Origin of the sequence: Ochrobactrum quorumnocens (genome assembly GCF_002278035.1) — a bacterium.
Classification (GTDB): domain Bacteria; phylum Pseudomonadota; class Alphaproteobacteria; order Rhizobiales; family Rhizobiaceae; genus Brucella; species Brucella quorumnocens.
Window position 1 is genome coordinate 690,093 of the sequence record NZ_CP022605.1, and the last position, 57,083, is coordinate 747,175.

The following is a 57,083-nucleotide window of genomic DNA, read 5'->3' on the forward strand; positions in this document are numbered from 1 at the left end:
ATTGAGTTCAGTATAGCCCTGCCAGCAGATGGACCGGATCTGACGAAACGTGGCAAGCTGTGGGGAAACAAAAGTGCTATCGGCGAAGCGATGCAAGCATCCAGCATCAGAGTGGTGACTTCACCTACCAATGACATACTGGATATTGAAGTCGACGAATTGGATCGTGACGGTAGCGCTATATTCACTGCACTTGCCACCACAAGCGCATAGTTTGGTTCAAATGCACTGCTAAAATGAGAATGTCTCTTGTTATAGAAGAGGACGCATTCGGGTGTCAGGACACCCGGTTTGCGTGACACAGGCTCTTCCGTCCCCTGAGCGTTTGCTCCTCCCCGAACGCTCTTTCGTCCTTCGAAAAGGCTCCTTCTGGAAGCGGCAAATCGTGAACATGGGTAAGAAATTCCAGCGGAGCGGAATACCAACATGTTGTCATACTGGGGAAGAATTATCGGGGCTGCAGCCGCTGCTTTTAACATGATCCATTGCAGACATTTTTATCTTGGCGCCGACATGCGTTATGAGTCGGCTTTTTTAAGAGAACACTCATCTTATCAATGAACGATCGCTCGTCAGTCTGCAGTCCTACCCGAGGGAAACGATCTTGCCGCTTTTGTGAGCCTGCGATTTAAACGATCATCGGTCGATGTGTCAGTCAAGGCGGCTTTTATGGCTGCCTGGCCGGACTTGCGCGTCATCACGAGACCAAAGATTGCTGCCTCACTGACCTTTTCATCGTCAGTGCGCTTCAGGATGGAAATGTAAGCGGAAGACAACCGCGGATCGTTCTGAAAGCGGTTGTTTATTCTCCTCATCAAATCAGTGATCTCATCCGCATCGTTGGAAGCTTGGAGCACTGCAAAAAGTTGCTTTTCCCCAGGTTCGCCGGTCGCTAACAGTGCGGACACAAGCTCTCCTCGTTCCTCTCCCCTGTGCGCCCGTTCGAATGCACTGGCAAGAGCGGCGGCGACGCGCTCGCTGCCGTCGGTCTGCTTCCTGACTTTACCGGCCGCGAAACTCAATTCGACTTCAGTTCGAGCCGAAGCGAGGTCTTTCAAGGAAGATTCCAGCAAATCGCTGTTTTTTATACCAGCCCGCTCGAGTGTTCGCGCGGCCGACTGGCGTGTGCCTACATTGTCGGATTTAAGCAAGTCCTGCAATTTGGCAATCGTGCGTTCGTTGAGCTCTGTATCGGCGAGCAAATGCGCGAGGTCACCGCTGAACCGGTCATTGGTGCTGTTATAGAAGGCTTTCAGAACAAGTGGCAGCACCTCTTTTCCCTGATAAACGATCGCCGCGGATGTCGTTGCACGCAAGGCCTCGTTTTCCGTTCGCTCCAGTAGCCCAAGCAATCTCGGGCCGAATTCGGCGGGATGAGGAGCTACAACGGCGAAATTCGCAAGATTGGCTTCAAGTTGCAGATTTCTCGTTTCAAAGAGCAGTTTTCCGACAACAGAGACCAGTTCAGGCGGCAACACGATCGGCTCTCGCTTGATTTTCATCGGACCAACAATTCCGGCAAGGAGATAGGTGACCTCGATACGCTCATCGTCGTCCTTCGCTGCAGCAAGACGTTTTGTCAGACTGGGCAGAGCATTAGGGCCAAGTGCAATAATGCTGCGCGTTGCAGCAAAATATGCTTCTTCGCTTTGGGCAGACGCCATCGCATCAAAAGCGTTCTGAACAGACGTTTCAGCAGTGTCAGCTAAAGCCGGAACGCTCGCCGATAGAAATACAGCAATCAAACAGGCGGGTAAAAAGGGGTGCTTCATAATACGGAGGTGCTCCTGAGCTTGAATTTCCGAGAGCGGTGGCGGGGAGCGAAAATCTCTGCGATCATTTCTATAATCCTAGATATAGGCCTTAACGCTCATTGCGACGCCACAAGGCGATGAACCAAAACAGCCCCGCGACAACGGCGCCATGAGCCGCCATTGTTGCAACGCCAAGAATAATGAACGCCGGGGCTTCGTGATATCCACCATCAAGCGCTACTAGCACAAATCACACAAGTGATCCAAGTCCGGCGCCGCCCAGAACCACAGCCTTCAAACTCAGCCACCCAAGATATCGGGCGATGAAGAATGCAGGTATCCCGAGGATCAATGGGTAGCTGAACATGATAACCGAGAAGCCTCGAAAACCTCCCATGACAAAGATTTGCAGCACTCCTGATGCGAGAGGTGACAAAGCAAAACCCAAAATGATCCGTACGACACCTACCACGACTGCATTCCGGGGCGTGTACTCGGCAGACACCTGAGAGCCAGCAGGACCGTGATACAAACGATAAGCATCCCGCCGCTGGGGATGAACGAAAAAGATGTAGCCAGTTTCAGAATGCCAAGTCCTACGCGAACAAGGACGTGAATGCCGGCCACCACCATCAGGATTAATCTGATGTCACCGCGGGTGATGTCAGGCCGGACGATCGAAATAAGCCGATAATAGGCGTAGACAAAAAGCGGGATGAGGATGACGGACATCGCCAGGACCACCACGTTCAGCAGCCGCGGCGCATCAGAAAACAACTCAGGGGCGAAGATCCGTGGAACGGCGAACAGGTAGCCGTCTATCGAACAGATCGGGACACCGCTAAGGCGGTCTATGGCGAGATGTCTCAGATCGTAGATCGCAACAAAACCGTATACTCATCTAACGGGCTAGGCTACGTCGGCGAAGCTGTGGCTTGCGAGTTTAGACAGGCAGCCTTTGGCGCACCAACTCCGTCCAGTAAGAACAACCCCAGACGATCGCATCGTCATTGAAGTCATATCTTGGATGATGAAGGTTGGCGCTCGGACCATTGCCGATATTGATCATCGCTCCGGGCACTTCATTGAGCATAAAAGCAAAATCTTCTCCACCAAGTGTTGCTGGCATGTCGCGTGTGACACGGCCTATGCCCGCCACGGCTTCTGCGGCAAGAGCTGCCAGCTCGGATTGATGCTCATGATTGACGGTGACTGGATAGTTGCGTTGATAATCCAGAGTTGCTTTCGCACCGAAAGCGTCGGCAATACCCTGCACGGCACGCCTGAGGCGTTCTTCGATGTGATTGCGCACTTCTTCTCGCAACGTGCGCACTGTTCCGGTCAGTTTGAGTGACTGTGGGATGACATTAAATGCATCGCCACCGTGAATTGTCGTAATTGAAATAACAGCTGAATCCAAAGGGTCGACGGTGCGGGCGGTCAGCGTCTGGATGGCCTGAATGAGCGCTGCGGTGACCGGGATCGGGTCGATCGTATGGTGCGGAGACGCCGCATGTCCTCCGACGCCCTCGATTGTGATGTCAAGAACGTCCACTGACCCCATGATTGGGCCTGAATTGATGGTGAACTTGCCCACGTCGAGATTTGGGCGGTTGTGCATGCCATAAACTTCGTTGACCGGCCAGCGTTTGAAAAGACCGTCATCGATCATGGCTTTTGCGCCTGCGCCACCTTCTTCGGCTGGCTGGAAGATAACTATCACGCTGCCGTCGAAAGCTCGACTTTTCGCGAGTTCGCGAGCGGCGCCCAAAAGCATTGTGGTGTGGCCGTCATGCCCGCAAGCATGCATTTTTCCTGGGACTTTTGATGACCATTGTGCGCCAGTCTCTTCAAGGATGGGGAGCGCATCCATATCGGCGCGTAAGGCGACAGCGCGACCTGAATTGTTGATATGGCCGCGAATGACGCCTACAACGCCTGTGCGACCTATGCCTGTGACCACTTCGTCGAGACCTGCTGCACGCAACGCTTCGGCGACTTTTTCAGCCGTTCGGTTTACATCGTAAAGCAGTTCCGGGTTTTCATGAAGATCACGACGGAAGGCGATCAGATCTTCAAGCTGGTTCGAAGCCCAATTTTCAACCGGCATTTTCGGACCCCTTTTGTTTTGTCTCAAGGCTGTATCGGAAGTCGCAATGGCTAGCGCCCTGCATGATGGTTTGTGTGCGTTCCAGCTTCATTTCTGGATTGTAGCCGATGCAAAAATCGCCATCGCGGTTGCAAGACAGCAGATGGCCGATATGACCAAGTCCCATCTCGCGATACATCTCCGAATAAAGGCAACGCTTTACATCAAAATCAAAGTGCTCTTTGCCCTGTGACAATACATTGATTTCAAGGGCATTATCTTTGGTCCAGAGCGGTAGAATATCGGCAAAGTCCTCAAGATCGGGCGTGTGTCCGAGTTCCTCCGCAAAATTCTTGCCTTGTTCTATCGCTGAACGCGATACGGCTTTGCCGATCACAGCCTGAGCTTCTTCCTCGCCTGACCGCTCGCGAAGAACCTCATAAACATTTTTAAGAACCAGCGCCTCAATGCGGCGGCGTTCGAGAATTGGCATTTGATTCATGGGTCTACCTTTCACATGAATGTACGACAGACTATCTACAAATTTAGCTCAGTAAGATCCTTGCGTCGCAACCATGCGAGATAGAAGGGGGCGATTTTGCGTGCGATTTTGTGCAGTGGTAGCTGCGCGGGCTCTGACACTGGTAGGGCGAGGTCTTCCAACGGTTCGCCATCCAAGGCGCGCGCCAATTCAAGCCCGAGCGCCGTGCCCAGTGCGACACCACGACCATTGCAACCGATCCAAGCCCAGCCATTGGTGCCGAGATGATGAACACGGGGAAACCTGTCCCATGTCATGCCGATGTAACCGCTCCAGACGTGGGTCATTTCCGGCACGCCAAGAGCTGGAAAAGCCTCAGCCAGATTGTGCGCTGCTTTTTGTTTTACTCGGTCTGCGACATTGTAGTCGCCCATCACCACCCCGCCCGTGATTAGTCGGTTGCGTGCATCGTAGCGGAAGAAGCGCAGATCGCCGCGCGTATCAGATACGGCCTGACGGCCCGGAAGGATGGTTGCGCGGAGCGTATCGTTGATAGGTACTGTTGCCATTTGCCATGATAGAATGGGGACAATTGTCCGCGCGAGCCGCGGTGCGAGTTGTTCACGCAATTCGCCTGTGTAGGCGTTTGTTGCAAGCAGAAAGCCTTTGGCGCGGACGGTAGTATTGTTGGCGGACACTTCCCAATGATCGCCTTTGCGTTCATAGGACGTGACAGGGCTTCTCTCGTAAACAATTGCTCCATGGCGTTCGGCAGCTGCTGCAAGGCCTCGGGCCAGAGCCAAAGGGTTGATGTGGCCACCTGTCGGATTGAACATCCCGCCATACCAGAAGTCGCTGCCCAGAAGCTTCGCTGTCGAGGCGCTATCGAGATATTCCGCTGGAAAGCCAAACCGTTTCCATGCTTCGACTCGGGCTTGCGAGAGCTTGACCCGTCCAGATGAATGCGCCGGCTGAAACCAGCCTGTTTGCTCAGCTTCAGCCTCGATCTTTTCTTCGCGTATGATTGAGAACAGAATATCGGCACTGTTGCCAATGAGTTTGGCAAAGCGTTCCCCTGACGACCCGTAGCGTTTGGTGATTGCATCGGGTTCTGCGGCAGTCATCGTGGGAATCACCTGACCATTATTCCGTCCCGAAGCTCCCCAGCCCACCGCTTTGGCTTCCAGAACGATGACGCGCTTGCCGCGTTTTGCAAGATGCAGTGCTGCTGAAAGGCCGGTGAAGCCGCCGCCTACGATCACGACATCGGCTTCTGCATCGCTGATCAGCGGTTGGGTCAGGTTACGGGCGGGGGCGGTTGCTGCCCAGATGGACGGAGGGAACTCAATTTTTTCCATAATATCTGGCGCCTTCATTCTGCGCTGCCCAAGTGGGGTGGCGTCCAATGCTTGCCGGGGATCGAGGCAAGGAGACGCTGGGTATATTCATGCTGCGGATTGGCAAAAACGTCAGCCGTCGGACCGGCTTCGGCGATTTCGCCCTTCGACATCACAATGACGCGGTCGCAAAGCTGGGCCGCAACGCGCAAGTCGTGCGTTACGAACAACAACGACAAGTTCAATCTTTCGCGCAGATCGGCCAACAGGCGTAGAACTTGCGCCTGCACCGAGACATCGAGCGCCGAGACTGGTTCATCGGCCACGATCACGCGGGGTTCGAGTGCGAGAGCGCGGGCAATACCGATGCGCTGACGCTGCCCCCCAGAGAATTCATGTGGGAAACGATCTGCAGCCGCGGGCGACAGCTCGACCAGTTCGAGCAATTCGCGCGCTTTCGCATGGGCCTGCTTCTTGGGTACACCGTGCACGATCGGTCCCTGTGCAATTAGATCGATGACACGTCGGCGTGGATTAAGCGATGCCATGGGGTCCTGAAAGACCATTTGGATATCTTTGCGCATGGTACGGACTTCGCGCGCACTCGCGCTAAGAAAGTCACAGCCGTTCACATTGACAGTGCCGCTGTCGGCTTGAAGGAGGCGTGTGACAATGCGCGAAACAGTAGTTTTGCCCGATCCACTTTCGCCAACGACGCCCAACGTCTCACCTTGTCGTAGTTCGAAAGACAAGTCTTTGACAGCAGGGACCGCGCTTCGCTTACCGCCGAACAACCCACCCTGAGCCTTGAATGTTTTGTAAAGATTACTGGCTTTTAAAATGACAGGCCGCCTATTGCCGGATGATGTCACCTCAGGTGGCGTCAGTGCCGGAACTGAAGCGATCAGCGCTTTGGTGTAAGGATGCTTGGGATGATTGAGCACTTCATCGGCCGGCCCTTCTTCGACTAGCTCGCCAAGACGAAGCACCGCGACACGGTCCGCTATTTCTGCCACCACACCGAAGTCATGGGTGATGAACAAAATGCCGGTATTGTGTTGGTGCTGAAGATCGCGGATCAGTTTGAGGATTTGTGCCTGTGTTGTAACATCGAGTGCGGTGGTCGGCTCATCTGCAATAATCAGGCGCGGTTTCAGGATCAGTGCCATGGCAATCATGACACGCTGGCGCTGGCCGCCGGAAATCTGATGCGGATAGGCGTTATAAGCCGAATCTGGATCGGGAATCTTCACTTCGGCCAGCATATCGAGAACGGCTGCGTGACGTTCCTTGCGCTCAAACTTGGTGTGCAGGCGCAATACTTCGTCGATCTGCCAACCCACGGTCTTTTGTGGATTGAGTGCGGTCATCGGCTCTTGAAAAATCATTCCGATGCGATCGCCGCGCAGCTTCTTCATTTCGGCTTCACTGAGCGCGTAAAGATCGCTGCCTTCGAGCCGGATGGCGCCATTGGTGACACGAACATGCGGCTCGGGCAGAAGGCGCATGATCGCGCCGGCAGATAACGATTTTCCTGAGCCGCTTTCGCCGACAAGACAGACGATCTCACCTGGATTGACGGTTAGTGTCAGATCTTGCAATGCGAAGGGTCGATCTGCGCCATCAGGCAGAGCAATTTGCAGGTTGTTGATTTCGAGAACGGGTGCCGCAGTCATTTCTTTTTCTGCCTTGGATTAAGCGCGTCGTTCAGTCCTTCGCCTAGGAGGCTAAAGGATAGCACAGTGAGCAGAATGGCAATTCCCGGAATTACCGAGCAGAACCAGTCGGTGCGCAAAACGGAGCGGCCCTGACCGATCATATTGCCCCAGCTCGCATAGTTTGGGTCGCCAAGATTGAGGAATGCGAGCGCACTTTCCATCAAAATGGAGGTTGCCATGACAACGGATGCAAAAACGACAACGGGCGGTAGGGCATTGGGCAGGATTTCCCGGAAGATGATCGACAGATTGCCGACCCCAAGATTGCGAGCTGCATCAACGAATTCACGATTGCGTAATGCCATAAATTCTGCACGCACCATACGTGCCGGTGCGGTCCAAGAAACGATGCCGATACAGATGATGATGTTTTCAATAGACGAGCCGAAAATTGCCACGAGGGTTAGCAGCAAAACGAAGCTTGGGACGGTTTGGAACGCTTCTGTCACGCGCATCAGTGCGTCATCGATCCAGCCGCCATAATAGCCGGCGACTGCTCCGATTATAATGCCGATAGCAATCGAAATCAGCGTTGCGACGACGCCAATTAGCAACGAGACGCGTGCTCCGTGAAATATGCCGGCCATGATATCACGGCCCAGTTGATCGGTTCCCAGCGGTATTGCGGCGTTGACGAACGGCCATGTGAGAGGATCTCCAACGCGGCGCAGGGGGTCTCCGGGCGTAATGACATCAGCGCAGATTGCAATCGCCGCCACAGCGATGAAAATAACGAGCCCCAGCACTGCAGCACGGTTGCGGCTGAACCGCTGCCATAAAATGCGGGAGCGAGAAGCTCTGGGACGGGAAAGAGACAGGTCTTGCGACGTCATGACAATTCGATCCTAGAATCTAACCGCGCATAGATGAGGTCGGTGATGAAATTAACGATCACCACCAGTATCGAGCACAAAAAGATGATACCCATCAGGGTGTTGAGATCGCGTTTGATCACCGATGTATAGGCTAGTTGACCGAGGCCGGGCAGCGAGAAAATCGTTTCGATCACCACCGAGCCGCCAAGTACGGTAGAGAACTGAAGCCCAAGCAGAGTTACCACCGGAAGAAAGGCGTTGCGCATGATGTGATGGAACATCAATCGCGCACCGCTCGCACCCTTGGCGCGTGCCGTGCGCACATAATCGAGATCTTCCACCTCCAAAACGCTGGTGCGCATGAGGCGCATATAGAAAGCAACGTAAATCAGCGAGAGTGCTGATGTCGGCATTACCATATGAACTGTGATGTCCCAGACATTTTTCCAGCCCGAGTAAAATCCGCCAATTGTTTTGTAGCCGCCAACGGGCAGCCATCCGAGTTTGACGGAAAAAACAAACATCAAGATGAGGCTGAGGAAGAAGCTGGGCATTGCGTAGCAGATGAGACCGAGGGTCGAAATAGCATTGTCGGTCAGCGAATAGGCGCGGCGTGCCGCAAAGGCACCAAGCGCGATACCGAAGATGAATGCGACAGACAAGGACGAAACCATGAGCAGCAGTGTGGGGATTAGGCGGGACTTGAGGACGTCAAGCACCGGTAACTCATAGACGTATGACCAACCAAAGTCGAACTGCGCCAGCTTACTCATATAGATTGAGAGTTGAACCCATACCGGTTGGTCGAGACCATATTCGGCGCGCAAATTAGCGACAAATTGTGGGTCCGCACCGCCCATGTCGCCGACAAGGGCATCGACCGTGTCGCCAGGGGCAAGTTTGATCAGAAGGAACGAACCGATCATAATGAGAAGAATGACCGGTATCGCCTGCAAGATACGCCGGAGGGCAAAACTCAGGATTGGAGGCAGGGACATTGGGAATTATCCTGCAGAAATTCAGACGCAGTTACTGCTGACGGGAGGAAAAAAGCTGTTGCCGGATTCGGCAACAGCTTGATTGCGGTTATTGGTCGATCCAGAGATCGTACCAGCTCGAAGAATCCCAACGCGGCGTATTGTGATGGTTTTTAAGCGCCTTGTTAGTAACACCGACGAACGGATGTTCGATAGCGAAGATGACGGGAAGGTCTTTCATCTCAAGTTTCTGAATCTGATGATAGAGATCGGCGCGTTTTGCCGGGTCAAGCTCGGATGCGGCCTGATCAATCAACTGATCCATCTCGTCGGATTTATAATCAAACTGGTTCGACCATGCCGTTCCGACAGGAGCGCCCGAGCGCAGCCAGACGGTTGTGGAAACGGCTGGGTCAGAGCGGAACTGGTGCCAGCCGCTTGCCGTGTCGAAATCGTGGTCGCGATAAACGCCGTTGAGAAAGCCCGGGGCGTCGTTGGTGAGAAGTTGCACTTCGATGCCAACTTCCTTCATGGCTTGCGCGTAATATTCAGCCCAAAGCTGCGTGTACTCGCCCCATGGTGCGGGGCGGTGGCGCAGCTTGAAACGAATACCATCCGGGCCAGCTGGGTAACCGGCTTCATCGAGTAGCTGCTTGGCCTTTTCGGCGTCATAGGCATAAGTTTGGACATCGTCGGTGTAGTTTACACCGCCCGAGCTGGGGATTGGACCGCGGCCTGGCTTCGCATAGCCGCGCATTATGTTTTTGATTGCGAAATCGATATCAAGCGCGTGATAGATTGCCTGACGCACTTTCAGATTTGCGAGGACGGGATTGCGCAGGTTGAACTCGATGGTCGAGTGCGCGACGTTGTTTTCGAAGCCCTTGGTTCCGGTGTCGAAACGGCCATCTTTCTCAAGACGCTCGGTATCCGACATGGAAATGCCGTTAAAGGCAGTTTCCATCATTTCACCCGCTTCAAGCGCCGCAGCTGCTGCAGCTTTATCGGGCAAGAAGCGCCAGATGACACGATCAAGATAAGGGAATTCCTTGCCGCGCCAATAGTCATCGTTGCGCTCGGCAATAATGTGTTGCCCGCGCTCGTATTCAATGAATTTGAATGGGCCAGTACCCACCGGTGCTGAATTGTACTTGTTCTTGAGAATATCCGTGCCTCCATAAAGATGCTTGGGCACCGGATGACCAAGGTCCGGCATTGCTGCGACGAGCAATTCCAGTGGCATCGGCTTCGAATAACGGAAAACAGCGGTATGTGGGTCGGTGCAATCGACGGCTTCAAGATTGGCCTGAAGCGTTGTTGAATAGTTAAGCAGCTTTTTCCAAAGGTTCATTGCGCTGTAGGATACGTCATCACAGCTGAATGGCTGCCCGTCATGCCATCGCACGTTTTCACGCAGCTTGAAGGTGATAGCCTTGCCGTCCTCAGAGGAAGACCAGCTCGTTGCCAGAACTGGCACATAGCCTTCATAGGTACGATCGATGAGTGGCTCCATAATGCGCCCAGTAATCTGGTATACGCCGGTAGAGGCGCGCAATGCCGGATTGAGGACACCCTGCTCGGTATTCATATGGACGATGACCGAGCCGCCGCGCTTTATTTCTTCCGCGTGGCTTGGCGCCGACGCGATCGAAAAAGCGGCGAGAAACAGGCCAAGGCCAGCTTTTTTGATATGCATTCTCTGTTCCCCTGAAGGACGTTGAGGGAGGGCTTTCAAGCCTCTTTTCCCGCACCTGCCGATATTGTTCAAGCCCATGAAACTGCTCAAAAAGCTGCTTCAAGGCGCAAGTATTCCCTGCAAGCACAGCCATGCTAGAATCTGCGGCTAACTTGTCAAGATAAACTAATAATTCTCTCATTATTGGTAAAAATAACCGCATTAACGGTGTTAATAAGTGTCGAATTTCTGAGCTGTAGCGGGTGAAATCGCTAATTGCGAGGCCTGCGAGTGGGTTACGGAAAAAAATCCTAATCGGGGTAAAAATCTTTGCTCACAATATCAGCTTTTGAACTTGCAAAACTGGCGCACCGTATCTCTTATCGAACACCTGTGCTGTAGCTAAAACCAAACGCGCTCGATATTGAATTGAAAGGACCTATTTGCATGACCCATCCCGTCATAGGTGTCGATCACGTTTTTATTCTCGTCAACGATTTGGACAAGAGCGCGGAACACTATCGACGTTTGGGGTTCACGTTGAGTCCACGTGGTCTTCACAGCAAGGAAAAGGGCACCGGCAACTATACGATCATGTTGCCGGACGATTATTTTGAGCTTCTTGGGATTGTGAATGAAATGCAAGGAAACCTTCATCAACGGCAAAGGCTTGCCGATCAAGGAGAAGGGCTTCACGCTATTGCTTGCCGCATTGACAGTGCGCAACATGCTAAAGCGGAACTTGCAGCTCTTGGCATTCAAACAAGCGAGGTCGGTGCATTTCAACGCCGGGTACAGTTGTCAAAGGGTGGCGAGGGCATCGCCGCGTTCGAAACTGTTTCGTTCAACGATGAAGAGGTCCCTCAGGGCATGGTCTTCATGTGTCAACATAAGACACGCGAAACTGTGTGGCTGCCCGAACTTATCGAACATGAAAACGGCGCGATAGGCCTTTCAGCCATTGGTTTGATTTCAGGCGATCCGCAAGCCGCGGCGCGCGGTTTTGCTCGTTTGTACGGTGCAAGCAACGTTACAGCCGACGTGGTGTTGCGGGTTCATACTGGTTCGAATTCTGCGGATATTCTCGTTTACAATCGAGATCAGGCCGAGCAAATTTACGGAAAAGAGGCCGTAAGCAAGGTCCCCAATGCGGCATTCTCCAATCTTATTATTAGGGTGGGTGATCTGAGTAAAGCGCGCTCTGTTTTGGATGCAAGTGGGATCGTTTATAAGGCGCAGCAACATAGCATAGTCGTCGACCCGGACGATGCAAACGGCGTGATCTTGGAGTTTTCGCAGGCTTAAAAGCGTGGGACGTCGATCTGCTTGATCAAGCATCGTCGCAACAATTCGGTGAGGGTCCTTATTGGCCCTGTCACGCTTTGGTTCATCGGATGAGCCCGGGCGCACAAACCACCAACTCGGGGCTGGACGCAACCGCAGCAGAACGGAATGCAGGCACGCGCTCAACACGCCTCGAATGGCATTTCTGCCGGAATGTCGGACGCATATGACACGTCAGCGGCGAAGAAATTCTCAACGGCGCAGCGGACTGGAAGCTCGTTTTGCAGGTGGGCGGAGCGGACGCGATCCGAGTGCTGTATGTACTATAAGCTGTCGGTTGTTGTGGCGAACGCAAAGTTCGCATGTTTCTCCCGTCTGTTCCGCGAGCCTATCGACAGCATTTTTGCCCCGCTCAAGCGTGCTATTCTCCCGAAGGTAGCTAGAACCATAGATGTACATGAGCTTGCCAAAGCTAACTCTATTATCGTCGCCATTGACCTCGAAAATGCCTGCATCAGCTAGAATTCCAACCGACTCAAAAACAAAATCCGCGCCAACAAATCTGCCCCGAGTACAAATTCAATCGCACCCGGCGGAAACGCCCCGCCGAACCGGAAACGCGCTGTGGATGCCTCGCCAATCCGAATTCTCGCTCCAAGGCGTCGCACCACGTGGCCCGACAAAGAATAACACGGTCCAGGACGTGCGAAATGGCGGTGCCAGCTTGTGAACAGATTATCGCAACGCTATGCCGGGACTGACGAGGGGAGTTTTACGGGCCGTAGGGGGCTGCCCGTCTGTTGTCTGAAAACCGGACGGTCTTTTGCTCGAACAGGGAGCCTCCGCCGTAAACCTTCGATCAGGCAGGCACCAGTTGCAACGTCACGCTGGACGACTTCGCTTCAACAGGATTAACGTAGTGTTATTTCCCACGAGACAAAGCTAATCTGACAGCGTTCAAACCTGAGGGAGGGACGCCGATGGCGAGATTTCTGGCTGTTTATACGATCAATCCTGAAGACCTTGCATCCTTTCGACGCTTGTCGAAATACGAACAGGATGCGGTCGATGTGGAGGGGATAGCACAATGGATGGCATGGGAAGAACGCAATGCCGCCTTCATCCTTGATCGCGGCGGTATGGTGGGAAAGACAACGCGTGTGACAAAACACGGCATAGCCTATGCGCAAAATCCGTTTTGCGGTTATCTGGTGGTGGAAGCCGAGACAGCGGACGCTGCGGCACGGCTGTTTCAGGATCATCCGCATATCACAGTGTTTCCAGGCGACGGCGTCGACATCATGCCCTTTGTGACGTGATTTTCTGTGACCCGTTCTCGGCTGCTTACCTGTTCGCGTGCTGCCGCACCGAGGCCGGAGTGGGGATTTCGACGGACGCGAAATCGCCGGGCGAGGGGCGATCTTCCTTATTGTCGACGATGTTGCGGTCGAAAGGGAAAGGTTGCGCGGCGTGGTATCATGCTTGGCGAGGATATTACGGACGATTATTCAGCGCTGGCACAGGTGCGTGATCCCGATGGCAACCTCATTACATTCGCGACGCCGCCGTCGCCGAACTATCCAGCAGCATAAGCTGGGCGAGTGACTGATAAGTTGAGCGATCGGACCGCTTTGCACGCCCGGTCATTAGCGTAGCACTCTCATGCGGTTCAAAGCGGTCCTATCGCTTATCATGCATTTGTCGTCTGAGAAGGAGTGGCGAGTAGTATGGTGGCTTTTACGTTGTTGAGTAGAAAACCAACGGACGCCATGGCATTGTTGCGGCTGTGACAGATGAACCCGATTTACGCTTCAGCGGCTTCTCGCTTTGGATTGATGGACGCCAGTTCCCGGATGTGTCGGACTTATGAGATGGTCCGTGCACGTATGGATGTGAACGGTGCACATGTCGAATGTGGAGGGCCAATCTTGATGACTGCGGATATCAAGGAGTTTCGCGATCAACTAGCTGCAATGGCGTCTTCATTGGCAGGCGAAGCCACACTCAAGGGCTTGGAACCTAATATCAACGTCGTTCTGACAATGCAGAAGTTGGGCCATGTTGAAGCAGTGATCGAAATTACTGCTGATCACATCAACCAATATCATCGTTTCATCGTGGAGGGAGATCAGTCTTATCTGCCCGCACTTCTCCGGTCATGCGATGCCATTCTCTGCAAGTTTCCTGTCATCGGAACTCGGTGTATCTGATGGGAAGGCTATAAGCAGTTTAGCCAAATTGAGCCGAAATGGCGGGGTTGGGTCTCTTAGCTGCCTGTCGGTGATGCGCCTTCATTTTTGACGTTACCGTACCATTTACACGCTTCTAAAAGCGGTCTTCCAGTGTCGCTCCAGCCGGAGTTTCGCACCAAACTCCTGCTACAGAAACTCCTCAGAAATCAGCTGAAGCGATTTTTCCGCGAACTTAAGAATTTTGTGATCGAAAGGCTTCATCTTAGCTGGGGCATTTCACGCGCGTTTGATGTTGGCGGCAACAAATTGTCTGAAGTCATCGATCTGTGCCGGCGAGAGGACGCGCTTGGGCAGCATGTTGAACACGCGCGCGCCCTGATAGAGGAGGATCACCTTGCTGTCTTCGGTCCATTTGAGATAGTCGTTCCAAGGAACATTCCAGTCGCCCTGATGTGCCATGCTCCTAAAGCCTTCCTCAGACCATACAACCGTCATTGGGTGCTGAAGGGTTTTCTGGCTTGCGTAGGCCTTGCGAGCAAACACAGCAGCGCCGAAGAAATATTGGTAGAGCGGTATCGCGATCACAATCGCCACGCAGATATAGAAGAGTGTCATGAAAGGCGCACCGGGGAACTGCAGCGCCAACATGAACAACGAGCCTAGTAGCAAGGCAACGAACATCAGCCAACAAACAAGCGGCCAGCCTGAGGTGGAATATTTCAGTATGAACAGCTTGTTGGCAGCAACATAGTCGTCGGCGATTAAAGTGAAGGTGACGCTACGGTTCATATCTCTTATTGCCACCCCATTAATGTTCCATACCTGCACAATCCCCAAAACCTCAGACAGGTTTTGCCGTAGTACTATATCCGGTTCGCAGCACCGCCATCAAGCTAGTGAACGTTTTCAAAGAGTGGCGCTAACCACCGGACCGCTGTGCGTCTTCATTCCGGACATTGGCCGCCAGCTAAGAGCAAGCTAAAAGCTTTCGATCCGCTTAAGTCATGAGGGGCGGCGGTTAGGGTTGAAAGCCGAAGGGGGGGTATCGGAATGGGGTTTTCGTAAGCGGACCTTGAACTGGTCGTTGGCTGCGGGCGCCTTGACGGTCGGCCCGTCGCGGACATCGAAGTCTCAGGGCAACAAAAACGCATCTCAGCCTATTTGGGCCGCAGAGCCTCGAAACTAATGATCTCGTCGTCCTTGTGTGGTGCTCTTCCGTGCTGGTAGTTGCCCGACACCACTACATCGGCAAACCCAGTGAACTGCAACGCCATCAGGAACTCTTCGACACCCCACCATCTCAGCTTAAACAAATCGAGCTCGGATTGAACAAGTTCTCCGTCTCGCCAGAGTTCATAACGCAGATGGGCTAGCGTGGTTTGCGCGACATAATCGGTCTCAACCCTTTGCTCTGTCAGTGTAAGCAAATCTCCACCTTCGGTCTTCCAACGCCGAACAGAACCGGTCGTCCCAATGAAACTGCCTATTGGATCGAGATCTATGATCAGTTTTGCCCCAGGAACTAGACAATCATAAAACCGCTTTAGCGTAGCAATCGCCGATTTCGTATCCGTGACCAGCTGGAATGACCCCGCCGGAATAATAACCGCAGCAAAGCGTTTGCTAAAGGAGAATTCTTCGAATGTCTGTCGTGTGAGGCTCGCGGAAAGGTTTCTCTTCCTGCATTCATCTTGGCAGTACCCCAGCATCTCGTCAGATGCATCGAATCCCTCTATCGAAAATCCGGACTCCAGAAGCGGCACATAAACACGACCGTTGCCGACGGCAGGTTCCAAGATCGGACCTTCGGTTTTCGCAAGGCGTTGCTGATAATATTCCACATCGCCGAATGAGCGGCCGACCGGTTTATCGAGATTATAGACCCAGGAAGCCAGTCTTCCGTAACGATTATTCATTCTAGCCTCGTAGGATTAAGTACCGCGATGCGTTCGCCCTATGCAAATTCGATTACAATATAATTAAGGGAGCCAGTCCTCATGGTTTCAACGTTACCATAAATGAGCTAGACGCAGACCTCGCGAAAGTGGCCGCACTGGGCAGGGCTTCCACGAATGTCAGTTTTTTGGTTAACTCCAGCGCATTGTTTTGACCGTGGGTGGGCGCTAGCTGCCGGTCAGTAACGCGTCTTATTTCCGCCGTCACAAGAAATTTGATCGTTTCCTCGAAGCAGACGTAGGCCAGGCGCTCCAAATTCGTACTCTCTTACTTATGCTCCTACTCGATCTGAGCGTCGATCCAAGCGCGCGTCTGATCAAGAACTTCGTCTGACAATTCAGGATCATCGACCGCTCTGGCCAGGATGACAGCGCCTACCATGGCGGCCCAGCTTCCGATCGCTGCTCGGCGCTTGTTGGCTACATCTTGCTCCTGAAGCACCTGCTCAATACGCGCGAGTTGAGAGCGTAGTCCGTCGGCCATGGCCGTTTTCGCCGCGGGCGTCTGGTGACGAATGGCAGCGGCGAGCCCTGCCGTCGGGCATCCCTTGCCTGGATTATCACGGTGCCGAGGCGTCAAATAGGAGCGAACGAAGTCACTGAACTTGCCGTCTCCGAAACTATCTGCTGCGAGCGCGTGCGCCAGCGTCTGCGCCACCAGATCGTCCTTTGAGTTAAAGTGTCCATAGAAGCCGCCATGAGTAAGTCCGGCGGCCTTCATAACTTCTGCGACGCTCACCGCATCAAACCCTTTATCCTTGAACAACTGGCTTGCGACGTCCAGAATCCGGCGTTTGTTCTGCGCCATTTGTTCGCGACTAACCTTCATTTTTAAAATTCTCCGCAACGGATATTGACATTTACATGACGCTCATCATATTTAGACTCAATCATGATGATTGTCATGAATATAGGATCAATAATAGAAAAGAGCAATCCAATGAGCCAAATTCCTGCAGTCTTGATAACGGGCGCCTCCACTGGCATTGGCGCAACCTATGCGGAGCGGTTCGCACGTCGCGGACATAATCTCGTGCTGGTCGCCCGAGACGTGGCACGTATGGAGGCGCTTGCAAGCCGTCTGCGCCAGGAAAGCGGCGTGACGATCGATATTCTTCAGGCCGACCTCACACAGGTGGCGGATATTGCAAAGGTTGAAACCAGACTACGTGATGATGCGCGCATCGGCATTCTAGTCAACAATGCCGGAACAGCGATCGGCGGAAGCTTCGTCGACCAGAGTGTCGACGATATAACCAAGCTCGTTGCTCTCAACGCTACTGCACTCGTCCGACTTGCCAGCGCCATTGCTCCACGTCTTGCTAAGGCTGGTGAGGGTGCGATCATCAATATCGGTTCAGTCGTTGGCCTCGCGCCTGAATTCGGCATGACGGTTTACGGCGCAACAAAGGCTTTTGTCCTGTTCCTGTCGCAGGGGCTTGCACACGAACTTGGGTCCAAGGGTGTCTACATTCAGGCCGTGCTTCCAGCCACGACCCGGACCGAGATCTGGGATCATGTCGGCGCGGATATAAACGCCATGAGCAATGTCATGGAAGTGGGCGATCTGGTGGATGCGGCTCTGGTCGGATTTGATCGTCGCGAACCAGTGACAATCCCACCGCTTCACGATGCAGGACAGTGGGCTGCTTATGATGGCGCGCGCAAAGCTATGCTCGGCAACCTCGTCAACGCACTTCCAGCCGAACGGTATCGTACGCTCGCCTGAGCATTCAGTTAGCAAGCCAACGCAACTGCAGACGAAATACCAGAGGTAAAACTATGACCAATAACCCGCTTTTCGAATCCTACGCTCTCGGTGCTACCACGTTATCCAACCGGATCGTCATGGCGCCCCTCACGCGCAATCGCGCTGGTGCTGGCCTCGTGCCGAGTGAGCACGCTGCGCAATATTATGCCCAGCGCGCGAGCGCCGGACTCATTATTACCGAGGCGACACAAGTCTCCAGGCAGGCACAGGGCTATCAGGATACGCCAGGGCTCTACACACCGGAGCAAATTGCTGGCTGGCAGAAGGTGACCGATGCGGTTCATGCCAGTGGCGGCCGGATTTTCGTCCAGCTCTGGCATGTCGGTCGCGTCAGCCACGTCGATCTTCTTGGCGGTGAAGCGCCGGTTGCACCCTCAGCGATCCGTGCCGGGACCAAGACGTTCGTGAATAATGGTTTCGCTGACGTATCTGAGCCGCGCGCTCTTGAGCTTAATGAGCTTCCGGGCATCATCGATGATTTCCGGCAAGCGGCATCCAATGCCATCAAGGCCGGTTTCGACGGTGTTGAGGTCCACGGCGCCAATGGCTATCTGCTTGAGCAGTTCGCAAAGGACGGCGCCAATGATCGAACAGACGCCTATGGCGGCTCTGTAGAAAACCGTGCGCGCCTGTTGCTGGAAGTCACCGCAGCGGTGGCGCAAGAAATCGGTGCTGAGCGCACCGGAATTCGGATTTCGCCAGTCTCACCCGCCAACGGCATTTCCTGTAGCGATCCGCAGGCGCAGTATGACTATATCGTTGACCAGTTGGAGGCGCTCTGTATCGCCTACATTCACGTCGTCGAAGGTGCCACCGGTGGGCCGCGCGACGTCGCACCCTTTGATTACGGATCTCTGCGAGGCCGCTTCAGCAAAACCTATATCGCCAACAATGGTTATGATGTCGAACTTGCGGCATCGCATATGGCCGATGGCAAAGCGGATATGATCGCCTTCGGTCGTCCCTTCATTGCCAATCCGGATCTCGTGGAACGGCTACAGAGCGGCGCACCGCTCGCCGAAATCAATCCGGCGACGATCTACGGCGGAGGTGCTGCGGGCTATACTGATTATCCGCGCTATACCGAAACGTCTAGTATTTGACCCGTCACAGGGCCGCACTTCGGTGTGGCTCTGTGACGCCGACCATCATCAATTTATGACAATCGAAAGCAGCGCGGCCGGAGGTCGCGCGCCAGATCGAGAAGAACGCTATGGCGACCTTTGTAAAAGGACAGAAGACTGCATTCGTGACCGGGGCCTCCAGCGGTATAGGCAAGGCAACGGCATTGACGCTCAGCCGGGCGGGTTACCGGGTGATCGGCACAAGCCGCAAGGCGGCACCCGGCGAGATCCGCGATGGCATACGTATGATCGCTTGCGATGTGACCTCGGATGCCTCCGTTGCAGCCGCTGTGGCCTTGGCACATGCAGAACTCGACCGCATCGACCTATTGGTCAACAATGCCGGCTATGCCGTATCGGGGGCAGCGGAGGAAAGCTCGATTGAGCAGGTTCGCGCGCTGTTTGACACCAACTTCTTGGGTGTCGTGCGGGTGACGAACGAGGTTCTTCCGATTATGCGTCAGCAGGGTGCTGGCCGGATCCTGAACATTGGTTCGGTCGTGGGGCTTATTCCTGGTCCCTTTGGCGCCTATTATACGGCAAGCAAACACGCAATCGAGGGCTATTCCGAATCGCTGGACCATGAGGTTCGGTCGTTCGGCATACGGGTCGCCGTCATCGAGCCATGGGCGACCAAGACGTCCATCGAAGCCAACTCACCACAAGGCGATCGTCCTGTGGTGGCCTATCGTGAGACATTTGCCAGATACCAGACGGCATTTAATGCGGCGATGGCCACCGGCGATACCGCAGATGATGTCGCGGCGACCATCCTTGTGGCAGCAGAGGCCAGGGTGCCGCGTTTACGTTACCCCTCAGGTAAGGCGGCCCGCCAAACGTCCTTTGCCCGGCGTTATCTGCCGCGCGCACTGTTCGACCGTATCCTGCGCAAGCAATTCAACATCGCCTGAATCCACAAGCAAACCACTATGGGCCGCGATCGCGCGGCAAGCGAGAGCAATCATGACAGACGCTTTCAGAGCGACAGTCGCGGCAGACCGCGATACCGACGCGCCCAACCGTTTCATCACGGTTGGGAAGACCCAATTCGCGTATCGCGAACTCGGTCCACGTGGTGGAGTGCCATTGCTGCTCTTGAACCACTGGGGTGCGGTTCTGGATAATTTTGATCTCCGGATCGTCGATGGGCTTGCGACCGCGCATCATGTGATCGCGATAGACTATAGAGGCATCGGTCTCTCTAGTGGCCTGGCTCCTGTGACGATTGATGAGATGACCCGTAATACAATCGACATGATTAGCGCTTTAGGGTTTGAGGCAGTTGATCTGCTTGGCTTCTCGCTGGGCGGCTTCGTGGTGCAGAATATCACGCTGAAAGCGCCGTCTCTAGTTCGCAAGTTGATCTTGACCGGTACCGGCCCTGCTGGAGGGAACGGCATCGAAAGGGTGGGCGCGGTCTCCTGGCCGTTGATACTCGAGAGCATGCTGACGCTTCAAGACCCGAAAACCTATCTGTTCTTCACCTCCACCGCAAATGGTCGTCAGGCAGCCAGGGAGTTTTTGGTTCGATTAAAAGAGCGTAGACTGAATCGCGACAAGGGGCCGACGCCGCGGGCCTTCCTGCGTCCGCTTAGCGCCATCAAAGCTTGGGGTCGTCGGGCACCGCAGGATCTGGGGCGCATCCACATTCCTGTTCTCGTGGCTAATGGGGACAATGACATCATGGTACCGACAACCAACAGTCGCGATATGGCACGGCGCATCCCCAATGCCGAGCTCGTGTTCTACGAGGATGCCGGCCATGGCGGGATATTCCAATATCATGCCCAGTTCGTGCCGAAAGCCCTGGCTTTCCTGGCTGCCTGACTTGATAATCGTTTCACACTGGAGAAAGCCCGTGAAAGCCTTCGTCGTAGAGAAATACAACAAGAAGGGGCCGCTGCGCCTGGCCGACGTTCCCGAACCTCAGATCGGTGCAAATGATGTGCTGGTTCGCATTCACGCCACAGCGATAAACCTTCTGGATTCCAAGATACGGGATGGCGAATTCAAGCTGTTCCTGCCCTATCGCCGGCCCTTCATTCTGGGCCATGATCTCGCCGGAACGGTTTTGCGTGTCGGCGCCAATGTCAGACAGTTCAAGTTGGGGGACGAGGTCTATGGCCGGCCGCGCGATCTTCGTGCTGGCACCTTTGCGGAGATGATTGCAGTTGATGTAGCGGACCTCGCGCTGAAGCCGAAAAGCCTCTCCATGGAGCAGGCCGCCTCGATCCCGCTCGTCGGACTGACCGCCTGGCAGGCGCTCGTCGAGGTGGGCAAGGTCAAGCCCGGCCAGAAGGTCTTCATTCAGGCCGGTTCCGGCGGTGTCGGCACCTTCGCCATCCAGCTCGCCAAACATCTCGGAGCTACAGTTGCCACGACGACCAGTCCCGCAAACGTCGAATTGGTCAAAGGCCTCGGTGCAGATGTGGTCATCGATTACAAGACGCAGGACTTTGAACAGGTTCTCTCCGGATACGACCTGGTGCTGAACAGCCAGGATGCCAAGACGTTGGCAAAGTCACTGAACGTTCTGAAGCTCGGCGGAAAGCTGATCTCGATCTCTGGCCCGCCAGACGTTCCCTTCGCCAAGTCCCTGCGGCTGAACCTCATCCTGCGCTTTGTCATGCGGATGCTGAGCCGAGGCATTCTGAAGAAGGCAAGGAGCCGCGGCGTCGACTACGTTTTTCTGTTTATGCGCGCGGAAGGTCAGCAATTGGGCGAGATTGCCAAGCTCATCGACGCTGACATCATCCGTCCTGTCGTGGACAAGGTGTATCCATTTGCGCAAACGGCTGAGGCGTTGGCTTACGTCGAAACCGGGCGGGCGAAGGGCAAGGTAGTCGTTGCCGTTTTGCAATGACCGTTTCGCCAACAGGCGGATCCATTGCCGGATATTGTAGGCCAGCAGGGCCCACAGGCTTCCGTTCCTGCCTTTGCCAACCCGCGTACACGAAAGCGCCGCAGACCCAGCTTATCTTTCAGCCACTCATTGACGAACTCTGCGACACGCCCACGTTCGCGGACTAACGCTTTTGTCTCTGGCGAATTTTTCCGAGAGCGGAACACGCTCACTACAGGGGCCTCTTGTGTAACGACAATCGATCGCCCATAGCGCTGGTTGCCCGAGCAACATTTGCGGCGACTGGGGCATGGCCGACAATCGGTCGATCTGGCCAGATAACGCACCATCTTTCTTCCAGGTCGCAAATGGCCATAGCGAGCGGTGAGTATTTTGCCTTCCGGACAAACGTAGCTGTCGGACGCCGTATCGTACTGGAACTTATCGGGCAGGAAAGCGTCCGTTACCCCAACACGAGGAAACCGTTACTTGGCGCGGCCATCAGTGTCAGTCCATGGCCCGGCAAGTTCAATGTCTTTGTCTTGCGCGGCCAGAATATTCGCCCGACTGGTATAGCTTGCATCCACCACCATTTGATCAGGTGACTGACCCAGTCGCTTTCTAATCTGCTCAATTGCTGGAGCAAAGCATTCGTAGTCAGGGTCCGTTTGCCCAATATCCAGAGCCACGGCAATGCCATGCGCTGCGTCAGTCGAAATCTAGACGGTTATAACTCAAGGCGTAGTGGCCATCGCCATGACGCATGATCCGCGCTTCCTGCTTGAAAGAGTCTGGCCCTGCCCGCGCGGTGATTTTCGTACCATCATGCATGACGCCCCGCAGAGCGATCAGACTCTTTGTGCTTAACACGGCGAGTACTTGGGTGAACATTTCATCAAGAGCTTCGCGATGGGGAAGGCGAAAGTCGGACAGGGTATGGTGATTGATGACAAGGAGTCCCATCAACCAGCGAAGGCCCGGATCGTGCTCACAGCGACGCTCCACCTCACGGGCAGATCCGATACCGCAGCTATAAGAGTAAATCCGTAAGCTCACCAGAAGCCGCGGATCATAGGCGGGTCGCCCGGCAACACCTTCAAGTGAGCCAATCCCTGCCGCAAAGGCAGACCGGTCAAGTTGGCCAACCAATTCCCAGATCGCCTGAGCAGGATGATCTTCTTCCACCAGCCGTTTAACATCCATCATCTCCCAACAAAGCTGCCAACGATCCGCTTGCACCAAGTCGAACTGGCCTGCCTCGCCATTGAGTTATATGACCGTTAGATGCCGCGGCAACATTCACGGATGCTTTCGGACCGATGCGATTCTTCCCCAAATCCTCCCGGAAACACTACCAGAACTATAGCATATTGCAGGTCCAAACAGGATTTTTTTCACAGGTCGTTCAATGTCGCATGATCAACGTCCACACCACGTTCAGCCATAATTTCCTAAAGATATCGATAGGAAACAGCGTAGCGCACGTAAAAGAACACCGCGTGCAAAATGACGCTTTTGGGGAAATGGACGTCTTTGAAATCGAACGTCATCCGCATCCGCCTCACTCAATTATTAACAACGATTACCATATAACTCAGCAAAAATGAAAACTTGCACCACAACCGTTTGCAGAACGCGCAGCATAACTGTTCCCAAAATAAAGCGCATATTCAAACGACTTTTTTGTATCAGAGTCCGTGTATATTGAAAAACACCTGATCAAACTGCCACGGAGGACTGACTCCATTGCGAGTGAGATTATTTGTTGTTTAATTGAACTGAAAAATTCTCAGCAATTGCCTGTACAGCCGCATGGATTGGTCCCGCGGTGAGGCCTGGGAGTACAGAGCCATCGACAACATATAAGTTATCTAAGCCGCGTAGCCGTAAATCGCTATCGACAACTGATCTGTCATCTTTCCCCATGCGACAAGTGCCCGATGGGTGGTGATGGGTTATCACAGCCTTAGCGACAAATGCGTCAATGTCGTCGTTTGTTGTAAGTGGGCAAGGCAATATTTCGTGATCGCGCCATTCATCTAATTCGGCGTGATTGCCGATTTCACGAGCAGCGTTGAGTGCTGCGCGGAAAAGCGTTCTGTCATGGTCGGTTTGAAGGTAACGCGGGTCTATGTGCAAAGGATCGGTTGGCTGCACTCCGGTGATGCGGATTTCTCCACGGCTCGTTGGGTGTGTGACGCCAAATAGAAAAGAATAGGCGCTACCCCCTGGAGGCGCGCCAAAGCTCTCCGAAACAATCGGGGCGACGCCGCATCCGACCACGATTTCTGGCGGCCCATCGGCGGAAAAGTCTCCCGCACGCATATAAGCCATGCTTTCCGAATGTTGCAGTCGCGACGGTGGCAGATGCTTTTTAGTGGCATAGAGGTTGCCCGCACCAAGCAAGTGATCCATTAGATTTAGCCCGAGTTCTGGCGCTTTAATGTAGCAACGAACATCGGCTTTGCGAAGCACATCTTCGCGTCCTATGCCAGAGCGCATTAAAAGTGCCGGGCTTTCCAATGAACCGGCGGAGAGAATGATTTCGCTTGCTACAATGGTAGTAGGGCCTTGAGGGCCCGCCAGCTCTATTTCTGACACTCGTGATTTTTCCAATTTGAGGTATCGTGTCAGCGTACCTGTCATGATGGTGAGGTTTGGGCGCGCACAAACCTCGGGCGTTAGCCATGCTTCCGCGGCAGTGATACGGCGCCCATCGCGGATCATGAGCGAGTTGGGTGTGACCCCAATCATTTGGCCGGTGTTGTGACCTGGAATGCGCGGCAAGCCGAGGGCATGACCCGCAGACATGAATGCGCGTGTGAGAGGGCTTACGTCTTCATCAGGAATCCAGACTGGCATTGGTCCATCTTTGCCGTGGATACCATCACCACCAAACATATGGTCTTCGTTCGCCATGAAAGATGGCAGAAGACCTTCCCAACTCCAGCGACTATCGCCCGTGGCTTCTGACCAGGCATCAAAATCCGCTGGGTGCCCGCGCATATAACCCATTGCGTGAAGCAAACTTGATCCACCAAGGCCTTTCCCACGCGCCCATGCAAAGCTTCTGCCAGCGGCATGTTTTTGAGGTGTTGTCCTGTAGTCCCAGTCGTAGCTGCGATGCTGGATCGCTGGCCACATAGAGGGCTTTAGAATATCGGGGTCCGTTGGCGTTTCACCCGCTTCAATCAGCAGAACATTACGAGCAGGATCTTCGCTGAGGCGCGCTGCTATGAGAGCGCCGGCGGAGCCGGCTCCAATAATTGCCGCATCATACTGTGCCATGGTCTTATTTCTGATCTGCGGGGATAACGGCGCCTTCCAGCGTCATCACTTCACCATCCAGCGAAACGGAGCAATTACGCAGCGGAATATCGAGATGGCATGGCGTGTCGCGATCTCCGCCAGCTTCTGTGTTTGGCCCTGATGACCAGAGGAAGTTGCCCGCAAAGGAGCGTGCGTCCATGCCAAGCTGCGCTTCCGGGTTATAAAGACCAAGCACTGTCCAGTTAGCCCTGTTCTCCAATCCCCAGCCGACATGCGCCATCGCGTAAGCACGCGGGTCATTGAAACTTTCCATGAATTTACGCATGAATTCAGCATCGTAACCGCCCTTGATGTCGACAATGAAGCCTTTTTGAATGGTCACCGTGATTGGCGATCTGGCGTATTTTTTGAATGGCAGCAGAATGTCGCCTTCGTCGATGACGATGGTTCCTTCGGCACTGCCTTCATCCGGCCAGCGTGCAGAAAAGCAACTTGGCCAATGATCCCAGCGGCCCGGTTCGTCGGCAAGGCCATATTGTGTGAGCACCGGATATTGACCAAGACGGCAACGGAAATCCGTGCCTGCCTTTGAGGTAACATGCATCTCTTTGGCCGAGCCAATTTTCTTGGCCGCAGCAAGAACTCGCAGTTTGTCTTCCGGGCGCGGAATTTGGCGCATCATGATCGCAGGAGGCTCGACGGCAAGCAACATGCGCGTGCCGGTTTTCAGCACTTGTTCCTGCTCTTTTGAGAACAAGAGTTGTAACGTGTCGATGACAAGATCGGAAGCCTTGAGACAGGCGAGTGCCGCGACATTGCCATCCAGTGGAGTCTTGCCGATATAGCCGGACTTGTCGGGAGAGATGGCCTTTTCGCTGTTCACCGGCGCAAGATTAAGCTCGGTGACGACAGCGCCAAGATCCGAGGCGGCGAGCTTGGCGATATAGGCAATCTGCTTGTTGCTATCGTCGCTCGTCAGAATTGTGACTTGCTCGCCAGCTTTCAGGTTGCACATTTCGAGCACGTGTCTCCAGCCCTTCAAGAACTGTGCGTCACTGATAGACATGATAAATACCTCCGTTGGGCATTGCCCGTTGTTGGTCGCTGCATCCGAGAGAGTTTTGGTTTGGGAAAACCGTACTTCTTGTTTGTTATTTTGGTTGCAGCTCGTTCCCTTAGTTGAATGGTCTATAACGCGGTCTGATTGGCCAGCGTGAAGAAGTTGCGATTGTAGTGAAGCAGTGGTGAAGTCTCAGGTCCGAAGCGAATGGCTTTTACTTCTCCAATGAAAATCGAATGGCTTTCTGTCGCGGAGACCGATGCGATTTCGCAGTCGAGATTGGCCATTGCCAGATCAAGCGCAGGTGCTCCGGTTGCAAGATTTGTCCAGCTATAGTGAGCGAACTTATCCTCACCCATTTCGCCGATCTGGCCAGCAAACCTCATGGCGATTTCCCTTTGGGCATCGGCCAGAATATTGACGCAGAAACTACCCGCCGACGTAATCGCCTTGTGTGCTTCACCAAAGCGATTGACGCAGACGAGCATGGACGGTGGCGTGATAGACATGGAACAAACGGCTGTGGCCGTCAGTCCGCGCCTTGTTTCACCTTCACCAGCGGTGATGATGTTGACGGTAGCTGCAAGTTGCCGCATCGCCGTGCGAAAATCATCGGTTAACTGATCAATTTGGGGATGGCTCATAATGTGCCTCCTTTTACAGCGATTACGGTTTCCAGAAAAAGTGCTGCCGAGGCGAGGCGGTAGTCTGCGCCGCGCGCGCCGACAAACTGCACGCCGACTGGCAAGCCGTTTGGCCCTTTGGACACCGGTAGACAGATGAGAGGTACCTGCAAAACGCTCCAGAGCCGATTGAAGATCGGGTCGCCGGTAGACCTGCCCTTAGGCGCTTCACCGGGAGCGGCAAGTGTAAGGACGGCATCAAAACGGGATAAAATTGCATCCATCATGTGGCGTATTCCCGGAATTTCGGCCATTGCTGCACGATAGCGGGCTTCGTCAACGCGGCCCTGATCTTCCAGCATAGCGCGTGTAACGGTCGTCAACTCGTTCCAATTATGGCTGATTTCGGAAGCAAGGGACTGCGTTACTTCCCAACCCATTACAGCTTCATGGAGATCAAAAATGCCGTCAAACCAGCATGGTGCTGGAATGATGATCAATTCAGCGCCTGCTGCTTCGGCAACGGATGCGAGGCGGTTAACGACTTCAATTGCATAGCATTCAGCTTTTTCAAGCCGCGTTCCGAGCAGCACACCGATGCGTGGGCGAACCGGTGGCGTGAGGTCTGCGAGTTCAGACCGTCCGCTGAGTGAGGCTGCGCAATGGGCTGCATCACCTATGTTGCGTGCAATGATACCGAGCGTATCAAGCCCGTGGCATAAAACTTTGATGCCGACCGTGTTGATTGTGCCGAAGGTGGGTTTGAAGGCGGTTACGCCACAAAAACTCGCAGGGCGGATGACGGAACCCGATGTTTGTGTGCCAAATGCCAAGGGCACCATGCCTGCTGCGACGGCTGCACAGGAACCGGAAGACGAGCCGCCGGGCGTATGTGCGGGATTGTGCGGATTGCGTGTTTTGTTGGGGCTTGCCATGGCAAGTTCGGTGCTGACGGTTTTGCCTAAAATTAGTCCGCCGGAATTTTTTGCAATCTGTACGGCAGGCGCATCCCACGGAGGCCGAAAGCCTTTATAGATCGGTATGCCGTAGCCAGTTGGCATGTCGATTGTGTCGATGACATCTTTCACGCCAATCGGCACACCGGCAAGCACACCTGTGGTGCCGTTGCTATCAAAACGGTCAGCGTTGGCACGGGCCAGTTCAGCATTGAGATATTCCCATGCCTGCACCGGCTCATCCTTTTCGGCGATGGCTTCGAGGTAAGATTCTGTCACGGCGCGAGCAGAAATTGCCTTGGCATTGACGGCGGTGGCGATTTCACGAGCATTCAGGGCAAGGATTTCTGAATTTTTCATAGTGCTTTCCTTAGCCAAAAATCGCTGGACGTCGATTGATCCACGGAGCTGCACGCTCCAGTTCTGCTGCGAGTGAAAAGAGCAGTGCGTCTTTTCCAAAACCCGCTCCGATATGTGAGCCAATCGGCAGGCCTGACGGACACATACCAAGTGGAACCGACATTGCGGGACAGCCCGACGCGTTGAAAACGGCGGTAAAGGGAGAGTGAGACCAGAACTGATCATAAAACGTATCAATGCTTTGACCTTTACCTGCAAGCTTACCCAAAAGGGGAGCGGGTTCGGCCGCGGCTGGAGTCAGCATGACGTCATATTTGCTGAAGAATTTCGCCATTGCGCGTGATGAGCTATGAAGTTGATTGATGGCCCAAAGGTAACTTGTGCCGGGAATTGCGAGTGCCTCACATACCCACTCCTGATTGACCGGCTCCAGCTTTGCGATGTTGGCTGATGTGACATCGCCTCCCGTCACGCCGAGCGCAACATTGACGCCAACAACGATCCGCCACGCGTTCTTAAGAGCTTCAGCATCATAACCCGCGTCTGCGACTTCTTCGACGTTATGGCCGAGGTCTTGGAGTAGTTTAGCAGTTGCGCGTATGCTTTCGACCATTTCAGGAGCGATTGGGCTACCGTCAGGCGCATCGACAATCATCGCTACTTTGAGGCGAGGTGATGTCTTGTCTAGAGCCGAAAGATAGCTTTCGGATGTTGTGGGCGAAGCCCATGGATCACCGAGATCGCCGCCGCCTGAAATATCCAGCATCGCCGCATTGTCGCGCACTGACCATGTAACAGCATGAGGTGTGGACATGCCGCCGATGGCTTCTGCGGCAACAGGGCCAACCGGATTGACCAACCGTGATGGCTTGAACCCAAACAATCCGCAATGACTTGCGGGAAGCCTTGTTGATCCTGCGCCATCGGAACTATTGGCAAGTGGCACCATGCCGCTCGCAACCGCAGCGGTGGAGCCGCCAGACGATCCGCCAGCCGTACGGCTTAAATCCCACGGATTGCGCGTTGCGCCGAAAGCTTCTGGCTCACTGGTAAAGCTCAACGCAAATTCCGGTGTGTTGGATTTGCCTAAGATTACCATTCCGGCAGATTTATAGCGCGCCGTAATCGTGGAATCGCGTTTACTGACCACGTTGCGCAGCAACTCGGAGCCACTCGACAGAAGCATGCCATCCGCTTCAAAGCCAGTATTTTTAAGAAGCATCGGCACGCCCGACAGCGGGCTTTTGGGGAGCGTATTTTTGACTTGCTGCCGTGCAAGATCGAAATGCGCGTGCACCACGGCATTCAGTTGCGGATTAAGCCGCTCTATCCGCGTGATGCTCGCTTCAAGCACTTCGGTTGCGCTGATTTCACCTTTTGAAATCAGTTCACTGATTGTCATGCCGTCTTCTGTTGCCAGATCGTCCATCGCCTCAACTCATCTGCGCTTTAAAGACGTCAAGATCCCACATATCTTTTGTGCCGGTCAGCAATGCGCCACGGACTTCAAAAATATGCAGACCATCAAGCGAAATCTTGCGCGGAGCCGTATCTTCTCCGCGCGGTCTGAAGGTTCCGGTCATGTGGTAAGGAATCGCAATCTGATTGCCCGCGCGAATGTATCCGAGGCGTTCCCACGCAACATCCGGCAACATGCGCCAAAAGCCGGTCAGCCCTTCTGAAAGTGCTGCGTGACCTTCACGGCGGGTTCCCATCGCAACTTCTTCATGCCAGCCATCGGCATGATAAAGGGATACGGCACAGTCCGCATCGCGTGATGCGTAGGCATTATAAAACTGGTCGACAAGCGCGGCGTGATCCATCGCAATCTCCAATATTCCCGAAATGAAGAACCCCGCCCGATTTTCGCCGGACGGGGTATGCGGGGTCTATTCGATGCCAGCGATTTTCTTCACCTGAGCAACATAACCATCGCGTTTAACTTCGTTGTAAAGTCTTGCGCGAAGCGCAGGAGCAGGCGTCGCGTTGACGTTTTCAAACAGGGCAACGCGACCAGCCAGCGAGCCGGACGTCATATCCCAAATGAAGTTCATAAGCTGCTCTTTGACCATCGCTGAAACGCCATGTCCGGGCAGAAGTTCATGAAGGAAGTGTCCGACTTCTGGATTGTCAAACGCCTTTTTGCCAAAGCGCATGACCAGTCCCTGACCACACAATTCCTGAAGGATGTGGATGATCTTTGGGTAGTTTTCGATCGAATAAAGACGACCGGCGGTCAACATGCCAACGTCCGGGCGCATGACGTCGCCTTCGGTCGGGACTGCAAGTGCTTCTGCTGCTGTGACAAATGCACGAAGCGTTTGCGCATATTCGACGAGTTGTCCGAGCATCATCTGGACCGCAGGAATTTTTCCTGTGCCCAAATAATCGAGAACCATCTGACCCGCGCCGACAAACAACTCGGCCTTGACCGCAAGACGCGTCAGGACGTGCCAGTGAGCGAACACGCAAACAGGACCATAATAGCTCATGGCCGTTGGGTCGCCGAGATTGAACAGGCGATCTTTGGGCACGAAAACATTATCGAACACGATGAACTGGTCAGCTTCTTCGCCAAGGCTTGCAACGGGATGATCAAACTTGCTCGACAATGGCTGCGAGACCATTTCACGCGAGATCATCTTGATCCCGGGCGTGTCGATTGGAACCGAACCCCAGATGCAGGCATCAGCCGGTGTCTCCTGAATGCCACCGAGATTGGTAAAGAAAATATCGTTTGCTTGTGCTGCAATCGAACCTACGGTTTTTGCACCATAGATATAAACGCCATCTTTCGTCACCTTGCGGGCTTTGAGCAGCGAAGCTTCTGAAGCCTTTGGCGACGAGCGGTCGGCCTGCGGTCCGGCGAGGCTCTCTGAAGCGGTCAGATTGTTGTTCTGACCATATTCCATGTAGCGTTCAATATTCTCTGCAAAATCCGGGTCAATGCCGTCAATAAGTGATTTCTTTTTCTTGAAAGTCGGCAGGTAGGCATAAAGGCCAACAACGATCGACGGTGCGAGATCCGGTGGGCGTCCAAAAGTGCCTGCTGTCTTGAGCGAGGTGTACTCGATCATCCGGCGACGCGCGGCGAGATCTTCCTTTGTACGCGGAATCTGCCACGAACGGCTCAGTACCGCGCCAGCCTTTTCATCGTAATAGGTGGTGGCGTCCGCATGTTCTTCAGTGAACTGATCGTCGAACATGGAGGCAAGAAGGTCGATACCTTTTGCGAGCGCTGGCTCGTCATAAACGGAATTGAGTTTCTGACCGCCGACCCAGATCTGGCGGTTATCCTTGAGCGACTCTTTGTATTCTTCGCCGGTCTTCAGCCGATGCGGCTGACTTGCGACTTTTGCTGCTGTTCCCTGTGTCACATGGGCCTCCTATTGCAATTGGAATCGCGGGTGTTCCCCGTTTTTATTGAGCGTTTCCGGTATTTCGATCAGGCGCCCGCGGCCTTTTCTTCGCGCATCTGGCGGATAACCTCCGTTGCAACCCGCATAGAATCAAGGGCGGCTGGTACGCCACAATAGATCGCCGCCTGAAGGATAACTTCTACGATTTCTTCTTCGGTAACGCCGTTATTCAGAGCGCCGCGCACATGAATTTTCACTTCATGCGGGCGGTTCAATGCGGTCAGCATGGCGAGGTTGAGAAAGCTGCGGGTTTTTCGTTCTAGCCCCGGACGGGTCCAGATTTCACCCCAGCACCATTCCGTGACCAGCTTCTGCAATGGAGCCGTCAGATCGTCTGCACTGGCCAGCGAAGGTGCTACGTAGCCATCGCCAAGCACTTCACGTCTGACCTTCAGCCCCTTCTGAAATTGTTCACCGCTAAATTCGGGACGAGTCATGCATCTCTCCGTTAAGGTGGGCAGGACGGCTGCTACGTTTTTGTCGGCAGATTTCAGATTGATTGCGCCGTTCTGATTGTCTCAAGGTTAGACATGCCGGACTTGACCTGTCAATAGATTGTATGACAAGATTACGGTCATACTAAAAACTAAGTTCGATAGTTTTCTGCAAACGTCAACGTAAAGTGGGCAAATGATGGCGGCTCCTGCGGTAGATTTTAACGAGAAACCAAAGCCTTTCGAGCTTTACGCACTTCGTTACGCCACCCACACGGGGCGGACGGCCAAAGATAATTTTCTTTATGCCGATCCGCACGAGTCGGGCGAAAATCTGGATTATTTCATCTGGTTAGCGCGTCGCGGTGACGAGATTTATGTCATTGATACAGGTTTTGGACAGCATGCAGCGGATGCGCGTGGGCGCACGCTGTTGCGTCGTCCCGTAGATGCCCTTGCACTGCTGGGAGTTGAAGCACAGAGGGTGGGGCAGGTGATTCTGACCCATTTGCATTATGACCACGCCGGAACTCTTGGAGATTTTGCTTCGGCTCGTTTTCATCTTCAGGTCAATGAGGCAGGGCATGCGACAGGCCCAGGTATGTGCGATCCGAAAGCACGTGCGCCGTTCGATGTTGAAAACATCGTTGACTATATCCGCAATCTTTATGCGGGCAGGATAGAGTTCCATCGTGGTGATAAGGAACTCTCGTCCGGAATATGGCTGCACTCGGTGCCGGGGCATAGTGCCGGTTTGCAGGCTGTTCGCGTTTATACGAAGCGCGGCTGGGTGGTACTGGCATCCGATGCAACACATTTTTACGCCAATATGGAGCGCGAGAATCCGTTTCCCGTCTTATTTGACGAGGCGGCACTCATTCGCGGTTATTCTCGGCTAATCGAATTGGCTCCGACCCTTGATCATATCGTTCCGGGGCATGATCCTGCGGTGATGCGTGCCTATGGAGCTCCATCAGATGCTCTCGAAGGCATTGTTGTTCGATTGGATGCCGAGCCGGTTTTAAAGTGGGAGGAACTGGCGCGATGAGTTCGGTTCCAGAACGGGGCGTTTTGATAACGGGTTCAGCGCTTGGGTTGGGGCTTGAGCTTGCGTGGGTTTTTGCAAAGGCTGGAAACCGCATTTTCCTCACCGATATTCGGTCGGAAGTAAATGATGTTGCAGCGGTTTTGGCGGATGCGACAGGCCAGTCGGTTGGTGCTGCGGCTCTTGATTTATCACACCAGGGTGCCGCGGACCAACTTGTCGAGCAGGCTAAAAGTCATCTGGGAACCGTTGATATTCTCATCAATAATGCAGTCATTCGCAAAATATCGCCAGTGCAATCGCTAGCCGATGCCGATTGGGACACGGCGGTTGAGGTCAATCTGTCTGCGCCTTTCCGGCTGATCCGGGCTTGCCTTCCCGACATGCAGGAGCATGGTTGGGGGCGCATCATCAATGTAGCATCGGTATATAGTTTGATCGCTCTCGCGGGTCGCGTGGATTATGTCACCACCAAGCACGCGATGATTGGCCTGACGCGTACAGTCGCGCTGGAACTGGCTTCAACCGCGATCACCTGCAACGCCATTTGTCCGGGATTGATGGCAACAGAGTCAGCGCTTGGTCGGATCAAAGTACTCGCCGCAGAAAAGGGACTGAGCGAAGAAGCAGCGACAGAGCTTTTTCTGTCGACACGTCAACCGGGTGGCAAGTTTATTCCAATGGATACGGTAACGGCTCTTGCGCTGTTTCTTTGTGGCACAGCTAGCGAAGGCATTAATGGCGCTGCGATACCGGTGGATAATGGCTGGTCTTTTGCCTGATAGCGGGGCCACGATAACAGGAGAGTGGAATGTCTGAACTGGGTTTTGTTGGGCTTGGCAATATGGGACGCCCAATGGCAGAGCGCATGATTGGCGCGGGCTATAAGCTTGTCGTCAATGATCGGGCGGATGCTGCGGTTGCAGCGTTAATAGATGCTGGTGCAGATGCTGCAAATAGCCTTGAGGAGCTTGCCAGTCGCGTTGAAACGATTTTCCTGTCCCTGCCAACACCTGAAGTCGTTCTAGCTGTTGGACGTTCCATTGCAGCAAATCCCGGGATTGTAAAATGCGTTGTCGATCTATCAACTACCGGGCCAAAAGCCGAAATGGACCTGGCTGAAATTCTGTCTGGAGTGGGCATTGCTTTGATTGACAGCCCCGTTTCAGGCGGTGTCGCAGGTGCAAAAAAGGGAACGCTTGCTTTGATGGCCGCTGGTCCAGCTGCACATTTCAGCGTTGTTGAACCAATGCTTTTGGCACTTGGTAAGGTGATCCGCGTGGCTGAAGAACCCGGCAAGGCGCAGGTGATGAAACTTATCAACAACATCTGCTCCGCGGCAGCATTGGCGATCACGTCAGAAGCGATGGTTATGGGCGCCAAAGCCGGACTTGATGCCGATGTCATGATAGAAGTGCTCAATGCTGGATCAGGTCGCACATCGGCGAGTGTTGATAAAATTCCGCGTTTTGTTCTACCACGTGGTTTTGACTTTGGCTTCGCAATCGCGCTCTCGCTCAAAGATATTCGCCTGTGCCTTGAAGAAGCCGAACGCCTCGGTGTTCCCATGCTGGTGGGAAATGCGGTGCGGATGCTGTTCTCAATCACCAAGGCTGATTTGGGGCCGGATGCAGATATGACAGCCATCATCCGTCCACTGGAACAATGGGCTGGCACGGAAGTCCGCGGCAAAGCTGCTGGCGTCTGATATGACAGGTTTGAGCGCTGCAATCGCTGAGTTTGTTCATTCGCCACCCGTAATGCCTGATGACGTGCGTACCGCAGGGAGGCGCTCGCTGCTTAATATTGTGGGCACGGCCATTGGTGGTTCAAATGAAGCTGCTATCCAGAAGCTGGCGGCATTGCTACCAGCTTTTTCCGGCTCTGCCACAGCAAGCCTGATTGGACGTGCAGAACGAGCCGATATATTGTGGGCCGCTTATATCAATGCGGCATCCGCCAATATTTTTGATTTCGACGACACCCATGTTCCGACTGTTATTCATCCATCGGCACCTGTCGCGCCTGCTGTTCTGGCATTGGCCGAGACACTCGCTGCGGAAGGAAAGCCGATATCGGGGCATGCGCTGATTGAGGCCTTTGTTCTGGGGGCGGAAGTAACCTGTCGGTTGGGCAATGCCTTGCACCCTATTCATTATGCGCGTGGTTGGCACATTACATCGACGTGCGGTGTGTTTGGTGCAGCGCTTGCCGCGGGCAAATTATTGAAGCTCTCCCCGGCACAGCTTATTGATGCTTTGGGACACGCTTTGGCGCAAGGCGCAGGTTCGGTTGAAACGCTGGGCACGATGTCGAAAAGCCTTTCAGTGGGACAAGCGGCCCGCGCTGGCTTGATGTCTGCCTTGCTTGCCGCCAAAGGTTATACAGGCCCGGCAGCGCCCCTCGAAGGACCACGCGGTTTCCTGGCGCTGCATTCGGATGCCCCAGATTTCTCCGCGCTTATCGATGGGCTGGGAAGCCATTGGGAAATGCTGAAAAACACTTTCAAGCCTTATCCATGCGGTGTGGTTCTGAACCCGGTTATTGAAGCGTGTCTTGGGCTTCATGCGCAAGGTAATTTCGAAGCAGATGAAATTGCATCGATAACATTGACGGGTCATCCACTGCTGCGTCAGCGCACAGATCGTCCGAACGTCACAACGGGTAGACTTTCGCAGGTGAGTGCGCAACATGCGGTGGCGGTCAGTTTGCTCTGGGGTAGAGCCGATCTTGATGCATTTTCCGATCACGCTGTGCAAGATCCGCAATTGAAGGATTTGGCTTCAAAGCTATCTTTCTTAGATGATCCTTCCTTTACATTTGAAGCTGCTGAAGTTTGTCTTTTGCTGCATGACGGGCGAAAGCTTGTGCGCCGGATAGATGCTGTCAAAGGCGGGTTGGACCATCCTATGACTGACGCTGATCTGGCTGCAAAATTCCGAGCGCAGATTAGCTGGCGCGGGATTGATATTGACGCTGATAGGCTGATTGCGTCGCTTGAAACTATCGAAGATGCTGAAGACGGGGCAGTTTTTCTCACAATGACACGAGACAATACGGACAATAATGGGAGAGCGATATGAGCCAGGTAAAAGTTACCGATCCGATATTCACGCTGACCACAGGCCCAGTAGATGCCTACCCGGCAGTGTTACGCGCATTGTCACGACCTGTTCTCTACGATTATGATCCGGCTTTTCTGGCGTTTTATGAATCCGTGAACGACAAGGTTCAACGCGTTTTCCACACGCAAACCCCGCCGGTCATCCTTCAGGGCGAACCTGTGTTGGGGCTGGAAGCTGCGGCCGCTTCGCTGATTACCAAAAACGATGTCGTGCTTAATCTCGTCTCCGGCGTTTATGGCAAGGGCTTTGCTTATTGGGCTGCTCGTTACGCACAAGAGGTCGTAGAACTGGAAGTTCCTTACAATGAAGTGCTTTCGGCCGATGCGGTGGCGGACTTTTTGAATAAACGACCTGACGTTGCTGTGGTTTCGATCTGCCATCATGATACGCCGTCCGGCACGGTTAATCCGGTGGCTGAAATTGGCGCTGTTGTAAGGGCTGCAGGTAAGCTGTTCATTGTGGATTCAGTCTCAGCTTTTGGTGGAATGAATGTTCTACCGGATACATCGTTTGCCGATATCTTTGTGACGGGTCCGAATAAATGTCTGGGTTGCCCGCCGGGATTGACCTTGTTGCATGTGAGCGAAGCGGCATGGGAGAAAATGGCCGCTAATCCTGATGCGCCACGCGCTTCCATTCTTTCGATTGTTGACTGGAAAGATGCGCACAGGGCAGGCCGGCCTTTTCCTTTCACTCCTTCGGTATCCGAGATCAATGCACTTGATGCAGCGCTTGATATTTATCTGGATGAAGGCGAAGAAAACGTGTGGGCACGTCATGCACTTACAGCAAAGGCGTGTCGGGCTGGGGTGCAGGCAGCAGGCCTTAAGCTTTGGGCTGCACGCGAAGAGATTGCATCGGCAACTTGCACAGCCGTGGCAATTCCTGAAGGCATCGACGAAGCGAAGCTGCGTGCTTCAATTCGTGATGTCTATGGGGTTGTGTTCTCGTCTGGTCGTGGTGAAACGCTCGGAAAACTGACCCGGATCGGGCATATGGGACCGACTGCCCGCCCGCCTTACTCACTCATATCCGTTGCGGCAATTGCCGGTGGTCTTAAGGCAGCTGGCGTTCAGGGTATTAATGTTGGTGCAGGGGTTGCGGCGACAATGGCGGTCATAGAAGCGGCACAAAACTAAAGTTTTGCACGTTAAACAGGCATGGTCGGAAATCTGATGCTTTCAAAACAAGCAATTAGCGTATAGTAATACGGTAATACCGGTCCCCATACGCCAAAAGGGGTATAAACTTATGACTGTTTCTATGAACGGGCGAACGCCGCCCATTGATTTTAAAGTGATAAAAGCGGCTGCTCCCGTGCGCCACAGCGTGACGGAAAGCATCCGCAATTCGATTGCAGTGGGATATTTTACGGCAGGTCAGCGCATTACCGAGCGCGATCTGTGTGAGATGACGGGTGTCAGCCGCACCGCTGTGCGTGAGGCACTTCGGCAGCTTGAAAGTGAAGGTCTTGTTGAGGTTGTTCCTCATCGGGGGCCGATTGTGGCACGTCTGAAGCCGGAGCAGGCAGAAGGCATCTATCAGGTCCGTATTGAGCTTGAAGGACTTGCCTGCGAGCTGTTTGCCCGCAATGCAACTGACGCGGATATTGACGCGCTTAAAGCCGCTTTTGAAGTGCTCAAGCAAGGCGACAAGGTCACTGATCCGCTAGAGCGTCTGCAAGCCAAGAATGCTTTTTACGATTGTCTGATTTTCGGCGCACATAACGAAGCGCTTGGTCATACGCTGTCATCTCTTAATGCGCGGGTCATGGTTTTGCGTGCGACTTCGTTGGGAGCACCGGGGCGTACGCGTGAAAGCCTGGCTGAACTCGAAGAAGTGGTTGGTCATCTTGCTGCAAGACGCGGTAAGGAAGCGCGCAAGGCGGCAGCGTACCACGTTATGAATGCGGGCAAGGTTGCAATCGCTATTCTGCGTGAGCGGCTGGCTGAAGAAGCCGACGCCTGATTATTATGCCGGGGCTTGGCCCCGGTATTTTTGCATTGGGATTAGATCCCCGGCGTTGCGCCGCCATCGACATTGATAACAGTTCCATGCACATAGGCAGCAGCCGGACTGCATAGAAAACGCACCACGTTTGCCACTTCATCGGCCTCGCCATAACGCTGGATGCCTTGCGCTTCACGGATTTCTTCGCGTGCTGACTCAACGGAAATATTGCGTTCTTTGGCCAATACTTCTATCCGGCGGTTTAAACGATCAGTCAGGATATGGCCGGGGCAGAGCGTGTTGATCCGCATGCCAGTACCTTGTGCGCGTTTTGAGATCGCCTTGGTAAAGTTGATGAGCGCCGAATTAACCGATCCGCCGATGGTGAAATCCGGTTCAGGCGTATGCGCACCAACGCCCGATATGTTCACGATGTTGCCTTTGCTGTGGGATAAGGCGTCCCATGCAGCGCGGCAAAACCGTACAGTTGCATGAAACTTGAGAGCGAACCCCTCATGAAAATCTTCATCCGTCAGCGATAAGAAATCGCCTCGCTTGGTTGCGCCAGCATTGTTGATCAGCGCATCAATTTGCCCGGTCGCAGCGAGCGTTTCGGACACGACCTTTTCAGCAGCACCTGCTTGTGAAAGATCGGCAGCAACGATGATTATATTCGGCGAGCCAGCGGCGCGGGCGAGTTCCGCAGTCTCTGCTAATGCCGCTCCATCACGAGCGCAAAGGCTCAGTGCAAATCCGTCTTTTGCCAGTCCAATAGCAAAAGCTCGACCCAGTCCACGACTGGCTCCGGTGACAATTGCAGTGCCCATTTTCTGCTCTCTCGTGAATGCTGGTGATGCTATTTCAGATTTTTCTATTTAAATTCAGTTAGATAAAAAGAAAAACCGTAAAATCGCCCCTCGTTGATTTTTCATTATTGTATTACGGTATGATCATGCTATCGTATTCTCGCGCTGTCAATCGGGGTTACGGTTTTTGAGTTATTGAGATCGCTTGGGTGATCCGTTTCAAAAATCTTCCCTTCCAGCACTGGGGAGTCAGATGCAAGGCCGTGGGGATTTGAAAATCAACTTGAATGGGTTCTGTCATAAAGCGGTGCATCGGGTTTTTTCTGCATCTGCTGTGCAACGCAGACGGATCGGTTCCGGGCTGACGCCAGCACGACGCTCCATGGGAATTTCCGCCCGAGTTGCCCAGTCATTGCCTTTATGTCCACACCAGATGCGCTGCACGGCCATTTCGTTGCCCACTGTGTTGAGTTGGAAGACGTTGCCTGTTTTTACATCCACGCCAAAGCTGAATGATCGGCTGTCACCGGGGGCGACTTCACCAAGATCAGCAGAAAACCAATGCGCGATGGAGGCTGAACAGACCAATGCTGCTTTGCCACTGTTTTCGACCGTAATGTCAAGCGACTGGCTGTTAACAGAAGCAGATGCCGCGTTTAAGCCAAGAATTGCTACAGCAAGAAAGGTGATGTGATTCTTCATTTTGAAACATTTCTCCCGATTATACTTTAAAAATCATCCGGGATTGAGTAAGTAGTCAACAAAAATCTATAAATGGGAACAATAAAATGAAAAAAACAATAGCAGGAACAGTCAGTGGTGCTGTGCTCGCTCTCGCCTTGAGTGGCTGGATGGCGAGCAGTGCTTTGGCCGCGGAAATTACATCCATCGCTATTCTGGCTCCGGAAATGGGAACCGATATGGGCTGGAACCAGCAAGGCGTCGATGCGGCAAAAGCTGCAGGTGAAGCTGCTGGTGTGAAGGTAGTTGTTGCCGAAAACCTGGGTTATGGCGATGTTCGCCCAACGCTGCGTGAACTGGCTGAAGACGGCGCAGGTCTGCTGATTGCCCATGCGTCCGGTTATAACACCGCTGCACCGGAAATTGGTGCTGAAATGAATATTCCAGTCGCTATTGTCGATAGCCCGGACAAGCTTGCTGAAGGCAAGATTGCTGACTACACGGCTGCTGGCAGCGATGGTGCATATCTCGCAGGCCGACTGGCCGCAAAGATGAGCAGAACCAAGGTTGTTGGTATCGTCGTCTCCGGTGAGCCACCATCGTGGAACAATATGTCGGTTGCTTTTGCGCAGGGCGTTAAGGCTGAAAACCCAGCCGTTGAAGTTCGCTACGCAGTGATCGGGCCGGCTGCATATGCCGATGCTGCTGGCGGTAAGCGCGTGGCGGAAACCGTTATCGCTTCTGGTGCTGACATTATCTTTGGCCAGGGTAACGGCTCAAGCTTTGGCATGTTGCAGGCTGTAGAAACGACTCCTGCCACCGATGGCGGAAAAGCATATTTCATTGATGTGATCGGAGATAAAACGTCGATCGATAAAGGTAATCTTCTTTCCTCAGTCATTTGGGATCTAACGCCGGTTTATTCCGCGATGATCAAGGATCTGAAGGACGGAAAATACGGTAGCCACAACTATAACATCAAGCTTAGTGACGGCAGTCTTCGACTTCTCAAGACCAAGAACATACCGAACGATGTCTGGAAACAAATGGAAGCTCTTCAGGCTGACGTTGTTTCGGGCGCTATCAAGGTAGAACCAAAGTTTGATGCAGACAGCGTTCACGCACTGGTAAAAACTGTCGCCTCCAAGTGAACCAGCTTGCTTTTAAACCCGTCTCTTAGCTTTCGCAAAACGGCCATTTAGTGGTTCATTTGATGCTGTGAGCAATCAACGTTCATCTTGTCGGAGCGCGTCTTCAAGCGGTCCGACGAGATGTGACGAGATGGATTTGCATGAAGGATAGTGAGATGCAGGCGTCGGTTATAAGTGTAGCCATTCCATCAAGTTCTAATGAGAAGCCATTTGTGGGGCTGCGTGGCATAACTAAGCGCTTTCCCGGCGTGGTTGCTAATAACAATGTCAGCACGGATATCTGGCCCGGCGAAGTTCATGTCTTGCTTGGGGAAAATGGTGCTGGAAAATCCACTTTGGTCGGTATGTTGTCAGGTCTGCAACAGCCAGACGAAGGTTTTATCGAGATTGACGGATCTGCGGTCAATATAACCTCGCCTCGTCACGCTCTCACGTTGGGAATAGGGACGGTTTTTCAGCACTCGATGCTGGTGCCAAGCCTAACTGTCGTTGATAACTTTACCCTTGGCGGGAAATGGTGGCGTAAACCTGATCGCAGTGGGCTCGCAAAGGGCATAATTGAAACTGCAAGCCGTGTCGGTCTGCGCGTTGATCCATTTGCTATGGTTTCGAGCCTTTCTCTTGGTGAGCGCCAACAGGTCGAAATTCTGCGCGCATTGATGCGTGGCAGTCGTTGTCTGATCCTCGATGAAGCGACAGCAATGTTGACACCCAACGAGGCGGTTTCTCTCGGACAGTTAATGCGCCGTCTGGTTGCCGAAGGATTGGCAGTGATTTTCATCACTCATAAGCTCAATGAGGCACTGGCTTATGGGGACAGAATTTCGGTGTTACGTCTTGGAAAAAATGCCGGGGCTATTACGCCTGACGAGCTCAGCGCCAATAGTGATAAGCAGAACACGGCCAACATCATCCGTCTGATGTTTGGCCAGTCTGCACCAGACGATAACGCCAGTGACTATCGCACTACCCGCGAATTGGGCTCCGTGGTGCTTGAAGTTTCAAAGCTGAATTCGAACGCGGGGCGTATCCCGGTCCATGACTTCTCAATTATTCTCAGATCGAAGGAAGTTCTCGGTATTGCCGGCATCGACGGCAATGGCCAGAAAGAACTTGCGGAAGCCTTGGCTGGTCAAACAGCTTGTTCAGGAAGTGTGAGGTTGCACGGTGCTGAGATCGGCTCACTTACAGTGGGAGAGCGACGCGCGGCGGGACTGCGTTACGTGACTGATGATCGGCTGGGTGAGGGAACCGTTGGAGCATTCGCTGTAGCCACTAATTTCTTGCTTAAAGACATTGGTGCGTCACCTTTCTGGAAAAAAGGTATTGAAAAGCCGCAGGCTATCCGTTCGCAGGCTCAGGAGCATGTGCGCAATTTCGATATTCGCACGCCAGATGTCCAAACACCTGTCGGAACCCTATCAGGTGGGAATATCCAGAAGGTTCTGCTGGCTCGTGAGCTGACCGGCTCTGCCGAAGCAGTCATATTTGCAAAGCCGACCTATGGGCTTGATGTGAAAAATATACAGGCCACACGTCAGCGTATCCGTGATGCCGCAGATGCAGGCAAAGCGGTCTTGCTGATTTCAACAGACCTTGATGAGCTGCTTGAGCTTGCCGATCGGGTCGCCGTTATTGATCAGGGCAGGGTCGTCGGCACAGTTCAAAATGGTGTGGGCGCACGTGATGCAATCGGCCGCCTTATGAGTACCGGAGAAGAAGAATGAGCGATCAACAGGCTGGCACGGCTGGGGTTGTAAGCCCGACTATGCGTTCGCCCTTTTCGACCTGGGGAAAAATACTAACTGTTAGCGTCGGCCCGCTGATCGCCGCACTGATTTTGGGAGGAATGATCCTTCTCGCTATGGGCGTCAACCCATTGAGCTATTATGCCTATGTGGTAGAACGTGCGATATTGTCGCCATCTGGTTTGTCTGCGACGCTCACGCGTATGGGACCATTTCTCCTGATAGCTGCAAGCCTAATAGTCGCGTTCCGTGCAGGCATCTGGAATTTGGGTGGTGACGGACAGTTTTTGCTCGCTGCTGTTATTGTGGCAGCCACAACGCCTTTGATGCATGCGGTGCGACTTCCGATGTGGCTTAATTTGCCGCTTGGTCTCATCATCGGATTTGTTATCGGCGCGCTGTGGGGGCTTTTACCCGCCGTGCTCAAAGCTTGGCATGGTATCAACGAAATCATCACTACATTGATGATGAGTTTTCTTGGTGTTTCGCTAGCCAATGTTTTGGTCAAACTGGCGTTTCTGGATCCAGCAACGACCACACCGCAAACTCGGACTTTGCCGGTTGACGCACGGCTACCAAAGCTGTTTGATACGACCATATCATCGGGCCTGATTATTGGTCTTGTCGTCATCATTGCGATGCATTTGATGATGACAAAAACGTCATTCGGGATGAAATTGCGTCTGGTGGGTGCTAATCCGCGCGCCGCCGTTCATGCGGGGCTTTCAGTACCAAGGCTGACAATTGCGGTCTTCGCTATTTCCGCTGGACTTGCCGGACTTTCTGGCGCGGTCGATATCCTGGGAACGCAGGGCAATGTGCGTGCTGACTGGAATCCGGCTTATAGCCTCGCCGTCGTACCGTTGGTTTTCCTCGCTCGCCTAAATGGCTTCGGATCAATCGCCTATGTTTTTTTGTTTTCTGCGCTGACGATTGGCGGCGAGAGTGCCGCGCGTCGTCTTGGCGTACCGAGCTTCTTCTCGCTGGTTTTTGTGGCGCTGCTGCTGATCACGTTGGCGCTGGCTGAATATATCGACAAACACCGCCAATACCGCGCAAAGATCTGAGGAAAGAATATGTCACTTTTTACAGAAAGTTTCATCATCACTTTGTTCCTTGGAGCAATCGCTGCGGGAACGCCACTCTTGCTTGCAGGGCTGGGCGAGCAGCTTTCCGAGAAGGCTGGTGTACTTAATATTGGTCTTGAGGGCATGATCCTCGCGGGTGCTTATGCGGGCTTTCTGCTCGCATGGAGCACGGGCAATATGGGGCTTGGTTTCATCGGCGGGGCTGCTGCTGGGGCTTTTGTTGCAGCATTCATGGCTCTGCTATGCGTTCGTTTAGGTCTCAATCAGATTGTTATCGGCATAGCACTTACTCTGGCAGTACAGGGCTTAACCGCCCTTCTGCATTTTGTACAATTTTCGCGCAGTTACCCACGCTTAGATGGTGCTGCCAAATGGCCGATATGGCCATTGTCGGAAACTCCGATTTTGGGACCTATTCTGTTTAATCACAATCCGATTGTATATCTGGCAGTCACGCTGGTTGCTGTTTTCGCGTGGATTTACAGAATGACCCATTGGGGCACTGCGTTGCAGGCGGCTGGCGATAAGCCGGCAGCTCTAGATGCAACAGGCGTTGACGTCGTGCGTACTCGCAGTACCGCTGTATTGATAACGGGAGCGCTTGCCGGACTTGGCGGTGCTTTCATGTCCGTGGCCGTTGCAGGCGTATTCATTCCTTTTATGAGTCACGGAAATGGCTTTATCGCGATTGTCCTTGCAATGCTGGCACGTGGTAAGCCGCTTTGGGTATTGGGAGGAGCCCTCTTATTCGGTGCAAGTCTCTCTCTGGCGACTGCTTTGCAAGTCGCAGGTGTCAATGTACCGACAGATGTTATTCAGATGCTACCATTTGTTATGGTGATGTTGGTTCTATTGATTGCAGGTCGAAAGGCTAGTCTTCCGCAGGCATTGGGCGAAAGCTTCGTGCGTGGTGCACGCTGACGAGAGTGTAAAGATATGTAAATCGAAAGTGCTTTTGTCTCTCCGTCGGTTACAAAGCCGACACCCGCGATGAATTTCAGGTCAAACTTCTAGATCGTAGAGACCATAGGTAGTTGGGGACAGGGCTTAGGCGGAGTCATACCTGTCGCATATGTCGAGCGAGAAAATGTAATTCCGATTAAGCGACATCGCTAGTGCTGCTGCTGTTGAGGGAGAAACACGGACCCCAGCGTATCATCATCTTTATTGGGGGGCTTTCGGTTTTCCAGCTGACTTCAAGATTATATCGTTGATGTCAACTTAGCCGGAATTTTGGCGAAAATTGCTTTAAAATGAATGCAATTGCGCGCAACGTGTTGTTCATTTTATCAAAAATTGCGACAGTTACCTATGCTCTTGACTGGATATCTTGAAATGTCTCAACGTTCCAGAAGCGTGCAATGTGTTTTCGTCAGGGTATCGGAAACCACAAAATGCCGATTAATTTGCCTCGTATTATCACGTTAAGCGTAACCGAACAGCGCGTAGATCCCTGGCTTTTCTAACGTTTACCACCGGCGAGTTTGAGCGATATTGGATGTTTGCGGAGCCTCAACATTGCCCATGCACCAATGAACGGGCCGGGTGCAAGGATGATAAATGACCATTGCCAGCTTTCCATCCAGTTTGCGATGTGTGGCATGAGCCAAATTGCAAAGACGGTCAGAGCGAAGCCCAACCCCATCTGAAGCGACAGTGCTGTGCCGACAAAATCCCGGTCAGAAAGCTCGGTCACGGCAGCCGAAAATAGCGGTGAATCACCGATGATCGATATTCCCCAGACAATTGAAATGATAACGATAAGCCAGATTGGGCCTGAAAAGGCGAAACCAATCAGAACGGCACATGAACCTGAAACAAGCATAAACCCCGCTGTTGTTGCGGTGCGTCCGAAGCGATCGGACAGAAGCCCGCCCATAATACAGCCGAACAAGCCTGCGGCTATCGCGATAAATGTGATAAGCGATGCGACATATGCGGGAAATGTGTCGCCTATTGCATTGCGGATAAACACCAGCAGCCAGGCCCACATGGCATATAGTTCCCACATATGACCGAAATAGCCGACATTCACCAGCAGCAGATTTCGATCCAGCAGTACGCGTCCGATCTGTTTTGGATTAAACACTGTACGCCCAAAAGGATACGGCCCTTCGCGCGCAAAAAGTAGAAATACCAGACCGGCCAGAAATGAAGCCATGCTTGAGAGAGCGATGACCAGTTGCCAGTCGATTTGCTGTGTGAGTGTTCGGAAAAGATGTGGCATGGATGAGCCGAGTGTCAACGCTCCGACCACCGCACCAAGGGCAAGGCCACGCTTTTTTACAAACCACGTCGAAATGAGTTTCATTGCAGGCGGATAGACCGCCGCAAGCGCTATGCCGGTTGCAAAACGGCAAAGGATGGCACCAAAAGCGCCCGGCTCAAGCAGGAGAATTGCGTTCATCCCCGCCGCTAAGAAGGCGGCTCCTGCCATGAGCCGGTTCGAGCGGACAATATCTGGCAGATTAATAAGGCTTGCAAGCAATGCGCCTGTGACGAAGCCGATCTGCACGCCGTTTGTAAGCCAGGCAACAGCGCTATCGGACAAATGCCATGCGGCTTTGATTTCCGGCGTGACGGCTGTGGCCGAAAACCATGTGGTCATCGAAAGCACAATGGACACGCAGAGTATAGCCAGAACCGGCCAGGGACTGGCTTTTGTTGACTGGTTAATGGCTGTGTTGGCACCGCTTGCTGGGAGTTGCACTGCTTATCTCTTTGCGAGGGGAACAGTATAAACTGTTGCGGTTCCGCTCAGGCAGATTTCGCCAACTTCGTTGCGAATGCTGGTGTTTATCTTGCAGATTGGTTTGTCGTCGCGAACCTCGACGATTTCGACACGTGCCGTAATCAGTTCATTGACGCCGACAGCCTTGACGAATTTCCATTCAACGCCAAGAAAAACAGTGCCGGGGCCGGGCAGGTCTTCGGCAACGGCTGCATTGAGCAAGCCAGAGGTCACGCCGCCTTGAACAATCAGTTTTCCAAAGATTGAAGCCTCTGCAAGCTCACGATCATAATGGAGTGGATTGCGATCACCGGTCATGTCGGAAAAGGTTTCGATGTCCTGCATGGTTGTCCGCCGGGAACGCTCGGCTGCGGCTCCCACCTTTGGCTTGCCCTTGAGGACTCCAGCCCAACCATCCTGTTTCACTTCGGTCATTTTATGCCCTTTCCTGGGATTGTGTTTGCTGAAAAGCGGGCAGAGTTCGCCCACCGATCCGTGTTGGCGTCATTTCGAGTGCTGCACCGACTTCGAGCTTTTGCGTGGGTGTTTGAAGAATGAAGCTCAGAAGCGTCGGCCCTTCTTCAAGTTCAACCAGCCCGACGGCATAAGGCGCAATAGGGAGCCAACCCGGATGGCCGGGTTTGTGCACGATCGAGAATGATTTGAGCCGTCCCCGCCCGGAAGCGTCTTTCCAGATAAGGCGTTCACTCCAGCAATGCGGACAGATCGGCCGAGGATAGAACACGGCGCTATCGCAGCTTTCGCAATGTTGGATGCTCAGTCGCCCTTCTTCCGCCGCCGCCCAGAATGGAGCTGTGAGTGCGGTAATGGTGGGACCAGGGGTTTTGAGAAGATCAAGATCCATCAGTCTGCTCCCAAAACGAGTGCGGTTGCCTCGCTGACAGTTGCGCCATTGCCGGTAACGAGAGCCAGTTGCGGATTTGCAATCTGGCGACCACTGGCTGCGCCGCGCAACTGGCGCACGGCTTCCACGATATGGGTCATGCCGCCAGCAAGGTCGGGTTGGCCAAAGCCGATCTGCCCGCCATGGGTGTTGAGCGGTGTATCGCCTGCGAAGGAAAGGTTGCGTCCATTGAGCCATTGCCCGAATTCGCCCGGGCCACACAGCCCCGCATCCTCAATTGTGAGTGCAACCATGATGGTGTAGCAGTCATAAAGCGACAACAGGCTCATCTGTTTGGCAGATGTACCGGATTGGGCAAAGGCGCGTGCCATGGCCTGTTTTAATGGTCCGGTTGTGAGGTCAGGTGCCTGTGAGGCTGCGCGATGCGTGATTTTTTCGCCTGCGCCCAATAGATGTACTGGTGTCTGGCGGCGTCCACGCGCACGTTTTGCCGATGTAACGATGATGGCTTCGGCACCCGCAACCGGCATGACGATTTCGTATAGATGCAGAGGCGAAGCAACCATCGGCGATGCCAGCACGTCATCTATGCTTGCCGGTTTTCCATAGAAGATCGCATCGGGATTGGATTGCGCATTATGCCGGGCCCAGTGGGCGATGGTTGCAAAATCTCTCGCTGTTGTACCAAAGCGTGACATATGTGCCTGCATGAAAAGCGCATAGGAAATATTTGCACCCGATGCACCGAAAGGAACATCGAACTCGCGAATTGGGTTGCGATTGGGCGAACGCGGCGGGTTGTCGTCGCGGGCATTGCCCAGAACACAAAGCACCGTCTCGCACATGCCCGCTTCAATGGCCGCTGCCGCGCGCCAGACCATGCCTGCACCTGACGCACCGCCAAGGTCAACGACATTGCCCATTGTTGGACGTAGGCCCAGATATTCAGCGATGGTTGCCGGCACATGCTGCGGTGTTTCGCCGACTTGCGGTCCCACCAGCAGGCCATCGATTTCATGTGGGGCCAAGCCAGCGTCCTCTATGGCAGCTGCTGAAACCTTTGCGAGCACTTCAAGCGTTGTGATGCCGTCCGTTTTGCGTTGCGGCTTGAGTTCGCCAATGCCGATAATGGCTCCCTTTGACCTTATTGATGTCATGCCGCGGCACTCCGTACCAACGCCCGATATTCATCAAGACATTCAGGATTGGCGAGCGAGCCGATATTCTTGACCACGCCACCTTCCATGACGGTACGGGCCGCACCTTCCACACGTTTGCCGTTTAGCGTGTAAGGGACTGCATTCACGGCATGGATGCGATGCGGGACGTGGCGGGGGGACGCCATTTCACGAATTTTTTGACGGATTTTTTTTGCAAAGTCACTGGAGAGGGGCGCATCGTCTTTGAGCTTCAGGCAAAGCACGATTTCTTCGTCATCGGTCACTGGCGCGCCAAACACCAGGCAGTCCTCAATCTCTGCAAAGAGTTCGCAGGCAGCATAGATTTCCGCAGTGCCAATGCGCACACCGCCGGGTTTCAGCGTTGTATCCGAGCGACCGTAGATGACCGCCGATCCATAGGGCGTCATTTCAGCAATGTCACCATGGGTCCAGATTTCGCGCCGCTGGGAAAAATAGGTGTCGTGATAACGCTTCATGCCGCCTTCGCCCCAAAAAGTGAGCGGCATGGACGGGAAGGCTTCTGTGCAGACGAGATCACCCTGCTGTCCAATGATAGGAGCATTACGGTCATCCATCACATTGACGGCGAGGCCCAAGCCCTTGACGGTCAGATGTCCGCGCCGCACCGCATGAAGCGGCGAGCCCAGCATGAAACAGCCGATGATTTCGGTGCCGCCGGAAATCGATGCGAACACCATATCCTGTTTGATATGCTCATAAACCCAGTCAAACTGATGCGGAGAGACAGGCGCTCCCGCTGATAATAAGGACTTGAGCGCCGACAGATTATGATGATTTGCCGGCGAATAATTTTCATCTGCAAGGGTCGATAGATATTTCGGGCTGGTGCCAAAATGTGTGACACCAGCCTGTTCGGCAGCATTCCATAGTGGGGTTACATCAAGTCCTGTGGGCGTTTTGAGGATCGGCGCACCATCATAGAGCAGGATGGCGGCTTCGCAGGCAAGCGCCGAAATTAGCCAGTGATACATCATCCATGCCGTATTTGTGTACCAGCTTACGACGTCGTCAGGCTGCACATCGCCGTGTAACGCATGTTCCTTCATATGCTGAAGCAGAACACCGCCCACCGAATGAACGATGGCTTTTGGAGCGCCTGTCGTGCCGGATGTGTAGAGCACATAAAGAGGATGGCGGAAGCCAACGCGTTCAAAAATCAGCGGGGCATCGTTGCCAAAACGGGCATAATCGTGCCGCTTGAATGGTTCTTGTGTTACGGGTGGTAGGCTGCCATGGGTGATGACGATATGCTCGACACTCGGCATGCCCTTGGCAATGTCGATAATGCGCTGGGCAATGTCATGATTCTTGCCGCCATAGCGATAGGAAGCGGCAGCAAACAACACTTTCGGCTTGATCTGCCCAAGGCGATCAAGAATAGCCGCCACGCCGAAATCGGGCGAGCAGGAAGACCATGTGGCTCCAATCGCGGCCGTGGCGAGCAAGGCGACAAGCGCTTCCGTGCGATTTGGTAAAATGCCGACCACGCAATCGTCTTTGGTGACGCCCGCTTTGCGCAAGCCGTCTGCGGTACGCGCAACCATGGCGCGCAGTGTACCGCGTGTGATCGTGGTTTGGGTGCCGGTTTCATCCGCTTCGTGGATTGCGATGTCGTCATCTTCGCCGCGCAGCAAATTTTCGGCGAGATTGATTTGGGCATCGGGGAAGAATGAAGCGCCGGTCATTGGGTTTTCCGGGCTTTCGACAAAGGCACGTTCGCCTTGTTCGCCGATAATATTGGTATAATCCCATAATGCGCGCCAGAATGCGCCCTTGTCTGCGATAGACCAGCGGTGCAGACTATCATAATCGTGGGGATCAAAGCCGTTTGCACGCGCAAATCTTGCCAGATGGCTCGTTTCGAAACGCGCCTCTTCTGGTTGCCATAGGATATCGGATTGCATTTTTCCTCCTCGTCAGTGCCGTTTTAACGGTTGCAATAGTACTGACCGATCGGTACATTGCAGATCAAGAGTCTCGATGTCAATGCGAAATCGTGCCAAAAACAGCATTCGAGCACTGGGGGAAGCGGCTATTGCAACCCACCGCATGAGCAGAGGTGATTATGGAAAATAGTATAACGGCGCCAAGGCCAGACGATTTGTCCGAGAGCAAGCGCATGATCATGGAGGTTGCTGCCAAGCTGTTTGCCGAGAAAGGCTATGGCAGCGTGGGCATCAGCGAAGTTGGTGACGTGGCGGGCTTTGGCAAAGGCGCGCTGTATTATCATATCAAGTCGAAGGAAGAACTGCTTTTTGATATCATGACGGTCTATATGGTCGAACTGATTAATGCGGCACGAACCATCGAAATCTCCGGGACCAGCGTAGCGGATCGCATCCGCGCTCTAAGCCAGAGTTTCATGGAGATCATGTTCGCGAGCCGGCCGGAGATGACGGTGTGTTTTCGTGAAGTACACGCCCTGAATAATGACAAGCGCATGGGCGTTCTTGGTCTTCATGCGGACTATCAGGATATCTGGGTGCGGGTTTTTCAAGATGGTGCCCGGCAAGGCGTACTGCGTTCCATGTCGAAAATTGAAATTAAGGCAATTCTTGGCATGTATTTCTACAGCTTTCTCTGGATCAAGGGCGACGGCGCAATGTCAATCGATGGTATTGCGAAGGACTTTGCGGGCATAACCTTACGCGCCGCCAGCAAGGATCAAACGTCATGATGGAGGAAGTCGTCATCATCGCTGCAAGGCGTACGCCGATTGGTAAACTCAATGGCTGCTTTGCCTCGCGGACTGCTGCGCAACTTGGAAGCACTGTTATTCAGGCTTTACTGAGCGACACCGGGATCGATGGTGGGGACGTCGATGAAGTCATCATGGGGCAGGTTCTGACCGGTGGTGCGGGTCAGAATCCGGCGCGGCAAGCCGCTTTGGCGGCGGGAATCCCCATTGACGTGCCAGCCATGACAATCAATAAAGTCTGTGGTGCCGGACAAAAATCCATCCATCTGGCTGCGCAAGCGATTCATTGCGGGGACGCTGATATTATCATCGCAGGTGGCCAGGATAGCATGACACAGGCACCCCATCTTTTATACGGTATGCGTGAGGGTGTGCGTATGGGGGATCAGCCACTTAAGGATTCAATGATTGTCGATGGCCTGTGGGATGTCTTTCATGGCGTGCATATGGGTGTGACCGCCGAACATCTTGCAAGGCGTTATCAGTTTTGCCGGGAAGAGCAGGATCGTTTCGCCTTGGCATCACAGCAAAAGGCGTTGGCGGCTGTCGAAGCAGGTCGATTTGAAGCGGAAATTGTACCTGTCACCATATCCACGCGGCAGGGAGACAGGGTGATTTCTGCCGACGAACATCTCAACCCAGATACAAATCTGGAAAAACTGGCGCGTTTAAAGCCGGTTTTTGACCCTGCCGGCACAGTTACGGCGGGGAATTCTTCGGGCTTAAACGATGGTGCGGCAGCGGTTCTGGTGATGTCCGGCAAACGCGCTGCTCGTCTTGGTCTGGAGCCACTCGCGCGTATCAAATCCTATGCTTCGGCGGGTGTGGAACCGATGGATATGGGACTTGGACCCGTGGCCGCTTCGCGCAAGGCGCTTGCGAAGGCCGGTTGGTGCTCAGATGATGTGCAGATCATGGAGATCAATGAGGCTTTCGCGGCCCAATCAATGGCAGTTATGCGCGAAATGGGCTGGGATGGCGAGGGGATTAACGTCAATGGCGGAGCGATTGCCCTGGGCCATCCTTTGGCTGGTTCGGGCTGTCGCATCGTTGTGACGCTGTTGCATGAAATGAAAAAGCGCAACGTTGAACGTGGGCTTGCTTCGCTTTGCATTGGCGGCGGACTTGGAGTCAGTCTTTGTCTTGAGCGTTAAAGAACACCGCGTTTGAGAGCTATGGTTTGGCAAATGTTAGCGCGCGATGCGTTCTAGCTCACTGGTTTATATTGGATATTACCCGAAATGGTTTCACCGCTTTCGGTGGTGCGCGCTCGAGTGGTTTTGTGTCAAAAACAGCACTCGACGCCTCGTTTCACCGCAAATTGATTGAGATTACATCTTGACTTGCTATCCCATCTCTTACAAATTGTACCGATCGGTCGGTACTTTACTGATCGTTGTATCATTGTCCCGAAATACTGCGCATACACCTTAGAAGGAAACGTCTGCCGAGTGCGGACGCTATTGGTGCACGTTGTTTGATCGGGGCATATTCTCTGGGAGGAGAGATATGACTTACAATCCAGCAATAGCGGTTCCTGCAAAAGGGCTGACAAAAGAGCATCGCAAGGTTGCCGCAGCCAGCTTTATCGGAACAGCGATAGAGTGGTACGACTACTATCTTTATGGGACATGCGCAGCGCTCGTGTTTCCTTACGTTTTCTTTCCTGAATTCGACCCCTATGTCGGCACGCTTGTGGCGTTTGCCACTTATGCCGTGGGCTTTATCGCGCGTCCGATCGGTGGTGTTATCGCAGGCCATTATGGTGATCGGATCGGAAGAAAAGCCATGTTGATGCTGAGTCTTCTGGTCATGGGCATCAGCACCGTTCTCATAGGCTTCATACCAAGCTATGCGTCCATTGGCGTCTGGGCGGCGGTCATCCTCTGCGCGCTGCGTATCTTGCAGGGTTTTGCCGTCGGTGGTGAATGGGGTGCGGCTGTGGTGATGGCTGTCGAACACGCACCACCCGGCAAACGCGGTCTTTACGGCAGTTTCCCGCAGATTGGGGTGCCAGCCGGTTTGCTCTTGTCGACCATTGCGGTCGCCATTGCTTCGGGTGTCATGACAAATGAGGATTTTTTGTCATGGGGGTGGCGCATACCCTTTCTGTTTAGCGCACTTCTTATTATCGTTGGTGTTTATATTCGCTCCAGCGTGAGTGAATCGCCCGCCTTTGAGGCCGTCAAAGAAAGCAACCAACAGGCAGAGCGCCCGGTTGTGGATGTCGTGCGTGACCAATGGCGTGTGCTGCTTTTAACGATCGGCATGAAGTTTCTGCAAAACGCAGTCTTCTATCTCTACAGCGTTTTCATGCTGTCCTATATCGTCAACTCTCTTGGATTTGACCGGCAGGTGGGGCTGAATGCAGTTGTTATTTCCTCGGTGGTGGGTTTTGCAACCTTGCCATTCTGGTCCTGGCTGAGTGATAAAGTCGGGCGCAAGCCAATCTATCTTTTTGGCTGTATTGCCTCGACATTGTTCATTATTCCGTTCTTTTCTCTCGCGCAAAGCGGATCGATTATCCTGCTGACTGTGGGCGTAGTGATTGGCCTCAATGTGCTGCATGATTCACTCTATGGACCGCAGGCAGTGTATTTCTCTGAGCTATACGGCACCAAAGTTCGGCTGAGCGGCGCATCCATTGGCTATCAGATTGGTGCCGTTTTGTCGGGCGGGCTTGCGCCGTTAATTGCGACCGCTCTTCTTGCCTACTATGATGGGAAACCAACCGGGATTATCATTTATGTTTTCATTCTGGGCATAGTCAGCACTGGCTGCACTTTGCTCGCGCGGGAAACTTATAAGGATAAATGGGAAGGATCGGACGAATAAGAGCCGTTCTATCTTATGTATTATCCAAAAGGGCCGCAGAAATGCGACCCTTTTTTTATTTTCAGAACGGGTATTAAACGGAAATGCTTGACGGCAAAAGCAAAGCGCAGGATTGTAATTTTTAATTGTAACCAGAAATGTATTTATATGGAAAAATTGAAATCAAGGACGCGTGGGCGTCCGCGTTATGATGAACTGGACGGCAACGCGGATGATGTTTTCAAGCAAATAGCTAGCGAAGCACTTGATCGTAACGAGACGGCGCCTTTGTGGGTTCAGCTTAAAAATCGAATTCAGGATGCCATTGCGTCAAAAAGTTTGCGACCCAATTCCCGTATGCCATCAGAAACGGCATTATGCGAAATCTTTGATGTATCTAAGCCCGTTGTACGCGCGGCCCTGGCGGCGCTGTCTGTGGAAGGCCATGTGGTGAAGATGCCGCGCAAGGGCATGTTTATTTCGCAACCGCGTCAGGATGTCGATTTCATGACGTCCAATCTCAGCGTCTTTGGTGACCTTACAGCCAAGGGGCACTTGGTCACCACCAAGACATTTGAATTCTACCGCGCCAAGGCCAACGAGAATGAGCAATCTGTCTTTGGCATTCCGCCGGAGGGGGACGTCGTGCGCGTTACGCGCGTATATTATTGTGACGGGCGGCCGATTACGCATACCCGAATTTCATTGCCAGGCTATAAATTGCCGGGAATGGAAAAGCTCGACATCGACAATCGCTCGATCTTTCAGACCATCCGTGAGCAATATGGACTGACCGTTCAGCGCGCAGAGCGTTGGTTTACGGCGGAGTTGCCCGATGCCGATACGACTACACGTATGGGTATTCCTGAAAATACGCCGCTAATTGCTATTGAATCGATAGCTTATGATCATGATGGCGGGGCGCTGGAATATTATCGAGCTTTTTATAATTCGGCTGTAGCGCGTATTCATCTCCGCATTGACTCCTAATTTAATATACCGTTCGGTACAAAAAACAACATTTCTGGTAATAACCAGATTGACATGCGCTGAATAGCAACCTATCCTGCTACCTAGGACGCGAGGAGCGTTCCGAGGGAATTTACAAAGCATATTTTGATGGTCGCGCGGGATGGTGCCCCTCCCGCGAACCCTTGACTGTTGCCTTGTGGTAGAGTGCAGGAGGAGTGCATGGATTACCGCAATCAGCTCGATTTTTCGGGCCATGTTGTCGTTGTAACCGGCGGTGCAAGTGGTATCGGTCTGGAAAGCGCAGTTGCATTTGCATCGTGCGGTGCGGATATCGCGCTGCTCGATCTCAATGAGGCGGCGTTGCTCAAAGCCGCTGAATCCTTTGCAGAACTGGGTGTCAAAGTTTCCACCCATGTGGTCAATGTCACGCAATCATCAGAGGTAGATGCTGCGGCCAGTGCGGTCCTCGCTGCGCACGGCAAGGTGACGGTCCTCGTCAATAGCGCCGGTATTGCGCGGCTTCATTCTGCGCTCGACGTATCGGATGAGGAATGGCGTCTTGTGATGGATGTGAATGTGAATGGCACTTTCTGGGTGTCACGCGCATTTGGACGCATCATGTTGGAACGGCGTGAAGGCAGCGTTGTCAACCTTGGTTCGATGTCAGGCCTTATTATAAACTGTCCGCAATTTGCGGCGTCCTATATGGCGAGCAAGGGTGCGGTGCATATGCTGACCAAGGCGCTTGCAGTTGAATGGGCCGATAGTGGCGTCCGGGTTAATGCGGTAGCACCGGGTTATGTCGGCACCGAAATGACGCTGAAAATGCGTGAGCGGCCCGAATTGTTCAATGTCTGGATGGACATGACGCCAATGCGGCGTTGTGGTGCGCCTTCTGAAATTGCTTCAGCAATCCTTTTTCTTGCATCCCCAGCCGCAGGTTACGTGACCGGGTCCATTCTGTCCGTCGATGGCGGCTATACAGCATTGTGAGGTTTTCCTTGGATAATCAATCGACCAGTTACAGCGCCGCTGAGCTGACTAAGCGTCAGTCCATTATCGATGCGTGTATCGAGATGAATCGCCTTGGCATTAATCAGGGTACGTCCGGTAACATCAGTGTCCGTCATGAGGACTATATTCTAATCACCCCGACCAGTACGCCTTATGACCAGCTTACCGTCGATAGCATTGTTCGTCTGGAAATGGACGGCACCACCAAAGGAACATTGCAGGCATCGAGCGAATGGCAGTTCCACCGCGATATCATGGCCGCGAGAGCGGATGTGAATGCGATAGTTCATGCGCATCCCATCTATTCCACTATCATTGCCATTATGGGTCTCCCCATTCCAGCGATCCATTACATGGTCGCCGTTGTCGGTGGCGAAGACATTCGCTGCGCGCCCTATGCGATATTCGGTAGCCAGGAATTATCTGAAAATGCCGTCGAAGCATTGCAAGGCCGTACAGCCTGTCTGCTTGAACATCACGGTATTATTGCAGTGGGCGGCACATTGTCGAAAGCACTTTGGCTTTCGGTCGAGGTGGAAACGCTCGCACGCCAGTATCACGGCGTTTTGCAGCTTGGTACCCCACGGTTACTGCCGAAAGAAGAGATTGCCCGGGTTCTCGAAAAAATGGGGAGCTACGGTCACAAAGACTAACAACTATAACGACCACCTATAAGATGCCCTTTGTGGCATCAATTATTGATCAGCGAAATTAGGACAAACTCGGGAGGAGAACGTCCATGTCACTGGGAATGAATAAAACACGTCGCAATTTTTTCAAAACGACTGCCACAATGCTTGCAGTTACATTGGGCATCGCGGCTTTCGGTGTCAGCGCTCATGCAGAAGATGCTGTTCCCGGAAAGCTTTCCCTGTCGGGAAAACGGATCGGTATTTCTGCTGTTGGTACCGATCATCATTGGGATTTGATGGCCTATCAGGGTATCATTGATGAAGTGAAGGCACTTGGTGGGGAGCCGATTGCACTTGACGCCAAGCGCAACGATCAGACCCATGTGGCGCAGCTTCAGACTTTGATTGGCCAGAAGCCGGACGCA

Annotated in this window: 57 protein-coding genes and 1 pseudogene (2 of these 58 cut by a window edge); 26 read left to right on the top strand and 32 right to left on the bottom strand. The window is 53.4% G+C overall.

Annotated features, from left to right (window positions below; all coding sequences use genetic code 11):
* Positions 1-213 carry the 3' portion of a hypothetical protein gene (locus tag CES85_RS25440; protein WP_095448553.1) on the top strand. Its footprint begins 63 nt before the window's first position, so 213 of the gene's 276 nt are visible here — the last part of the coding sequence; the start codon falls outside the window, past its left edge; it ends in the stop codon at positions 211-213.
* A 359-nt stretch (positions 214-572) separates the two neighbouring features.
* Here the strand turns inward: CES85_RS25440 and CES85_RS25445 are convergent, their stop codons facing one another.
* From CES85_RS25445 to CES85_RS25490, 10 genes are all read right to left on the bottom strand, one after another.
* Positions 573-1,502 carry a hypothetical protein gene (locus tag CES85_RS25445; RefSeq protein WP_244923328.1) on the bottom strand — a complete coding sequence of 310 codons (930 nt, stop codon included), beginning with the start codon at positions 1,500-1,502 and terminating at the stop codon, positions 573-575.
* 502 nt (positions 1,503-2,004) lie between these two features.
* Positions 2,005-2,226, bottom strand: coding sequence for a hypothetical protein (locus CES85_RS28005; RefSeq protein WP_244923329.1), 222 nt, complete (start codon positions 2,224-2,226; stop codon positions 2,005-2,007).
* Positions 2,220-2,486: a hypothetical protein gene (locus CES85_RS25455; protein ID WP_157743522.1), complete on the bottom strand. Its 267-nt coding sequence runs from the start codon at positions 2,484-2,486 to the stop codon at positions 2,220-2,222. Before CES85_RS25455 ends, CES85_RS28005 begins: the two co-directional genes overlap by 7 nt.
* A 211-nt stretch (positions 2,487-2,697) precedes the next feature.
* Positions 2,698-3,864, bottom strand: a complete 1,167-nt coding sequence (locus tag CES85_RS25460) for a M20 aminoacylase family protein (RefSeq protein ID WP_095448556.1) — start codon at positions 3,862-3,864, stop codon at positions 2,698-2,700.
* Complete coding sequence (locus CES85_RS25465) at positions 3,854-4,345, bottom strand: L-2-amino-thiazoline-4-carboxylic acid hydrolase (RefSeq protein ID WP_095448557.1); 492 nt, start codon at positions 4,343-4,345, stop codon at positions 3,854-3,856. Before CES85_RS25465 ends, CES85_RS25460 begins: the two co-directional genes overlap by 11 nt.
* A gap of 35 nt (positions 4,346-4,380) precedes the next feature.
* Positions 4,381-5,682: an NAD(P)/FAD-dependent oxidoreductase gene (locus CES85_RS25470; RefSeq protein ID WP_095448867.1), complete on the bottom strand. Its 1,302-nt coding sequence runs from the start codon at positions 5,680-5,682 to the stop codon at positions 4,381-4,383.
* Positions 5,683-5,696: 14 nt separating this feature from the next.
* Complete coding sequence (locus tag CES85_RS25475) at positions 5,697-7,337, bottom strand: ABC transporter ATP-binding protein (protein ID WP_095448558.1); 1,641 nt, start codon at positions 7,335-7,337, stop codon at positions 5,697-5,699.
* Positions 7,334-8,212 carry an ABC transporter permease gene (locus CES85_RS25480; RefSeq protein WP_095448559.1) on the bottom strand — a complete coding sequence of 293 codons (879 nt, stop codon included), beginning with the start codon at positions 8,210-8,212 and terminating at the stop codon, positions 7,334-7,336. The genes CES85_RS25475 and CES85_RS25480 overlap by 4 nt, the downstream gene beginning before the upstream one ends.
* Entirely contained in the window at positions 8,209-9,192 is a 984-nt protein-coding gene (locus CES85_RS25485) for an ABC transporter permease (RefSeq protein ID WP_095448560.1), read from the bottom strand. The genes CES85_RS25480 and CES85_RS25485 overlap by 4 nt, the downstream gene beginning before the upstream one ends.
* An 88-nt stretch (positions 9,193-9,280) precedes the next feature.
* Positions 9,281-10,867: an ABC transporter substrate-binding protein gene (locus CES85_RS25490; RefSeq protein WP_095448561.1), complete on the bottom strand. Its 1,587-nt coding sequence runs from the start codon at positions 10,865-10,867 to the stop codon at positions 9,281-9,283.
* 426 nt (positions 10,868-11,293) lie between these two features.
* Here CES85_RS25490 and CES85_RS25495 point away from each other — a divergent pair, with 426 nt between their 5' ends.
* From CES85_RS25495 to CES85_RS25515, 3 genes are all read left to right on the top strand, one after another.
* A complete protein-coding gene (locus CES85_RS25495; RefSeq protein WP_095448562.1) occupies positions 11,294-12,151 on the top strand; it encodes a VOC family protein in 858 nt (285 codons plus the stop codon).
* Between the two features lie 959 nt (positions 12,152-13,110).
* Positions 13,111-13,449 (top strand): hypothetical protein, encoded by a 339-nt coding sequence (locus CES85_RS25505; RefSeq protein ID WP_095448564.1) that lies wholly within the window; start codon positions 13,111-13,113, stop codon positions 13,447-13,449.
* Positions 13,450-14,001: 552 nt separating this feature from the next.
* Entirely contained in the window at positions 14,002-14,340 is a 339-nt protein-coding gene (locus CES85_RS25515; protein WP_157743523.1) for a WapI family immunity protein, read from the top strand.
* A 258-nt stretch (positions 14,341-14,598) separates the two neighbouring features.
* Here CES85_RS25515 and CES85_RS25520 read toward each other — a convergent pair whose 3' ends face one another.
* The 3 genes from CES85_RS25520 to CES85_RS25535 form a co-directional block, all read right to left on the bottom strand.
* Positions 14,599-15,111, bottom strand: coding sequence for a YcxB family protein (locus CES85_RS25520; protein WP_095448566.1), 513 nt, complete (start codon positions 15,109-15,111; stop codon positions 14,599-14,601).
* A 368-nt stretch (positions 15,112-15,479) separates the two neighbouring features.
* Complete coding sequence (locus CES85_RS25525) at positions 15,480-16,238, bottom strand: class I SAM-dependent methyltransferase (protein ID WP_095445561.1); 759 nt, start codon at positions 16,236-16,238, stop codon at positions 15,480-15,482.
* Positions 16,239-16,557: 319 nt separating this feature from the next.
* The gene (locus CES85_RS25535; RefSeq protein WP_095448568.1) at positions 16,558-17,106 is read right to left on the bottom strand and encodes a TetR/AcrR family transcriptional regulator; all 549 of its coding nucleotides are present in this window, start codon (positions 17,104-17,106) and stop codon (positions 16,558-16,560) included.
* 111 nt (positions 17,107-17,217) lie between these two features.
* Here CES85_RS25535 and CES85_RS25540 point away from each other — a divergent pair, with 111 nt between their 5' ends.
* The 5 genes from CES85_RS25540 to CES85_RS25560 all read left to right on the top strand — a co-directional run bounded on the left by CES85_RS25540 (position 17,218) and on the right by CES85_RS25560 (position 22,035).
* Positions 17,218-18,006 carry an SDR family NAD(P)-dependent oxidoreductase gene (locus CES85_RS25540; protein WP_095448569.1) on the top strand — a complete coding sequence of 263 codons (789 nt, stop codon included), beginning with the start codon at positions 17,218-17,220 and terminating at the stop codon, positions 18,004-18,006.
* A gap of 53 nt (positions 18,007-18,059) precedes the next feature.
* A complete protein-coding gene (locus CES85_RS25545; RefSeq protein ID WP_095448570.1) occupies positions 18,060-19,151 on the top strand; it encodes an alkene reductase in 1,092 nt (363 codons plus the stop codon).
* Between the two features lie 110 nt (positions 19,152-19,261).
* Positions 19,262-20,083 (top strand): oxidoreductase, encoded by an 822-nt coding sequence (locus CES85_RS25550; protein WP_095448571.1) that lies wholly within the window; start codon positions 19,262-19,264, stop codon positions 20,081-20,083.
* A gap of 52 nt (positions 20,084-20,135) precedes the next feature.
* Positions 20,136-20,999, top strand: coding sequence for an alpha/beta fold hydrolase (locus tag CES85_RS25555; protein ID WP_095448572.1), 864 nt, complete (start codon positions 20,136-20,138; stop codon positions 20,997-20,999).
* A 31-nt stretch (positions 21,000-21,030) separates the two neighbouring features.
* A complete protein-coding gene (locus CES85_RS25560) occupies positions 21,031-22,035 on the top strand; it encodes an NADP-dependent oxidoreductase (RefSeq protein WP_095448573.1) in 1,005 nt (334 codons plus the stop codon).
* Here CES85_RS25560 and CES85_RS28275 read toward each other — a convergent pair.
* The 12 genes and pseudogenes from CES85_RS28275 to CES85_RS25615 all read right to left on the bottom strand — a co-directional run bounded on the left by CES85_RS28275 (position 21,981) and on the right by CES85_RS25615 (position 32,139).
* Positions 21,981-22,466: a transposase gene (locus tag CES85_RS28275; RefSeq protein ID WP_095448574.1), complete on the bottom strand. Its 486-nt coding sequence runs from the start codon at positions 22,464-22,466 to the stop codon at positions 21,981-21,983. The genes CES85_RS25560 and CES85_RS28275 overlap by 55 nt on opposite strands.
* A gap of 33 nt (positions 22,467-22,499) precedes the next feature.
* Complete coding sequence (locus CES85_RS27320) at positions 22,500-22,703, bottom strand: hypothetical protein (RefSeq protein ID WP_157743524.1); 204 nt, start codon at positions 22,701-22,703, stop codon at positions 22,500-22,502.
* A 19-nt stretch (positions 22,704-22,722) separates the two neighbouring features.
* Positions 22,723-23,220 (bottom strand): transposase, encoded by a 498-nt coding sequence (locus CES85_RS25570; protein ID WP_095448575.1) that lies wholly within the window; start codon positions 23,218-23,220, stop codon positions 22,723-22,725.
* Positions 23,221-23,468: 248 nt separating this feature from the next.
* Positions 23,469-23,564, bottom strand: a pseudogene (locus CES85_RS25575) (IS6 family transposase); the annotation flags it as partial.
* Positions 23,565-23,772: 208 nt separating this feature from the next.
* Positions 23,773-25,302 carry a GMC family oxidoreductase gene (locus CES85_RS25580; RefSeq protein WP_095448576.1) on the bottom strand — a complete coding sequence of 510 codons (1,530 nt, stop codon included), beginning with the start codon at positions 25,300-25,302 and terminating at the stop codon, positions 23,773-23,775.
* 4 nt (positions 25,303-25,306) lie between these two features.
* Complete coding sequence (locus CES85_RS25585; RefSeq protein WP_095448577.1) at positions 25,307-26,350, bottom strand: 2,5-dihydroxypyridine 5,6-dioxygenase NicX family protein; 1,044 nt, start codon at positions 26,348-26,350, stop codon at positions 25,307-25,309.
* 122 nt (positions 26,351-26,472) lie between these two features.
* Entirely contained in the window at positions 26,473-26,988 is a 516-nt protein-coding gene (locus CES85_RS25590; protein WP_095448578.1) for a flavin reductase family protein, read from the bottom strand.
* The gene (locus tag CES85_RS25595) at positions 26,985-28,283 is read right to left on the bottom strand and encodes an amidase (RefSeq protein WP_095448579.1); all 1,299 of its coding nucleotides are present in this window, start codon (positions 28,281-28,283) and stop codon (positions 26,985-26,987) included. Before CES85_RS25595 ends, CES85_RS25590 begins: the two co-directional genes overlap by 4 nt.
* Before the next feature lie 10 nt (positions 28,284-28,293).
* Complete coding sequence (locus CES85_RS25600; protein WP_095448580.1) at positions 28,294-29,712, bottom strand: amidase; 1,419 nt, start codon at positions 29,710-29,712, stop codon at positions 28,294-28,296.
* A 4-nt stretch (positions 29,713-29,716) separates the two neighbouring features.
* Positions 29,717-30,106 (bottom strand): nuclear transport factor 2 family protein, encoded by a 390-nt coding sequence (locus tag CES85_RS25605; RefSeq protein WP_095448581.1) that lies wholly within the window; start codon positions 30,104-30,106, stop codon positions 29,717-29,719.
* 66 nt (positions 30,107-30,172) lie between these two features.
* Positions 30,173-31,660 carry a 4-hydroxyphenylacetate 3-hydroxylase N-terminal domain-containing protein gene (locus tag CES85_RS25610; RefSeq protein WP_095448582.1) on the bottom strand — a complete coding sequence of 496 codons (1,488 nt, stop codon included), beginning with the start codon at positions 31,658-31,660 and terminating at the stop codon, positions 30,173-30,175.
* A gap of 68 nt (positions 31,661-31,728) precedes the next feature.
* Positions 31,729-32,139, bottom strand: coding sequence for a carboxymuconolactone decarboxylase family protein (locus CES85_RS25615; protein ID WP_095448583.1), 411 nt, complete (start codon positions 32,137-32,139; stop codon positions 31,729-31,731).
* Positions 32,140-32,332: 193 nt separating this feature from the next.
* On the opposite strand from CES85_RS25615, the gene CES85_RS25620 reads away from it, so the two are divergent.
* The 6 genes from CES85_RS25620 to CES85_RS25645 all read left to right on the top strand — a co-directional run bounded on the left by CES85_RS25620 (position 32,333) and on the right by CES85_RS25645 (position 38,274).
* A complete protein-coding gene (locus CES85_RS25620; protein WP_244923330.1) occupies positions 32,333-33,184 on the top strand; it encodes an N-acyl homoserine lactonase family protein in 852 nt (283 codons plus the stop codon).
* On the top strand, positions 33,181-33,963 hold the full coding sequence (locus CES85_RS25625) for an SDR family NAD(P)-dependent oxidoreductase (RefSeq protein WP_095448585.1): 783 nt from the start codon (positions 33,181-33,183) through the stop codon (positions 33,961-33,963). The genes CES85_RS25620 and CES85_RS25625 overlap by 4 nt, the downstream gene beginning before the upstream one ends.
* A gap of 29 nt (positions 33,964-33,992) precedes the next feature.
* Positions 33,993-34,889 carry an NAD(P)-dependent oxidoreductase gene (locus CES85_RS25630; RefSeq protein ID WP_095448586.1) on the top strand — a complete coding sequence of 299 codons (897 nt, stop codon included), beginning with the start codon at positions 33,993-33,995 and terminating at the stop codon, positions 34,887-34,889.
* A gap of 1 nt (position 34,890) precedes the next feature.
* Complete coding sequence (locus tag CES85_RS25635; RefSeq protein WP_095448587.1) at positions 34,891-36,264, top strand: MmgE/PrpD family protein; 1,374 nt, start codon at positions 34,891-34,893, stop codon at positions 36,262-36,264.
* Positions 36,261-37,445 (top strand): pyridoxamine--pyruvate transaminase, encoded by a 1,185-nt coding sequence (gene ppaT / locus CES85_RS25640; protein ID WP_095448588.1) that lies wholly within the window; start codon positions 36,261-36,263, stop codon positions 37,443-37,445. The genes CES85_RS25635 and ppaT overlap by 4 nt, the downstream gene beginning before the upstream one ends.
* Positions 37,446-37,557: 112 nt before the next feature.
* Positions 37,558-38,274 (top strand): GntR family transcriptional regulator, encoded by a 717-nt coding sequence (locus CES85_RS25645; protein ID WP_095448589.1) that lies wholly within the window; start codon positions 37,558-37,560, stop codon positions 38,272-38,274.
* A 41-nt stretch (positions 38,275-38,315) separates the two neighbouring features.
* On the opposite strand, the gene CES85_RS25650 is transcribed toward CES85_RS25645, so the two are convergent.
* The gene (locus tag CES85_RS25650) at positions 38,316-39,083 is read right to left on the bottom strand and encodes an SDR family oxidoreductase (RefSeq protein ID WP_095448590.1); all 768 of its coding nucleotides are present in this window, start codon (positions 39,081-39,083) and stop codon (positions 38,316-38,318) included.
* Between the two features lie 276 nt (positions 39,084-39,359).
* A complete protein-coding gene (locus CES85_RS25655; protein WP_095448591.1) occupies positions 39,360-39,764 on the bottom strand; it encodes a hypothetical protein in 405 nt (134 codons plus the stop codon).
* Positions 39,765-39,850: 86 nt separating this feature from the next.
* Between CES85_RS25655 and CES85_RS25660 the strand changes: the two genes are divergently transcribed.
* The 4 genes from CES85_RS25660 (at position 39,851) to CES85_RS25675 (ending at position 44,651) form a co-directional block, all read left to right on the top strand.
* Positions 39,851-40,894, top strand: coding sequence for a putative B6 ABC transporter substrate-binding protein (locus CES85_RS25660; protein ID WP_095448592.1), 1,044 nt, complete (start codon positions 39,851-39,853; stop codon positions 40,892-40,894).
* 140 nt (positions 40,895-41,034) lie between these two features.
* Positions 41,035-42,621 carry a putative B6 ABC transporter ATP-binding protein gene (locus CES85_RS25665; RefSeq protein ID WP_244923331.1) on the top strand — a complete coding sequence of 529 codons (1,587 nt, stop codon included), beginning with the start codon at positions 41,035-41,037 and terminating at the stop codon, positions 42,619-42,621.
* The gene (locus CES85_RS25670) at positions 42,618-43,709 is read left to right on the top strand and encodes a putative B6 ABC transporter permease subunit 2 (RefSeq protein ID WP_095448594.1); all 1,092 of its coding nucleotides are present in this window, start codon (positions 42,618-42,620) and stop codon (positions 43,707-43,709) included. The genes CES85_RS25665 and CES85_RS25670 overlap by 4 nt, the downstream gene beginning before the upstream one ends.
* A 9-nt stretch (positions 43,710-43,718) precedes the next feature.
* A complete protein-coding gene (locus CES85_RS25675; protein ID WP_095448595.1) occupies positions 43,719-44,651 on the top strand; it encodes a putative B6 ABC transporter permease subunit 1 in 933 nt (310 codons plus the stop codon).
* A gap of 541 nt (positions 44,652-45,192) precedes the next feature.
* On the opposite strand, the gene CES85_RS25680 is transcribed toward CES85_RS25675, so the two are convergent.
* Genes CES85_RS25680 through CES85_RS25700 form a run of 5 tightly spaced genes read right to left on the bottom strand, consistent with a single transcriptional unit; the run spans position 45,193 to position 50,432 of the window.
* On the bottom strand, positions 45,193-46,440 hold the full coding sequence (locus CES85_RS25680; RefSeq protein ID WP_244923332.1) for an MFS transporter: 1,248 nt from the start codon (positions 46,438-46,440) through the stop codon (positions 45,193-45,195).
* Between the two features lie 3 nt (positions 46,441-46,443).
* Positions 46,444-46,896, bottom strand: coding sequence for a MaoC family dehydratase (locus CES85_RS25685; protein ID WP_095448596.1), 453 nt, complete (start codon positions 46,894-46,896; stop codon positions 46,444-46,446).
* 1 nt (position 46,897) lies between these two features.
* On the bottom strand, positions 46,898-47,326 hold the full coding sequence (locus CES85_RS25690; protein WP_095448597.1) for a Zn-ribbon domain-containing OB-fold protein: 429 nt from the start codon (positions 47,324-47,326) through the stop codon (positions 46,898-46,900).
* The gene (locus CES85_RS25695) at positions 47,326-48,483 is read right to left on the bottom strand and encodes a thiolase family protein (RefSeq protein WP_095448598.1); all 1,158 of its coding nucleotides are present in this window, start codon (positions 48,481-48,483) and stop codon (positions 47,326-47,328) included. Before CES85_RS25695 ends, CES85_RS25690 begins: the two co-directional genes overlap by 1 nt.
* Positions 48,480-50,432: an acetoacetate--CoA ligase gene (locus tag CES85_RS25700; RefSeq protein ID WP_095448599.1), complete on the bottom strand. Its 1,953-nt coding sequence runs from the start codon at positions 50,430-50,432 to the stop codon at positions 48,480-48,482. The genes CES85_RS25695 and CES85_RS25700 overlap by 4 nt, the downstream gene beginning before the upstream one ends.
* Before the next feature lie 161 nt (positions 50,433-50,593).
* Here CES85_RS25700 and CES85_RS25705 point away from each other — a divergent pair, with 161 nt between their 5' ends.
* From CES85_RS25705 to CES85_RS25735, 7 genes are all read left to right on the top strand, one after another.
* Positions 50,594-51,205, top strand: a complete 612-nt coding sequence (locus tag CES85_RS25705; RefSeq protein WP_095448600.1) for a TetR/AcrR family transcriptional regulator — start codon at positions 50,594-50,596, stop codon at positions 51,203-51,205.
* On the top strand, positions 51,202-52,380 hold the full coding sequence (locus CES85_RS25710; RefSeq protein ID WP_280523394.1) for an acetyl-CoA C-acetyltransferase: 1,179 nt from the start codon (positions 51,202-51,204) through the stop codon (positions 52,378-52,380). Before CES85_RS25705 ends, CES85_RS25710 begins: the two co-directional genes overlap by 4 nt.
* A 355-nt stretch (positions 52,381-52,735) precedes the next feature.
* On the top strand, positions 52,736-54,061 hold the full coding sequence (locus tag CES85_RS25715) for an MFS transporter (RefSeq protein WP_095448601.1): 1,326 nt from the start codon (positions 52,736-52,738) through the stop codon (positions 54,059-54,061).
* Between the two features lie 87 nt (positions 54,062-54,148).
* Positions 54,149-55,030, top strand: coding sequence for a GntR family transcriptional regulator (locus tag CES85_RS25720; protein WP_244923333.1), 882 nt, complete (start codon positions 54,149-54,151; stop codon positions 55,028-55,030).
* Positions 55,031-55,231: 201 nt separating this feature from the next.
* The gene (locus CES85_RS25725; protein WP_095448603.1) at positions 55,232-56,005 is read left to right on the top strand and encodes an SDR family NAD(P)-dependent oxidoreductase; all 774 of its coding nucleotides are present in this window, start codon (positions 55,232-55,234) and stop codon (positions 56,003-56,005) included.
* Between the two features lie 8 nt (positions 56,006-56,013).
* Entirely contained in the window at positions 56,014-56,679 is a 666-nt protein-coding gene (locus CES85_RS25730; RefSeq protein WP_280523395.1) for a class II aldolase/adducin family protein, read from the top strand.
* A gap of 86 nt (positions 56,680-56,765) precedes the next feature.
* On the top strand, positions 56,766-57,083 hold the 5' end (the start) of the coding sequence (locus tag CES85_RS25735) for a sugar ABC transporter substrate-binding protein (RefSeq protein WP_404904978.1). Its footprint extends 711 nt past the window's final position; the window shows 318 of its 1,029 coding nt (coding positions 1-318); it begins with the start codon at positions 56,766-56,768; the stop codon falls past the right edge of the window.

Excerpts from the sequence above, each read along its gene's own strand:
- CES85_RS25655 (WP_095448591.1), bottom strand. The coding sequence starts at position 39,764 with ATGAAGAATCACATCACCTTTCTTGCTGTAGCAATTCTTGGCTTAAAC.
- CES85_RS25555 (WP_095448572.1), top strand. The coding sequence starts at position 20,136 with ATGACAGACGCTTTCAGAGCGACAGTCGCGGCAGACCGCGATACCGAC.
- CES85_RS25670 (WP_095448594.1), top strand. The coding sequence starts at position 42,618 with ATGAGCGATCAACAGGCTGGCACGGCTGGGGTTGTAAGCCCGACTATG.
- CES85_RS25515 (WP_157743523.1), top strand. The coding sequence starts at position 14,002 with ATGGTCCGTGCACGTATGGATGTGAACGGTGCACATGTCGAATGTGGA.
- CES85_RS25525 (WP_095445561.1), bottom strand. The coding sequence starts at position 16,238 with ATGAATAATCGTTACGGAAGACTGGCTTCCTGGGTCTATAATCTCGAT.
- CES85_RS25715 (WP_095448601.1), top strand. The coding sequence starts at position 52,736 with ATGACTTACAATCCAGCAATAGCGGTTCCTGCAAAAGGGCTGACAAAA.
- CES85_RS25545 (WP_095448570.1), top strand. The coding sequence starts at position 18,060 with ATGACCAATAACCCGCTTTTCGAATCCTACGCTCTCGGTGCTACCACG.
- CES85_RS25705 (WP_095448600.1), top strand. The coding sequence starts at position 50,594 with ATGGAAAATAGTATAACGGCGCCAAGGCCAGACGATTTGTCCGAGAGC.
- CES85_RS25570 (WP_095448575.1), bottom strand. The coding sequence starts at position 23,220 with ATGATGGATGTTAAACGGCTGGTGGAAGAAGATCATCCTGCTCAGGCG.
- CES85_RS25630 (WP_095448586.1), top strand. The coding sequence starts at position 33,993 with ATGTCTGAACTGGGTTTTGTTGGGCTTGGCAATATGGGACGCCCAATG.
- CES85_RS25625 (WP_095448585.1), top strand. The coding sequence starts at position 33,181 with ATGAGTTCGGTTCCAGAACGGGGCGTTTTGATAACGGGTTCAGCGCTT.
- CES85_RS25550 (WP_095448571.1), top strand. The coding sequence starts at position 19,262 with ATGGCGACCTTTGTAAAAGGACAGAAGACTGCATTCGTGACCGGGGCC.
- CES85_RS25700 (WP_095448599.1), bottom strand. The coding sequence starts at position 50,432 with ATGCAATCCGATATCCTATGGCAACCAGAAGAGGCGCGTTTCGAAACG.
- CES85_RS25685 (WP_095448596.1), bottom strand. The coding sequence starts at position 46,896 with ATGACCGAAGTGAAACAGGATGGTTGGGCTGGAGTCCTCAAGGGCAAG.
- CES85_RS25725 (WP_095448603.1), top strand. The coding sequence starts at position 55,232 with ATGGATTACCGCAATCAGCTCGATTTTTCGGGCCATGTTGTCGTTGTA.
- CES85_RS25445 (WP_244923328.1), bottom strand. The coding sequence starts at position 1,502 with ATGAAAATCAAGCGAGAGCCGATCGTGTTGCCGCCTGAACTGGTCTCT.
- CES85_RS25650 (WP_095448590.1), bottom strand. The coding sequence starts at position 39,083 with ATGGGCACTGCAATTGTCACCGGAGCCAGTCGTGGACTGGGTCGAGCT.
- CES85_RS25520 (WP_095448566.1), bottom strand. The coding sequence starts at position 15,111 with ATGAACCGTAGCGTCACCTTCACTTTAATCGCCGACGACTATGTTGCT.
- CES85_RS25485 (WP_095448560.1), bottom strand. The coding sequence starts at position 9,192 with ATGTCCCTGCCTCCAATCCTGAGTTTTGCCCTCCGGCGTATCTTGCAG.
- CES85_RS25710 (WP_280523394.1), top strand. The coding sequence starts at position 51,202 with ATGATGGAGGAAGTCGTCATCATCGCTGCAAGGCGTACGCCGATTGGT.
- CES85_RS25585 (WP_095448577.1), bottom strand. The coding sequence starts at position 26,350 with ATGTCTATCAGTGACGCACAGTTCTTGAAGGGCTGGAGACACGTGCTC.
- CES85_RS25490 (WP_095448561.1), bottom strand. The coding sequence starts at position 10,867 with ATGCATATCAAAAAAGCTGGCCTTGGCCTGTTTCTCGCCGCTTTTTCG.
- CES85_RS25665 (WP_244923331.1), top strand. The coding sequence starts at position 41,035 with ATGAAGGATAGTGAGATGCAGGCGTCGGTTATAAGTGTAGCCATTCCA.
- CES85_RS25495 (WP_095448562.1), top strand. The coding sequence starts at position 11,294 with ATGACCCATCCCGTCATAGGTGTCGATCACGTTTTTATTCTCGTCAAC.
- CES85_RS25590 (WP_095448578.1), bottom strand. The coding sequence starts at position 26,988 with ATGAGCCATCCCCAAATTGATCAGTTAACCGATGATTTTCGCACGGCG.
- CES85_RS25475 (WP_095448558.1), bottom strand. The coding sequence starts at position 7,337 with ATGACTGCGGCACCCGTTCTCGAAATCAACAACCTGCAAATTGCTCTG.
- CES85_RS25635 (WP_095448587.1), top strand. The coding sequence starts at position 34,891 with ATGACAGGTTTGAGCGCTGCAATCGCTGAGTTTGTTCATTCGCCACCC.
- ppaT (WP_095448588.1), top strand. The coding sequence starts at position 36,261 with ATGAGCCAGGTAAAAGTTACCGATCCGATATTCACGCTGACCACAGGC.
- CES85_RS25540 (WP_095448569.1), top strand. The coding sequence starts at position 17,218 with ATGAGCCAAATTCCTGCAGTCTTGATAACGGGCGCCTCCACTGGCATT.
- CES85_RS25480 (WP_095448559.1), bottom strand. The coding sequence starts at position 8,212 with ATGACGTCGCAAGACCTGTCTCTTTCCCGTCCCAGAGCTTCTCGCTCC.
- CES85_RS25455 (WP_157743522.1), bottom strand. The coding sequence starts at position 2,486 with ATGTCCGTCATCCTCATCCCGCTTTTTGTCTACGCCTATTATCGGCTT.
- CES85_RS25660 (WP_095448592.1), top strand. The coding sequence starts at position 39,851 with ATGAAAAAAACAATAGCAGGAACAGTCAGTGGTGCTGTGCTCGCTCTC.
- CES85_RS25690 (WP_095448597.1), bottom strand. The coding sequence starts at position 47,326 with ATGGATCTTGATCTTCTCAAAACCCCTGGTCCCACCATTACCGCACTC.
- CES85_RS25645 (WP_095448589.1), top strand. The coding sequence starts at position 37,558 with ATGACTGTTTCTATGAACGGGCGAACGCCGCCCATTGATTTTAAAGTG.
- CES85_RS25505 (WP_095448564.1), top strand. The coding sequence starts at position 13,111 with ATGGCGAGATTTCTGGCTGTTTATACGATCAATCCTGAAGACCTTGCA.
- CES85_RS25460 (WP_095448556.1), bottom strand. The coding sequence starts at position 3,864 with ATGCCGGTTGAAAATTGGGCTTCGAACCAGCTTGAAGATCTGATCGCC.
- CES85_RS25470 (WP_095448867.1), bottom strand. The coding sequence starts at position 5,682 with ATGGAAAAAATTGAGTTCCCTCCGTCCATCTGGGCAGCAACCGCCCCC.
- CES85_RS25605 (WP_095448581.1), bottom strand. The coding sequence starts at position 30,106 with ATGGATCACGCCGCGCTTGTCGACCAGTTTTATAATGCCTACGCATCA.
- CES85_RS25695 (WP_095448598.1), bottom strand. The coding sequence starts at position 48,483 with ATGACATCAATAAGGTCAAAGGGAGCCATTATCGGCATTGGCGAACTC.
- CES85_RS25580 (WP_095448576.1), bottom strand. The coding sequence starts at position 25,302 with ATGGCACAGTATGATGCGGCAATTATTGGAGCCGGCTCCGCCGGCGCT.
- CES85_RS25615 (WP_095448583.1), bottom strand. The coding sequence starts at position 32,139 with ATGACTCGTCCCGAATTTAGCGGTGAACAATTTCAGAAGGGGCTGAAG.
- CES85_RS25675 (WP_095448595.1), top strand. The coding sequence starts at position 43,719 with ATGTCACTTTTTACAGAAAGTTTCATCATCACTTTGTTCCTTGGAGCA.
- CES85_RS25620 (WP_244923330.1), top strand. The coding sequence starts at position 32,333 with ATGATGGCGGCTCCTGCGGTAGATTTTAACGAGAAACCAAAGCCTTTC.
- CES85_RS25600 (WP_095448580.1), bottom strand. The coding sequence starts at position 29,712 with ATGGACGATCTGGCAACAGAAGACGGCATGACAATCAGTGAACTGATT.
- CES85_RS25595 (WP_095448579.1), bottom strand. The coding sequence starts at position 28,283 with ATGAAAAATTCAGAAATCCTTGCCCTGAATGCTCGTGAAATCGCCACC.
- CES85_RS25465 (WP_095448557.1), bottom strand. The coding sequence starts at position 4,345 with ATGAATCAAATGCCAATTCTCGAACGCCGCCGCATTGAGGCGCTGGTT.
- CES85_RS25535 (WP_095448568.1), bottom strand. The coding sequence starts at position 17,106 with ATGAAGGTTAGTCGCGAACAAATGGCGCAGAACAAACGCCGGATTCTG.